Raw genomic sequence first — 54143 nt, 5'->3', positions numbered from 1 at the left:
ATAGCCAACCGGGCACCCCTCTGCGCCCGAAGGCATTGATCGTTCCCCACGCAGGCTATATCTACTCCGGCCCGATTGCCGCCAGCGCCTACCGGCTGCTGCAGACCTATGCCGACCGGATTCGGCGAGTGGTGTTACTTGGCCCGTCTCACCAGGTCGCTTTTCGGGGCCTTGCCGCTCCGGAAGAAGACCTGTTTCAAACCCCCCTGGGTGACATTACTGTCGACCGGTCGTCAATTCACCAGCTGCAAAGCCAGGGCCTGATCGCCGTGCGCAGCGATGCCCACCAATGGGAACACAGCCTGGAAGTCCAGCTGCCATTTTTGCAAAGTGTCTTGGGAGAATTTCTGTTGCTGCCACTGGTGGTGGGAGACGCCAACCCACAACTGGTGGCCGACACCCTGCGCGCCAGCTGGGGTGGAGAGGAAACACTGGTCGTAGTCAGCAGTGATCTCAGTCACTACCATTCCTACAGTGAGGCCCGACAAATCGACCGCCATACCAGCGCGATGATCGAATCATTAAATGGTACGCTAAACGGCGAACAGGCTTGCGGATGCAGAGCCGTAAACGGATTATTGGCCGTAGCAAAGGAAAAACAACTCGCCATCACCACTCTGGATCTTCGCAACTCGGGGGACACCGCAGGTGACCGCGATCGCGTGGTAGGATATGGCGCCTATGCCCTGTGTTGAACGCTATGCCCTTTATTGAGCTGAATTACGATGACCGCCAGACTCTGCTGTCCCTGTGCCGTGAAAGCATCCGCGTCAGGCTGTTGTTTGACCGGGACCTGAACATCGACAAGACTGCTTTCAGCCCCGCTCTGCAACAGACAGCTGCCTGTTTTGTCACCCTGAAAATTGACGGCAAACTGCGGGGCTGTATAGGCTCACTCGAAGCACATCAACCGCTAGTCGAAAACGCGGTGCATAATGCGGCTTCAGCCGCCGTGGATGACCCGAGATTTCCCCGGCTCACCCTGGATGAGGAAGCCCATATCGACATCGATATTTCCGTGCTGACCACTCCCATAGCACTGGAGTTCGACAGCGAGGAGGCACTGCTGGAACAACTCACACCGGGCAAGGATGGGTTAATTATCGAGTCCGGGCACTACCGGGCCACGTTCTTGCCCAGCGTGTGGAATAGCCTGCCAGGGAAAGCCGCTTTTCTGGCGCAATTGAAAGAAAAAGCCGGGATACCCCAGAATATTGAACCTGAAAAACTCACCGCCTGGCGTTACCAGACGCTGAGTTTTAGCGAGTAACCCGGAAAGACATCGGTGGCAAAGCCACCAACTGACCCCCAAGGGATAATAACAATGACCAATAACCCTCAGCGCGAGCTGCGCAATGCTATGGGTAACTTTGCCACCGGCATCACTGTGATTACGGCCCTGGATGGACAGGGCAACCCCAGGGGGATGACCGCCAACAGTTTCTCTTCTGTTTCACTCGAACCTGCCATGGTCTCCTGGTGCGTGGGGCGTGACTCTCGGCTGTTTGAACTGTTTCAGCAGACGGATCATTTTGCCGTAAACATTCTGCACAGCGGCCAACAGGCTATTTCACAACTGTTTGCCGGTTCCGAGCAGAACAAGTTTGATCATGTTAACTGGCATCCGGGCCTGCATGGACTGCCCATCCTGGACGACTGCCCCTGCCATTTCCAGTGCCGAATTGAACACCGGCACCCCGGCGGAGATCACATCATTCTTGTGGGCCGGGTACTGGAGTTCAGCAATGAGCCTCTGGAACCGCTAATTTTCCACGGCGGCCAATACCGCACACTGAAATAGTTTTTCAGGCGGAGTCCGTCCACTGGCCCAGTGTCGCGCGGTCCCGCCCGCCGAGATCCTGACGGGTTTCGACCCGATCAAACCCCGCTGCCTGCATTAGCTCCCTGACCGCCTGTGCCTGCTGCCAGCCGTGTTCTAGCAACAGCCATCCACCGTTATTCAGGTGCACTGGCGCCTGCTGGATAATGGTTTCCAGGTCCGCCAACCCTCCCCCCTCAGCCACCAGTGCAGACTTCGGCTCGAAGCGCACATCGCCCTGTTGCAGGTGTGGGTCTGATGAATCGATGTAGGGTGGATTACTGATCACCAGGTCAAACCGCAGGTCTCCTAGAGCGGCAAACCAGTCACTTTGGCGAATGTCCACATTGAGCAGACCCAGTTGGCGACGGTTTGTGTCCGCCAGTATCACAGCAGCATCAACTGCATCAACGGCAACTACCTGCCATGCGGGTTGCTCACAGGCTAGCGCCAATGCAATCGCACCGGTGCCAGTGCCCAAATCGATTACCTTCGCGCTTTCAGGCAATGGCAGTTGAAGTGCAGTTTCTACCAATAGTTCGGTATCAGGGCGCGGTATCAGCGTGGCCGGGGAAACCGACAGGGACAGGGACCAGAATTCCCGGCTCCCCGTCAGGTGGGCTACCGGTTCGCCCCGCAGGCGCCTCTCGAACAGCGCTTCAAACAACCGGTATTCGTCTTCACTGAGGGCATGCTCCGGCCAGGTAAAAAGATAGGTACGGGATTTTTGCAGCACATGGCCCAGCAGTACTTCGATATCCAGACGCGGGGTGTCGCTGACACTGGCAAGTGCTGCACTACGCCGTAACAGGCTGGCAATAGTCTCGACCACAGTCTACCCGGACAGGGCGGCAAGTTGCTCCGCCTGGTACTCGTTAATCAACGGCTGAATGACCTCATTGAGCTCACCCTCCATGATCTCATCGAGCTTGTAGAGGGTCAGGTTGATGCGGTGATCGGTGACGCGCCCCTGGGGATAATTGTAGGTGCGGATACGTTCGGAGCGATCGCCGCTGCCCACCAGTGAACGGCGCTCATCGGCGATATTCTTGGCCGCCGATTCTTCCTGGGCATTTTTCAATCGTGCCGCCAGCAGCGACATGGCCTTGGACTTGTTCTTGTGCTGTGAGCGCTCGTCCTGACATTCCACAACGATACCCGAGGGAATATGAGTAATACGGATGGCCGAGTCCGTCTTGTTAACGTGCTGACCACCTGCACCGGATGCCCGGAAGGTATCAATACGCAGGTCATTTTTGTTGATATCCACGTCTTCCAGCTCATCAGCTTCGGCCATAATGGCCACCGTGCAGGCGGAAGTGTGAATACGGCCCTGGGATTCCGTATCAGGCACACGCTGTACACGGTGCGCACCGGATTCAAACTTCAACAGGGAATACACCCCCTGCCCGACAATGCGGCTAATGATTTCCTTGTAGCCACCGTGCTCCCCCGGGCTCTCGCTGATAACCTCAACCTGCCAGCGCTGTTTTTCGGCATACCTGCTGTACATACGAAACAGGTCACCGGAAAAAATGGCCGCCTCATCGCCACCGGTACCGGCGCGAATCTCCAGGAATACGTTTTTTTCATCGTTGGGGTCCTTGGGCAACAGCAATTTTTGCAGGTCGACTTCCAACTCAGCGCGACGCGCCTCCCCCTCCTGAAGCTCTTCCTGGGCCATTTCCCGCATATCCGCATCAGCATCTTTCAGCAATTGGCTGGCTTCATCGATATTGACCTGAACCCGCTGATAGTCCCCATAGCTTTTAACCACAGGCTCAAGCTCCGCATATTCGCGGGATAAATCGCGAAAGCGATTCTGCTGAGCAATCACCTCGGGATCGCTCAGGAGTGCACTCACTTCTTCATAGCGGTCGGAAAGATGCTGTAATTTTTCCAGGATGGAGGCTTTCATTAACTCTCTTTATCTTCTTAAAGGTGGTTAGGGTTCAGACCCGTCGTCGGGTTTTTTGAGGCCAAACAGGTGATGCGCCAAGTCAATATGTTCTGTCAGGCCCTGTTCACCGGCCTGCTTCAACCGCGTAGTCGGGGTGTGCATTAATTTGTTGGTGAGGTTACGCGCCAGGCTTTTCAGGACCAGCTCCGGAGCCTGGCCGGCGCGCAGAGAAGCCAGCGCCTTTTCCAGTTCATGATCCCTGGCTTCCTCGGCGCTGCTGCGAAAAGCACGAATCGTGTCCACCACGTTCAGCGCGCGCAGCTGACTCTGCCAGCCCGCAACTCCCTGTTCGACAATATCCTCTGCCTCACCAGCGGCACTCTGCCGGGAGCGTATGTTTTCATCGATAACGGCCTGCAGGTCGTCAACGGTATACAGGTAGACATCCTGAAGCTTTGCCACCTCAGGCTCGATATCTCGCGGTACCGCAATATCCACCATAAAGATGGGTTTGTGCTTGCGTAGTTTAAGTGCCGATTCAACAGCTCCCTTGCCCAGAATCGGCAACTGACTGGCCGTGGAGGAAATCACCATATCTGCCCTGTGCAGATAGTCGGGTATTTCGGACAACAGAATGCCCTGGGCTGAAAACTGCTCCGCAAGGTCTTGCGCCCGACTGAGGGTGCGGTTTGCAACCGTGATTTCCCTAACGCCTTTCTCCTGAAGGTGACGGGCGACCAGCTCAATCGTCTCCCCCGCTCCGATCAAGAGCGCCCGCACATCCCGCAAGTCAGAAAAAATCTGCTGAGAGAGACTGACGGCAGCGTAGGCAACTGACACCGGGCTTTGCCCGATGGCGGTCTCTGTTCTCACCCGCTTGGCAATACTGAAAGCCTGTTGGAACAGCTGGTTCAGCACTGTCGACACTTTTCCTGCCTCACGGGCCACGGCGTAGCAGGATTTCAATTGACCCAGAATTTGCGGCTCACCGAGCACCATGGAATCGAGTCCACAGGCAACCTTCATGATATGGCGAACGGCGTCGGAATCGGTCAAGAGATAATGGCAACTCTGCAGCTGCTCCAGGGAGATGCGCCGCTGTTGGGCAAGCCAGTGTAGTACCTGATCCGCCTGCTCACCTTCCGCGTATATTTCCGTACGATTACAGGTAGAAAGTATCGCGACTTCCTTAAGCGCGGCAGCATCTGCCAGGCCCTGCAACGCTTCCATCATCTGTTCCGGGGCAAAAGCCACCTTCTCCCGGATATCGAGAGGGGCGGTTCGGTGGTTGATGCCCAGAGCAAAAATGGTCATGAAAACGGAGCTTGGAAGTGAGCCCGCAATTGTCCGATTCTCGACCTGCAAAGACAAGCGGTATAGAAATTCAGGCTCTTGGCACTAAAGGCCTTGATTTATTGTCTGAGTTATTGGCTACAATGAGGCCGCCTATAATGACATTAATCCAACCATTGCCCGACGAATCCGATATTCACCATTGAAAGAGCCAAAATTGTTTCAACACTTTACCCGTCTCTCCGGCATCGCCATGCCGACGCTTTTGGCTTGTTCAGTCATCCTGACGGGCTGTTCCACCCCCCAAGGCAATCAGGTCGTCAGTGATCAGCCAGCAGCGGTTGTCCCCACTACAGCTCCAGGGGAACAGCCAAAGGCTGACGAAGAGGCTGTGGAATACCCGGTGCGGGCATTCCCCACAGAAACCCTCTACGACCTCCTGGTGGCAGAACTGGCAGGCATGGACAATAACCTGCCTTTGGCGCTATCCAATTATCTGATACAGGCCAGAGCGACCCGGGACCCGGGAATTGTTGCGAGAGCGGCCCGCGTCGCCGCCTATGCCGAAAACCACCCTGCGCTGCTGGAAATGTCCTTGCTGTGGAGCGACATTGAACCGGACAACCTCGACGCCCGTAGCGTTGCCACATTGTCGCTGGGCAGGGAAGGCCGTCTGACAGAAGCCCTGCAACATGCGGAATTTGCGCTTAAACAGGGTGACCAGGAACCCATCATGGGCCTGACGGTGAGTGCGGGCGGCTCCACACCGGCGCAACGCCAGACGTTACTGGATGCCTACACCGATTTGCGCTCACGACTGCCCAGAGATGAAACCGTGTTGCTGACCTATGCCATGCTTCTCCGCCAGCAAGGCCAGTTCTTGACAGCGCTGGCCACCGTCGATGAGTTGCTTGAACAGGCACCGGCGAAAGAGAGTGCCATCATGCTGAAAGCCCAGCTACTTCACCAGCTGGGCAAAAAACAGGAAGCCACAAAATTCCTCGGCACCGTGCTGGATGGTCTAGCAGACAGTAAAAGACTGCGACTGCAATATGCCCGCTTCCTGGCTGAAGATGACCTGCTCGGAGCCTATCAACAACTGAATACCCTGATGGTGCAGTACCCCCACGATGCCGAACTGGCATACACCCTGGCTTTGGTCTGCCGTGGGCTCAACAAAAACGAGGAAGCCAGAGAACTGTATACCCAGCTCAGCAAGAACCCCAACATGGCGGCAGCCGCCCACTACGAACTGGGCCAACTGGCTGAGGAAGAAAACAACAGCGATGCGGTGCTTCTGCATTATCGCGCGGTCAGAAACGGTCCCAAATTCCTGCCAGCCGTAGTGAAGCTGGGTAGATTCATGGCCAGCAACGGACAACTTAGCAGCGCACAACTCTATATGAGCCAGCTGCGCCTGGAATACCCCCACTATTCCGCGCAACTCTATCAGATCGAATCTGAATTGCTGGTGGAGAATCAATTGATCGGCGATGCGCGCCTGATTCTCAGCGAAGCACTGGAGCATTTCCCCAACAACATTTCACTGCTTTACAGTCGCTCTATTCTCAGTGAACGAGAAAATGATTTTGCTAGCTCGGAGCAGGACCTCCGCGCCATCCTTGCCCAGGACGCCAATAATTCCATGGCGCTTAACGCCCTCGGCTACACCCTCACTCTGCATACGGATCGCTACGAGGAAGCGCGACAACTGATCCTGCGAGCACTGGAACTGAATCCCGGCGATCCGGCCATTATCGACAGCCTGGGGTGGGTGCTCTTCCAGCTCGGAGAATACGATACGGCCATCATCCACCTGCAGGAAGCGCTGGAAAAAATGCCAGACCCCGAAATTGCAGCGCATCTGGGCGAAGCGCTGTGGGCTAATGACCAGCAGGAAGAAGCGCTTCAGATTTGGCAGCAAATCCTCGAGCAGCATCCCGACAACCCTATCATTCTCGAAACCATGCAGCGCCTGCAGGCGGAATAGTTAGTGCGTCTGTTAGCCCTGATATTTGCCACGCTGTTTCTTGGCGCCTGTGCCAGCCACACACCCCGACCCGAGCCGGTCATATCAGACTGGCAACAACACCAGTCCGCGCTCCAGAACTTCAACAGCTGGCAGCTGGAAGGCAAGTTGGGCTATCGTGACAGTCGCGATGGCGGCAGTGCATGGCTGAACTGGCAGCAGTCATCAGACGCGTTCAAGTTACTGTTAAGCGGACCTTTCGGCACGGGTGCCACCCAGATTCTGGGCAACAGTCATCACGCAGAGCTGCGCCGCAGCGGCAAGGAGACCCTCTATTCGCCTTCGCCTGCAGCCCTCACTGAGCAGCTGTTTGGCTGGCAGTGGCCCGTGGATGAACTACATTTCTGGATTCGCGGCATACCTGCACCCAACACGACCCAGGATGTCAGCAGCCACAATCTGGATGGCACCCTGTCGACCCTTACCCAGGCCAACTGGCAATTACAATTCTCAGGCTACCAACAGGTCGGCCCGTGGATACTGCCCGGTCGTATCCGCGGGAACAGCGGAGAATACAGTTTCACGCTGGTCATCAAGCAGTGGCACCTGGACATGGAAAATCATTGATGCTGTCACTGCCTGCTCCTGCGAAAATCAACCTGTTCCTGCATATCACCGGGCGCCGTCCGGATGGTTATCACAACTTACAAACCCTGTTTCAGTTGTTGGATTTTGGAGATCAGCTGGACATTGAAGTCGATTCCAGCGGAGTCATCAGGGTCACACCAACCCTGGAGGCGGTTCCTCCTGAAGACAATCTGATCTATCGGGCAGCTCGACTGCTACAGCAAGAAAGCGGCTGCAAAATGGGGGCCGCCATCCATCTACACAAGCAACTACCAATGGGCGGCGGCCTGGGTGGTGGTAGCAGTGATGCTGCCACGACACTGATGGCGCTGAACACGCTCTGGCAGCTGAACTGGTCCAGGGAAAAACTGATGTTCCTTGGCCAGCAACTAGGCGCCGATGTACCCGTATTTATCTTTGGTCACAGCGCTTGGGCAGAAGGGGTTGGCGAGCAACTCACAAAAGTGGAAATGAAGCCTTACTGGTACCTGGTTTTGGCCCCGGACACACAGGTTTCTACCGCTACAATTTTCGCGCATCAGGGTTTGACAAGAAACACGCATCCGATCAAAATACGCGCCTTTCTCGAGCAGGGTGGCCGGAATGACTGTCAGACAGTCGTTGAGGCTCTATATCCTCAGGTAAAAAAAGCACGCCTCTGGCTCGCTCAATTTGCCGATGCTCGATTGACGGGAACAGGTGCCTGCCTATTTGCCCGCTTTGATTCAGAAGCTGATGCGAGATCAGTCCTGAAACAAATGCCGGCGCCTTGGCAAGGCTTTGTTGCACAAGGGGTCAACCGGTCACCCTTGCTTGACAAGCTCCCGTCACACAACTGACTACTGGGGTGTCGCCAAGTGGCTAAGGCAACGGGTTTTGATCCCGTCATTCGGAGGTTCGAGTCCTCCCACCCCAGCCATATTCCTTTGGGTTAGCTGCACCAAGACCCCGATCAGGAAAAAAGCCGTGGCAAATATGATGGTTTTCTCCGGGAATGCTAACCCGGAGCTGGCAAATGAAATCGCTCGCTACCTCAGCCTGAGTCTGGGTGATGCGCTGGTGTGCCAGTTTTCTGATGGCGAAATTAATGTCGAGATTCGCGAGAACGTGCGCGGTCGCGATGTCTTTGTGGTTCAGCCCACCTGTGTACCGACACATAAAAACCTGATGGAGTTGATGCTCATCATCGACGCCCTTCGCCGCTCTTCTGCGGGTCGCATAACCGCCGTACTGCCCTATTTCGGCTATGCCCGCCAAGATCGCCGCGTTCGCTCCATCCGCGTTCCCATCAGCGCCAAAGTGGTCGCCGACATGCTCACTAATGTAGGCGTCGACCGCGTGATGACCGTTGACCTTCACGCCGAGCAAATTCAGGGCTTTTTCGACTGTGCCGTAGATAACGTCTACGGTCTGCCCGTTATGCTCTCTGATGTTGAACGGCAGAATTATGAAGATCTGACCGTTGTTTCGCCCGATATTGGCGGCGTTGTCCGCGCCCGCGCCATGGCCAAACAACTGAACACTGACCTGGCCATTATCGACAAACGTCGTCCCGAAGCGAATCAGGCACAGGTAATGAACATTATTGGTGAGGTAGAAGGCCGCACCTGCCTATTGGTTGACGACATTGTGGATACTGCAGGCACCCTATGCAAAGCCGCCGATGCGCTCAAAGAGCACGGTGCGAAAAGGGTTGTTGCCTGCTGCACCCACCCTGTACTGTCGGGTAAAGCTATCGAAAACCTCGAGAACTCTTCCCTCGACACGCTCGTGGTCACCAACAGTATTCCACTCAGCGAAGCTGCCCGCCACTGCGGGAAAGTCCGCGTCTTGAGCCTGGCTCCGATGCTGGCAGAAGCCATGCGCCGGGTCAGCAATGAGGAATCCATCAGCGCTATGTTCGACTAGCGCTGTTTACTTAACTGCCCATCAGGGCTTATTTCACTCCCACTACGATTCTGGTCGCGGATCGCAATGGGAATAATTAGGAGTCAAGGCAATGTCCGATGATTTTAAATTGAATGCCATGGTCCGCAATGACATGGGGAAAGGTGCGAGCCGCCGCCTGCGTCGTGAGGCCAACCTGGTGCCTGCCATTATCTATGGTGGCAAAAATGCACCGGAAAACATCAGCATCGCGAGCAACGAGCTGGAACACGCACTGCAAAATGAAGCGTTTTACTCGCACATCATCACCATTTCGGTGGACGGTAACGACCAGGACGTGATCCTCAAGGATCTTCAGCGTCACCCGTCCAAAACCGTCGTGATCCATGCAGACTTCCTGCGCGTCAGTAAGACCCAGAAACTGCACACCAAGGTTCCCCTCCACTACATCAACGAAGATATCTGTGTCGGTGTGAAAATGGGTGGCGGTATCATTTCCCACAACATGACAGAGCTGGACATCAGCTGTCTGCCCGCCGACCTGCCCGAGTACATCGAAGTGGATGTCAGTGCAGTTGATATTGGCGGTGTTCTGCACATTTCTGACATTGCCCTGCCATCCGGGGTGGAAAGTGTAGAGCTGAGCCATGGTGCAGAGCACGACCAGCCCATCTTCACCATCAACAAGCCCAAGGCAGCTGTTGAAGAAACAACTGACGAAGAACCTGCAGACAAAGGTGATAACGAAGAGGCGTCCGAAGAGTAATCAACCACTCTTTCTGTCTTCAGAGACACCAGCAGGCCCCGACATTGGATACGCCCGTTCAGCTCATTGTGGGGCTGGGAAACCCCGGCCCACAATATGACCGAACCCGTCACAATGCCGGGGCCGATTTTGTTGCGGCACTGGCAAACCGCTACTCCGTAGAATTGACGCCCGAAAGCAAGTTTTTTGGCAAAACCGCCAAAGCTATCATCGATGGCGCTCCGGTGTGGCTGTTGATCCCCGACACGTTCATGAATCGCAGCGGCAAAGCCATCGCAGCGCTGGCCAGCTTCTACCGTATCCCGACGACAGCCATTCTTGTGGCCCACGACGAACTCGACCTCAGCCCCGGTACAGCACGCCTGAAATTGGGCGGCGGCCACGGCGGACACAATGGTCTACGGGATACCATCCAGGCATTGGGCAACAACCGAGACTTTGCGCGATTAAGGCTGGGTATCGGTCACCCCGGGCACGCCAGTGAAGTTGTTAATTTTGTGTTGAAACGCGCCCCGGCCAGTGAGCAGGAGCTCATCGAACAGAGTATTGATCAGGCGTTAGATGTCATTGGCGATACCGTTGCCGGACGCTGGAACGACGCCATGAAAAAACTTCATACCAATAACTAGGCCCACCGGGCAGAAACAGTATTCAGGAAATCATTATGGGTTTTAATTGCGGAATCGTCGGCCTGCCCAACGTGGGCAAATCCACCCTGTTCAATGCGCTGACCCAAGCGGGTATTGACGCGGCAAATTTCCCATTCTGCACCATAGAACCCAACACCGGCATTGTGCCCATTCCAGACCCACGGCAGGACAAACTGGCTGAGATCGTCAAACCTGAACGCATCATTCCCACCACCATGGAGTTTGTGGACATTGCCGGCCTGGTTGCAGGGGCATCGAAGGGAGAGGGTCTCGGCAACCAATTCCTTGCCAACATCCGCGAAACCGACGCCATTGCCCACGTGGTCCGCTGTTTTGATGACGACAACGTCGTGCACGTGGAGGGCAAGATCAACCCCGCCGCAGATATCGACGTAATCAATACTGAATTAGCCCTTGCCGACCTGGAAACGGTTGAAAAAGCTCTGCTGCGATCCGCCAAGGCTGCCAAGGGTCAGGATAAAGACGCCATCGCCCTGAAGGCTGTACTGGAAAAAATCCTGCCACATCTCAACGAAGCCAAGCCATTACGTTCCTTTGGCCTCGACAAGGATGACCTGAAAACCATCCGCTCCCTGAGTCTGCTGACACTGAAACCCACCATGTATATCGCCAATGTCGATGAGGGCGGTTTCGAGAACAATCCATATCTCGATCAAGTACAGGCAATTGCCGACTCGGAAGGGGCTGTGGTCGTACCCATCTGCAACAAACTGGAAGCAGAAATCGCTGAATTGGAAGACGAGGAAAAACTCGAATTTCTGCAGGAAATGGGTATGGAGGAGCCGGGACTTAACCGCGTGATACGCGCTGGTTATTCCCTACTAGGGCTGCAGACTTACTTCACCGCCGGCGTCAAGGAAGTCCGCGCCTGGACTATTCCTGTTGGTGCCACAGCCCCTCAATCTGCCGGAAAAATCCACACTGACTTCGAAAAAGGCTTTATTCGCGCGGAAGTCGTAGCCTACGACGATTTTGTCGCCTGCAAAGGTGAGCAGGGTGCCAAGGACGCCGGCAAATGGCGCCTCGAAGGTAAGGACTACGTGGTCCAAGACGGCGACGTCATCCACTTCCGGTTTAACGTCTAAACCCAAGCCTCTAACTGCCGGCATGGGAGACACCCATGCCGGACTGTCATACGGGTGCGTAGCTTCTATAATGAAGCGATGCACTATTCACTCAGGATCTTCACACTGCTGCTGTTACTGCTTGTTCTGGCAGTTTTCCTCGCCACTCGCTTTGTGCCGGGACTGCAGATCAGCAGCTTCGCCGTCATTTTCAATTCTATCTCGGGTGCCGGCAGCCCGGAAACCAGCCACCGCATCGCTGATTCACTGGTTATAACGCCTGGCTTGCAACTTACAGTATTTGCCGACAATCTCACCAGACCACGGATTCTAAAAACCGCCCCCCATGGCCAGTTGCTGGTCAGCTCACCCCCTACCGGTTCGATCATCCTTCTTGCCGATACCAATAGCGACGGACAGGCCGATAACAACCGGGTGATTCTCTCCAACCTGAAACGCCCTCACGGTATCGAGATTTTTGATGACGGCAACACCAGCTGGCTGTATGTGGCAGAAACCAATGCCGTGGGGCGCGTGGCGATGGACTGGACATCCGGCGAGCCAGTGGGCGACTACCAGCGACTGATCACCGACCTACCCCCCGGCGGCGGCCACTGGACACGGAGCATCCGCTTTGGCCCTGACGGCCTGCTGTATTTAACTGTCGGCTCAAGCTGTAATGTCTGTGAGGAATCAGACCCGCGCCGTGCTGCAATGATGCGCTACCAACCGGATGGTAGTGGCGAGGAGATTATTGCTACCGGCCTGAGAAACAGTGTCGGCTTCGACTGGACACCCTGGAGCAACCAACTCTACGCCACCGATAACGGACGCGATATGCTGGGGGATCATTTTCCACCCTGTGAGCTCAACCTGATTCAGGCTGGCGGGTTTTATGGCTGGCCTTATATCAATGGCTTCGGGAAGCTGGACCCCGATCTCGGCCAGGGTAAAGAATCTTTGCTGACATCCAGTCTTTCACCGTCCTATGGTTTTCCTGCCCACAATGCACCCCTGGGCATCCATTTTATGCGCCATAGCAACAGACCGGAAACTTTCCAGCGCACCGCCTTAGTCGCGCTGCACGGCTCCTGGAACCGCAGCGAGCCCGACGGTTACAAGGTGGTTGCTTTGCGCTGGGACCAGCAGGGCACTATCAGTATCAAAGATGTTCTCACAGGCTTTCTACGACAAAACCAACAGGTGATTGGTAGACCTGTGGATATAGAAGAAGGGCTCGATGGCAGTATTTATATCTCTGATGATTACGCTGGCAGCATCTACCGCATGCTATATATAGATTAACTCTCTACAAACAATCACCAGGAGGGAACATCATGTTCATGAAAGAGGAACCTTCCGGTCACCTGGTTGAAATTCTGTCTTTGCAGGATCTGTTCGATCCTTTTCGCCAAGACGTTGCCGGGCGCTATCGCTACGGGGAAGAAGCGCAGGAGCCGGAAACCATCCCTAAAGCACACCTGGTTTTTCTATCCGGGGAATCCCTGCCCCAATGCTGGCTGGACCCCCATTATCGGGATCATGAATTGCCCACGAAAGGATAAAAGCGTCGCGCAACCGACTGCGGAAAACGCCTTGACAACCCCTGGCAAAATCGAGAAAATTCGCGCCCTCTCTAAAAGAGCAATGGCTACGTAGCTCAGCTGGTTAGAGCACAGCATTCATAATGCTGGGGTCGGTGGTTCAAGTCCACCCGTAGCTACCATACAAGATAAAGGCTTAACACCACAGGTTGTTAGGCCTTTTTTGTGAGCAATAATACACCAGGATCGATATTCGTCTCTTCGCCCGAAGCCAGGTTTTTGGGCTTCAACGAGAGAGGTGGTCAACAGGTGAATGTATTACAATGTACCCGTTTTATCGGCTGACCCAGCGCCATCAACAACCCATAGGCTGTTGAACTGAACCGGAAGACACCTATCAATCACCCCGTTTACGAGGAAATCAAGTGTACGTCGAACAGGCAACCCGCGAGCAGTTGCAACAATGGCATAAAGAACTTACCACCAACCACCAGTCTTTTGTGGCAGGAGGTCTCAATCTGGACCTAACCAGAGGCAAACCCTCTGCCAGCCAGCTATCCCTGGCCAATGACCTGGATGGAGCTCTGAAAGGCAACTATATCGCCGACGACGGCACGGACACCCGCAACTACGGCGGCATTGATGGACTCCCCGGCATGAAGGCCTTGGCCGCGGATATTCTCGGCGTCAAAGCCGAAGACATTCTGGTCGGCGGCAACAGCAGCCTGACCTTAATGTATTTCTCAGCCCTGTTTGGCTGGCAATTTGGCTTCACCGGTCCCACATCGGCATGGCGTAACGAGGACAAGGTAAAATTCCTCTGCCCGGTTCCCGGCTATGACCGCCATTTTGCCATTTGCGAAGAACTTGGCATTGAAATGGTCAATGTGCCCATGGATGACAACGGCCCTGACATGGATGTGGTTGAGTCTCTGGTCCGTAACGACCAGTCCATCAAAGGCATCTGGTGCGTCCCCAAATATTCCAACCCAACGGGCTGTATCTACAGCGCCGAGACGGTAGAACGGCTGGCCAATCTGGGCACCATTGCTGCCGATAATTTCCGTATTTTCTACGACAATGCCTATGTGGTTCACGACCTGACAGATGATCCTGCGGAGCTGCCCAATATCATGGATTATTGCCGAAAAGCAGGCACTGAAGACTCGGTGCTACAGTTCGGCTCTACCTCAAAAGTCACATTTGCCGGGGCTGGGGTTGCCTTTATGGCCGCTTCGGCCGTCAATCTGAAGGCCATGAAAAACCATCTGGGAATCGCCACCATCGGCCCGGACAAGGTAAATCAACTGCGCCATCTCCGTGTCATCAGCAACGTACAACAATTGCGCGCTCATATGATCAAGCATGCAGAATTGCTGAAGCCTCGCTTTGCCTGCGTTCTGGACCACTTGCAGAAAAATTTTGCGGATTCTGATCTGGGCAGCTGGAGCACCCCTGAGGGCGGCTACTTTATTTCCTTTGACACCCGTCCGGGGCTGGCCAGTGAAGTAGTGAAACTGGCAGCAGAAGCAGGTGTCAAGCTCACCCCTGCTGGCGCAACCTTCCCCTATGGCAAAGATCCACAGGACTGCAATATTCGCCTGGCCCCTTCTTTCCCCACTGTTGAGGATATCGACAAGGCCATGGCCGTCTTCTGCAACTCGGTCAAGCTGGCATCGGTCAGCCAGCGCCTTCAGGCCGGCTAGCTAACAGCGGCACCCAAGAAATGACCAATAAAAAGGGCAGCTTTAGCTGCCCTTTTTATTCGCGAACCCTGATATTGTTCAGTCGCCTTTATTCGGGTTTGGCACCAGATTGGGGTAAGGGAACGGCGTAATATTGCCGGTACCTTTTACCTCGCTCACCTTGCAAGCGCCTTCCTTTTCCACTTCATCAATACGCACCACGGCATGCAGAGGAATAAAGCTTCGTTTCACCGATGCAAATTCAGTTTTGAGTTTTTCTTCGGCCGGGTCAACGATCATTTGTGAGCGCTCGCCAAACACAAACTCTTCAACCTCAAGAAATCCCCAGAGATCGCTCTGGTAGACTTGCCGAGCATAGATTTCATACATCTCGCCCTGGTTGAGAAACATGATTTTGTAGATGGGAGCTGAAGCCATGTCGCTTGTCTGTCCAACGGTTATTCAAGGGGGCGAGAGAATACCACAATTTGTGCAAATTTCATCCAATCACCCCGATGTGTATGGGCTTCCTCCACGTCCATCGCTATAATGCGCGACCCGAGCAATTGCCCATAAATTAAACACTTGTCCTCACCATGCCTGAAGAGAACGTTAAAAAGCTGCACATTGTGACCCACGGTTGCCAGATGAATGAGTACGATTCATCGCGTATGCGTGATCTGCTGGGTGATAGCTATCAGATGGTGTCAACGGACAATCCGGAAGAAGCCGACGTCATCCTGCTTAATACTTGCTCCATTCGCGAGAAAGCGCAGGAGAAGGTATTTCACCAGTTGGGCCGCTGGAAACACCTGAAAGAATTAAATCCCGACCTCGTCATTGGCGTCGGCGGTTGCGTGGCGAGCCAGGAAGGTGAGGCCATCGCCAAACGTGCACCCTATGTGGACCTCGTCTTTGGCCCCCAAACCCTGCACAGACTGCCGGAAATGCTGTCCGAGAGAAAACAGGGTGACGGCACAACCATTGTCGATATCAGCTTCCCGGAAATCGAAAAGTTTGACCGACTGCCCCAACCGGATGCCGACGGTGTCAGCGCTTTTGTCTCAGTAATGGAAGGCTGCTCAAAATACTGCACCTTCTGCGTGGTGCCCTATACCCGTGGCGAGGAAGTCAGTCGTCCCGCTGAGGATGTTCTGGCCGAAGTCGCTCATCTGGCCAAGCAAGGTGTCCGCGAAATCAATTTGCTGGGCCAGAATGTGAACGCCTACCGTGGAGAAATGCCCGACGGCCATATCTGCGACCTGGCTGAACTGATCACCTATGTGGCGGATATCGACGGCATTGACCGTATTCGTTTCACCACATCTCATCCGGTTGAGTTCTCCGACAGCCTGATTGCAGTCTATGCCCAGGTTCCAGAATTGGTCAGCCACCTACACCTTCCAGTGCAGAGTGGTTCTGATCGGGTGCTGGCTGCCATGAAGCGCGGGCACACCGCCCTTGAATACAAGTCAAAAATTCGAAAGTTACGGCAAATCCGCCCGGACATCAGCATCTCATCCGATTTCATTGTGGGCTTCCCGGGAGAAACGGAGAAAGATTTTGAGGACACCATGAAGCTGATTAACGATATCGGCTTTGATCACAGTTTCAGTTTTATCTACAGCGCCCGGCCCGGCACCCCTGCCGCAGATCTTCCAGATGAAACCCCTGAAGCAGTGAAAAAACAGCGCCTGCAAATTTTGCAGAACCGTATCAACCAGAACGCCATGCGTATCAGTGAAGAGATGGTCGGCAGCCAGCAGTCCGTTCTGGTGACCGGCATATCCAAGAAGGACCCCGGCCAGCTCCAGGGCCGCACAGAAAATAACCGGGTGGTGAATTTCCCCAGCCAGGACCACAGCCTGATCGGCCAATTTGTAGAACTTGCCATTACAGAAGCCCTGCCCAATTCGTTACGGGGCATGCTGGCATAACCCACAAATAACCTGAAAATATATAAAAATTCCTAGTTGCCCGTATTTTTGTATATAAACACCGCTTAAAAGTATTTGCAGGTCTTACCAAAGGGGATATGCTAAGTAAAAGTCACTGCCGCAGAGGGCGGCCTATTGGCAAATTTGAATAAACTGACAGCAGTACACACCATTACTCTCGAGCCTAGCGATACTCGACGACTTGCAACACTCTGCGGCCAATTCGACGAACACCTTAAACAAATAGAACAGCGGTTGAATATTGAAATTCGTAACCGCGGCAATGTCTTTGCACTTTATGGTGACAACAGAACAACCCAGGCGGCCGGAAAGCTGCTACACAACCTTTATCAGGAAACCAACAGCAACGGCGATCTGACACCCGATCAGGTTCATCTTGCCATCCAGCAATCCAACACAGAGATGCCTATGGAAAACTATGCTGCCAATACCCCGATACATGCCCCCAATGGAGAAAACGTGGAAAGCTTTACCGTCATCCGCACCAAGAAAGGCAACATCAAGCCGCGAGGGGCGAGCCAGCAGAAATATGTTCGGGCTATACAGACCCACGATATCAACTTTGGCGTCGGGCCTGCGGGTACGGGTAAAACCTACCTGGCGGTCGCCTGTGCAGTAGAAGCGCTGTTGCGTGATGAAGTCGAACGCATCCTGCTGGTGCGCCCTGCCGTTGAAGCAGGTGAGAAGCTGGGTTTTTTACCCGGAGACCTGAGCCAGAAAGTCGATCCTTATCTGCGCCCGCTATACGACGCGTTGTATGAGATGCTCGGCGTTGAGACCGTCGCCAAACTGATCGACCGCAACGTGATTGAAGTGGCACCACTGGCCTATATGCGGGGCCGCACGCTGAACAATTCCTACATTATTCTCGACGAAAGCCAGAACACCACCCGTGAGCAGATGAAAATGTTCCTGACGCGTATCGGCTTTGGTTCCACTGCGGTCATTACCGGTGACACGTCACAAATTGACCTGCCCCGCCGCAGCCAGTCAGGCCTGCTGCATGTGTGCCAGGTCCTGAAGGACGTTGAGGATATCAGCTTCACTTTCTTCGGCTCCAAGGATGTGGTCCGCCACCCCCTCGTCCAGCAGATTGTAGATGCCTATGACATCCATGAGAGTGAGGCAGGCGACGAACAACCGTGACGGAACTCACCCTGGATATGGAGAACGTCTCCTCTGCTGTTAGGGTGCCAAACGAGGACCAGATATTCCAATGGGCATCTGCCGCTCTCAACGACATTGACAGGGCGCTGGAATTAAGCGTTCGAGTCGTTGATGAAGCCGAGAGCGCCGAGCTCAACGAGCATTACCGTCACAAAACCGGCCCCACTAATGTATTATCGTTTCCGGCTGACCTTCCGGATGAACTCAATCTGCCGCTGTTGGGTGACTTGGTCATCTGCGCGCCGGTGGTCGAGCAGGAAGCCATCCAGCAAACCAAAACTGCTGAGGCCCACTGGGCGCATATGGTTATTCATGGCTGCCTGCACCTGATCGGCTACGACCATGTACAAGATGACGATGCAGAAGTGATGGAAACACGTGAAACCAATATACTTGTAGGCCTAGGATTTCCTCCTCCTTACGAAGAGACCCTATCCAAGAGCAATTGAAGAACCCAAATGACTGACGACGATTCGAGTAGCTCACAGGAAAAAACCTGGCTGGGCAAACTGGCCAACGCATTCTCCGGTGAGCCGCAATCACGGGATGAGCTCGCAGGTACTCTGCGGGCTGCTTACGAAAACAAGATTATCGATCACGATGCCCTCGAAATTATTGAGGGGGCATTGCATGTCTCGGATCAACAGGTCCGGGAAATCATGATCCCACGTTCCCAGATGGTGGTTATCCAGCACGACGCCAGCCTGGAAGACATCCTCAAGCTGGTCATCGACTCCAGCCACTCTCGCTTTCCGGTTATCGGTGACAATGCTGACGATATTACTGGAATCCTGTTGGCCAAGGAATTATTGCCACTGGTTCTCACCGGGCGGGAGAACTTCGACATGGCAAAAGTCGTCCGCCCCGCTACTATTATCCCAGAGAGCAAGCGACTCAATGTTCTGTTAAGGGAATTCCGAGAACAACGCTATCACATGGCCATTGTAGTCGATGAATATGGCGGCATTGCAGGCCTGATCACTATTGAAGACATCCTCGAGGAAATTGTCGGGGATATCGAAGACGAGACTGACGAAGACGAAGGGGCCATGATCAGGCCGCAATCGGATAAGACGTATCTCGTCGATGCACTGACCCCGATTGAAGATTTTAACGAATATTTCGATACCGGTATCAGCGATGAAGATTTTGACACCATCGGCGGTATTATCGTCCAGGCTTTTGGCCGCATGCCAAAAGTGGATGAATCCGTCAGGGTCGACAATTTTCTTTTTCGCGTCGCCGAAGGGGACAGTCGCCAGGTGAAACTGCTTGAAATGAGCATTGCCAACTAAGCCACCCACTCCTTCAGGGACGACCGTTCACCATGGCCACAACCCCCTCGCATCCCGGCCTTAAAGGCCATATTGCCGCCCTGCTGTTCGGTGTCATGCTGCCCTTTTCAATGGCGCCCTGGAACTGGTGGCCCGTTGGCCTTCTGTCGATAGCCGGCCTTCTAATCCTGCTCCGCCAGCTGTCATCAAACGCCTCTTTCTGGCGAAGCTTCTGTTACGGACTAGGCCTGTTTGGTTGCGGCGCCTCTTGGGTGTTTGTCAGCATTCACGATCATGGCCAGGCCTCCGTATTACTGGCTTCATTACTTACCGGCCTGTTTGTCATCGCCCTGGCGCTGGTATTTGCAGTGCCCTTCACACTTTACGGTGCAGGGCTCAACCGACATGCGGGCATGATGGTGATCACTTTCCCCGCGATTTGGGTATTGGGGGAATGGTGGCGTGGCTGGATCTTCAGCGGCTTTCCCTGGCTATACCTGGGCTACGGCCATCTCGACACCTGGCTATCTGGCTGGGCACCCATTGCCGGAGTTCTCGGCATCAGCTGGGTTGCGGCGCTGAGCGGCTCATTGATAGGCATTATTGTGTTGCCCCGCCAGAAGTTCACCCTGAGCAATTTTGCTGTTCTGATTGCGCTATTCTGGCTGGGAGGCTGGTATTTACAAAATGAAACCTGGACCCGGCCCGTAGGGGAACCGCTCAGAATCGGCATCCTGCAGCCAGCACTCCCCCTGAACGTAAAGTGGGACAGTGATCAGCTGAACAACATACTGACGCTATACCGAGAAGAGACTGAGCCGCTCCTTGGAGCAGACTTGGTGATCTGGCCTGAATCAGCTATTCCGGCTTTTTCCGACGAAGTAAAACCATTTTTAAAAGAGATGGCAGCTGAAGCCATTGATCAGGACACTGGTTTGATCACTGGCATACCAACCCGCGCATTCGGCCAGCAGTACTTCAATTCTGTCATCGGACTGGGCATCGCCAGCGGTACTTATCACAAACAGCACCTGGTGCCATTTGGGGAATATGTTCCCTTCGAGCGCTGGCTAAGGGGTACCATCGCCTTTTTTGATCTGCCGATGTCGGCATTCAGCCCCGGCCCTGCGACACAAGCTCCCATTACCGCCAACGGCATCGCCATCGGTACTGCCATTTGTTACGAAATTGTCTTCCAGGACCTAGTTGCCCGCTCTGCCCGGGAGACCAACCTGTTGCTGACAGTAAGCAACGACACCTGGTTTGGTCGCTCTATCGGCCCCCACCAGCACTTTCAGATGGCGCGTATGCGTGCCATGGAAAACCGCAAACCCTTAATTCGCGCTACCAACGATGGCATCACAGCATTGATCAGTAGCCAGGGGGAAGTGGTCGCCAAAGCTCCCGCCTACTCCAGGCAAACACTCAGCGGCTACCTGACCCCAAAACGCGGCACTACCCCCTTCACAGAGAGAGGTTCTTTGCCTGTTTTGGCACTGTGCCTGCTGACACTTCTTATGGCTGCGTTTACCCAGCAACGCAGCGGCAACCGTCACTGAAGCAGGCTATTGACGACGAGTAGCAATCGGGCTGTGTCTGCTGTTCCCTTTAGCCTATAATTGGCGGCTTTTCCGGCCCTGGGCCCAACCACCAAGACAAACAATGAAAGAGCAATACCACCCCCTAGAAGTTGAAACAATCGCCCAGCAACACTGGCACGACAGTGGCGCGTTTAATGTCACTGAACAGCCAGACCGGGAAAAATATTACTGCCTTGCCATGTTTCCCTACCCCAGTGGCAAGCTGCATATGGGCCATGTTCGCAACTATACGATTGCCGATGTCATTGCACGTTACCAGCGCATGCTGGGGAAAAACGTGCTGCAACCCATGGGTTGGGATGCCTTTGGCCTGCCGGCCGAAAATGCTGCCATCAAGAATCAGACAGCGCCGGCCAAATGGACGTACGAAAACATTGACTACATGAAAGCCCAGCTCAAGCGCCTGGGCTTTGGTTATGACTGGTCACGTGAGTTAGCCACCTGCAAGCCTGAGTACTATCGTTGGGAACAGTGGTTTTTCACCCGGCTCTACGAGAAAGGCCTGGTCTACAAAAAAACGGCCGCAGTAAATTGGTGCCCCAATGACCAGACAGTTCTGGCCAACGAACAGGTCATTGATGGCTGCTGTTGGCGCTGCGATACCACTGTTGAGCGCAAGGAAATACCCCAGTGGTTTATCAAGATCACCGACTACGCCGAAGAATTGTTAAACGACCTGGACAGGCTTGATGGCTGGCCCGAACAGGTGCGCACCATGCAGCGCAACTGGATCGGCAAAAGCCGTGGCGTGCAATTCAGCTTTAACCTGGACAGCCCTGTTGCAGGTATCGACAGCTTTGCGGTCTACACTACTCGACCCGATACGCTAATGGGCGTCACCTACGCGAGTATCGCTGCCGAGCACCCCATCGCCCTGGCTCTGGCCAAAAACAATCCGGCGCTGGCGGAATTTATCCAGAGCTGCAAAACCCAATCCGTGGCAGAGGCCGATATGGCCACCATGGAGAAAAAAGGCATGGCGACCGGCCTGAATGCCCTGCATCCCATCACTGGAGAGCCCGTACCGGTATGGGTCGCCAATTACGTGCTAATGGATTATGGAACCGGCGCCATTATGGCCGTGCCGGCCCACGACGAACGGGATTTCGAATTTGCCAACAAGCATGGACTCGCCATAAAGCAGGTTTTTGAGCATACCGATAGTGGTAACCATCACTTCGACCCGCAAAATTGGAGCGAGTGGTATGCCTCCAAGGCAAATGACGTATCGATGGTGAATTCAGAAGATTTCAATGGCCTGACACCCGCCGAGGGCTTTGATGCCATCGCCGCCAAGCTTGAAGCTTTAGGCTGTGGAGAAATCGTGACCAACTACAGGTTGCGGGACTGGGGTGTTTCCCGGCAGCGCTACTGGGGCGCGCCGATTCCCATGTTTAATCTCCCGGATGGCGGTGAAATTCCGGTTCCGGCCGACAGGCTACCGGTGTTGCTGCCGGAAGATGTGGAAATGGATGGCGTACAATCACCCATCAAAGCCGATCCCCAGTGGCGCAAAGCGGAGCTGAACGGCAACCCTGTTGAGCACGAAACTGATACCTTTGACACCTTTATGGAATCCAGCTGGTATTACGCCCGCTATACCTGCCCCGATTATCAGGACGGCATGCTGGACAGCGCCGCGGCCAACTACTGGCTGCCTGTTGATCAGTATGTCGGAGGTATTGAGCACGCCATTCTGCACCTGTTATATGCCCGCTTTTTTCACAAGCTGATGCGCGACGAGGGCCTGCTCTCTTCAGACGAGCCGTTCACCAAACTGCTCTGTCAGGGCATGGTCCTGAAAGACGGCGCCAAAATGTCCAAGTCCAAGGGCAATACCGTCGACCCACAGCAACTGATTGACCAGTACGGTGCCGACACCGTACGCCTATTCACCATGTTTGCCGCCCCACCGGAGCAATCACTGGAATGGAGCGACTGTGGTGTTGAAGGCGCTCACCGCTTTCTGCGCAAGCTCTGGAAGCTGGTCCATGGGCACTTGCAAGCTGGCGCACCAGCCCCGCTGAATGCCGAGGCCCTTGAGCAAAATCATAAAGACCTGCGCCGTAAAACCCATGAAACCATCGCCAAAGTCAGCGATGATTACGGTCGCCGGCAAACATTTAACACTGCCATTGCTGCCGTAATGGAGTTACTCAACGAGCTTAACCGCCTGTCTGACAGGGAATCCGCCAATGGTCTCGCAGTGGAAAGAGAAGCCCTGGATGCTGCGGTGTTGCTACTGGCGCCAATCGTTCCCCATATCTCCCATCAACTCTGGCACGCTCTGGGACACAGCGAAGAACTGCTCGACAGCCCCTGGCCGGTTGTCGATGAAGCGGCGCTGGTGAAGAGCACTATCCAGATGGCGGTTCAGGTTAACGGCAAGCTGCGGGCACAGATTGATGTCGCGGTCGAGGCCAGCCGAGAGTCCATCGAAGAAACAGCGCTGGCCCACGAGAACGTTCTTCGCTTTACGGAAGGCCAAACCATCCGTAAAGTAATCGTCGTTCCCAACAAGCTGGTGAATATTGTTGCCAATTGAGAGCCGCCAAATCAGGGCGAGCGAGCAAGACGTTAAGGATTATCCATGAAAAAATTGAGCTGCCTGCTGATCACAGGTCTATTGGTTGCCGCCACCCTCTCCGGTTGTGGCTGGCACCTGCGCGGCACGGCACAAGTCAACAACATTTCCAGCGTGCACATCAGTGCAGCAGATCGCTTCAACGACTTCTACGGCTCCCTTAGCAGATCGCTGGAAGCCAACGATGTCGTTGTGGAAAACAATGCCACAAAGGCCCAGTACAGCGTAGTGATCCTTGACCAAAGCAGCCGACGCCGCACCGGCTCTGTTAGTGTCAGCGCCAGAGTCTCCGAGTACCAGTTGACGGAAAACGTGACCATCATGATTCTCGACGGTAATGGTAAAACCCTGTTGCCCAGATCAACACTCACGGCAGAACGCTATTTCGACTTCGATGAAAACGATGTGCAATCGAAAGAGGGTGAAGCGCAGATGCTGAAGCGGGAAATGCGTGACGACCTGGTACGCCAGATCATTATCCGCTTGAATGCCGTCGCCAATCGTCCGGCCGCCTCCAGCACATCGGCGGAGCAAGATGCGGCTGCGAACTGAGCAGCTTTCCGAACACCTTGCTCAGGGGCCGTTGGCCCCTGTCTACCTGATTAGCGGTGATGAACCCCTACTAGCTCAGGAGGCTGCCGACCATATTCGCAATACAGCACGCGCTGAGGGCTTTAACGAGCGCGAATTACTCCACGCCGAGCCGGGCTTCGACTGGGACACCGTACTCACCGAAGCCAATAGCCTGTCCCTGTTCGCTGAAAAAAAAATCATTGAACTGCGCATTGCCAATGGCAAACCCGGGGACAAAGGCTCCAGGGTATTGCAGGAATATGCGGCCAACCCCAGCCCTGACAACCTGTTACTGATCATCACCCCCAAACTAGAAAGTGCTGCCACTCGCAGCAAATGGGTTAAAAGCATCGAAGCTGCCGGAGTCTTTATCCAGGCGTGGCCCGTACCTCCAGGTCAGCTACCGGCCTGGATTGGCAAACGACTGCAGCAGGCCGGCATACAAGCCAGCAGGCAGGCTGTGGACATTCTGGCCGACCGGGTGGAAGGCAATCTGCTGGCCGCCGTGCAGGAAATCGAAAAGCTGAAACTTCTGCTGCCCGAGGGTGAAGTCGATGCCGCAACAATGTCCACCGTGGTAGCAGACAGCGCCCGCTTTAACGTCTTTGCTCTGGTCGACAAGGCCCTGGAAGGGGATGCCCAGGGGGCCAGCCGCAACCTCAGGGGCTTGAGAGACGAGGGCACCGATGCAACGGTGATTCTGTGGGCCCTGGCCCGTGAATTGCGCACCCTGATCAAAGCCAGGGAATCATTGGATGCGGGCGACCATATGGACTGGGTGCTAAAAAATCTCGGCGTCTGGGAAAAGCGCAAACGTCCGGTGAAGATGGCCCTGAAACGCCTGCCGATCAATCACCTGAAACAGATGCTGCGACTGGCCGGTGGCATCGATCGGGCAATCAAGGGCATGCGCACAGCCAACCCCTGGGATGACCTGACCACCCTGACCCTGATGTTTTGCGGCAGCCCGGTATTACAGCCTGCCAATTTGCGCCTGGCACTCAGGGATTAACCACAACAGCCCTGGGATGGTTGCTTTTTGAGCACCCATAACCACCCCACCAGTAATCCCGCCATATCCGCCACTGCATCCCAGGCTTCCATTGATCGGTAACCACTCAGTCCTTGCAGCAACTCAATCGCAATACCGTAGCCCAGCAGCCTCACAAGCAGCTTGTTCCGATAACCCGCCTGGGGAAATGCTTTGGCGCCCAGCAAATACAGCAGCAAGAAAGTGACACCATGGAGCACCTTGTCCTGCCCTGGCAGCATGCTGCCAGGCCCCGAGGGTAACAACATAATAACCAGCACGGCGCAGAGGCTGCCCACAAAACACCACCGCCAAACAGATCTCATTGTTTACCCCTCATTCAAATACCGCATTGAACAAACTCCGTGACACACATTACAGCAAATCAACCCCGCACCGAAGTTTGTATATACTGCCATGGTATGGCGGCGCTTTTCACCGAGGATAGCCCATGAGCAAACAGCCCGATAACCCCAAAGAAGAGGAAGTGAGCGCACTTGAAGGCTTGAGTGTTTTCCTGGATGGATGGAAGGAGCTATCCACATCAGCACTGAAATACGCCGCCGAAAAAACCCGTGACCAGGCTGCCAAAACCATTATGCAATCACCTGAGCAGTTGGAGCGCATGGGTAAAGCCGGGCGGTCATTGCGAGACCTCAGGGAGGTTGCCGGACTCACCATTAACGAGCTGGCCAGCGCCATCGACCTGAAAGACCCGAGCTTGCTTAAAGCTGTGGAAGAGGGGAAAGCTGCACTCCCCCTGGAGATCATTCTGAGGCTGGCATCCCTCTATTCCCGAAATGATCCGCTGCCCTTCATCGTCAAATATGTGCGGACCTACAGCCCGCGTGTTTCGGAGCTATTGGAAAAAATTGGCATCGATCGTCTGGTCATCACGGCGGAGAGAGAAGTCCAGCTGCTGAAAATCTACCGCAACCGCGACGCCGCCCGTAAACTTTCAGACGAGGGTTTCAGCAAAGTACTGGCATTTACCGATCAGGCATTCGAAATGGCACTGCATTTCGCCCAGGAACAGGAAAAGCCGTCTGATACTCAGGAACAGCCCGAATCTCCTGAAGAAAAAAAACCGTCAGTCTAGCCGGCCTTCAGTAGAGTCTTTTTTCCGGGCACCACCGCCGAACCAGTTACCAGTGTATTGAGGGCTTCGAGGCGCTCCAAGGTACCCACATCCCACCAGGTCCCCGTAAATACCTCACCACTCACATAACCATCGCGAATACCCCCTGCCAACACTTCACGGATTGGAAAACGCTCACTGGCCGAGCTGTACATGGCAAAGATTTCCGGCCTCATCACGCTGATACCGCTGAACGTGAAAGTCGCCTGATCCTCTGTGGGATAACGGACACACTGCTGGCTATCCAGGACAAAATCCCCGTTGGGGTGATGGGCAGGATTGGGAACCAACACGAGGTGGGCATCCATTTCCTCAGTCCACTCCCTTTGCACCAAATTCTGCAACGGGTAATCCGTCCAGACATCACCGTTGACGACCAGGAACGGTTCTCCACCTAACAGAGGCAAGGCCCGACGGATACCACCGCCAGTCTCCAGTGGATCACTTTCTCTGGACCACTTGATGTCCACACCAAACCGGGAACCATCTCCCAGAAACGACTCGATCTGGTCACCGAGCCAGGAGGTATTGATCACCAGGTCTCGGACTCCGGCTGCTGCCAGGCGCTCTATGTGGTATTGAATCAGGGGTTTGTTGGCAATTTTTAACAGCGGTTTTGGGGTGTCATTGGTCAGGGGACGAAGGCGTTCGCCAAATCCGGCGGCCAGAATCATAGCTTTCATAGTAGTTCCCGTTGCGAGTCACCGGCCTGCTGCCAGGGCTGATACCAGGACTGGCTTTCTGCAACAGGCAACACCCGCTGCTCAAACCAGGCTCTAAAGTCTTTCAGCTCCGAATAGGAGTCCAGCTGTTCCAGGGTGTAGCGGATAACGAGAGGCAAGTCATTGAGGTAGCCCGCCTTTCCATCACGCAAAAACAGGCGGGCAAAAATACCCAAGACCTTGATATGCCGCTGCAACCCCATCAGATCAAACCAGCGAAAAAACTGCTTGTCGGACACCGGGGTAGCGATGCCGGCAGCTACTGCACGCCGATAATAATTAAGCGCCCGCCTAGAAACCTCTCCAGCGGGCCAACGAATATAGCAGTCCCGCAACAGGGACACCAAGTCATATGTGAACGGACCTGTGACCGCATCCTGAAAATCGATCACGCCAATATCACTGTCACCCAGCAACATCAGGTTGCGGGAATGATAATCCCGGTGCACCAGAACCGCTGGCTGTGATAACGCACTATCAACAAGTATTTCAAACGTTGAGTCTATCAGCTGTTGCTCAGAACCGGAGAGCTCGACACCCAGCAACTGTGTGACAAACCATTCTGGAAACAGGTTCATTTCCGCCAACAGTCTCGAGTGGTCATAAATCGGTATCAAATGACCGGCAACGTCAACCTGCTGAATAGCCAGCAGTGTCGACTCGGCTTTTGTATAAAGTACATCCACTGTCTTTTCATTAAGCAGGGGCAACAGCAGCTGGTCCCCAAAATCCTCCAGCAACAGGTAGCCCCGCTCGAAATCCACGGCAATAATCTGTGGCGCATGAACACCCTGGCCCTTGAGCAGCAAAGCAATATTGACAAAGGTCTCGTTGTTTTCATGCTCTGGAGGTGCGGAAACCGCCAGTAACGTGGGATGGCAGCTCACCCGGTAATAGTTGCGAAAGCCGGCATCGCCGCTAAGGGATTGTAGGGAAAGCGGCGTGATAGGTCGGTATTGATCAGGCAGATAGCTTTCCACCCATTCTGGGAGGCTCAAATCAGCAGCCATATTTGAAGGAACTGGTAGAAAAAAGGTGCCTCATTCTACCCCAAACCCTCGCATGATGTCGCAGAATGGGTAAAATGTACCGTCGCGTTAAAGCCACTGCCCGCCAGAGAGATCACGGATCATAAGAATGCCAACAACACCGAGTCATTTCCGCACCAGGCTCTACCAAGCTATGCGTTCACAGTTTGTACAAACATCCACTCTGATTCTCTCCGGATTGCTGTTAGCTCCTTCAATTCATGCAGAAAGCAGCTCGGGCAAAATGCAGTGGGAATGTAAAGCTTCGCCTAGTGGTGAGTGGCAATGTGGCGAGCGCTCCTTACCCGGCAGGACATTCTCCCGTCCCACCCACCCCGAGCCGGAAGCCTATGAGCCAGAGCCCGATGATGACGGCCCCAAAGTAGAACTGGCCCGCAACCTGGACTGGGTGGAACAGGATGCGCTGACCGAAGAACAACAGAAAACCATGGCACCGGGATGCTGTGGCGCTTATGTAGAACCCCCGCGGGACTACCCTGAAAGTGACCTGGACCCTGCAGACGCCCCCCTCCGAGTGGCGTCTGAAACCACAGAGGTGGAACAGGAAAATGTCGCGCACCTGCGTGGCAAGGTACAACTGACCCAGGGGTATCGTCAGGTACGCAGCCAGAATGCCACCGTTGACCAAAACACCCGAACAGTCGACCTGGACGGCGATGTTCAATTCCGCGAACCCGGCTTGTTACTCACCGGTGACCATGCACAGATCAACATGGACACCAAGGACGTCACCATCGATAACGCAACCTACCTGTTGCACGAATCCAATGTGCGTGGCACCGCGACCCAAATGAATCGCCGCGATGCCGTATTCTATATCGACAACGCCACCTATACCACCTGCGAACCTGGCAGTAATGCCTGGCAATTGGTCAGCTCCGAGGTTGATATCAACCCCGAAACCGGCATTGCGCACGCGAAACATGTTCGCCTGGAAGTCAAAGACATTCCCATCATGTACGCGCCCTGGCTGCGTTTCCCCATTGATGACCGGCGCGCCTCGGGCCTGCTGTTCCCCAGCTTTCAATTCGGCGATGAGAACGGCATTGATTTCGCGCAGCCCATTTATCTGAACCTGGCACCTAACTACGATGCCACCATCACGCCCCGTTACATTCAGGAGCGCGGCCCGATGGCTGAAGTCGAGCTGCGCCATCTGTCGAAACTGACCAACACGGTGCTGGGCGGAGCATTTCTCTCCGATGATGACGGTGGAGATGACGACGATGAAGAACCCGATGTTATTACCGGTGATCGCAACTACGAGGGCGAAGACCGATGGCTCGTGAGTGTTGATCACGAAGGTGGCTTCGGCAAACGCTGGAGCACGCTTGTTGATTACACCAAAGTCAGCGACAGTGACTACTTCCGCGACCTGGACAATACCACCCTGGAAGTCAACAGCCAGACTCACCTGAAACAGGTGGCTTCCACCAGCTATCGCCTGGACCACTGGTTCTTTAACATCAAGGGACAAAAATTCCAGACGCTTAACGATGACTTTCGCCGCATCGAGCAGTACAAACAACTTCCCCGCGTGGATGCCAATGGCGATTACCGCTTCGGCGACTTTCTGGTCAACCTCGACAACCAGTACACCTATTTCGACCACAATGACGATGACAACCTGGCGCCGACCAACACCTATATGCAGGACGACCTCGGCACCTTCGTCACCGGTGAGCGTCTGCGCCTAAATTACAGTGTTACCTGGGACAAGCAATGGGCCTGGGGCTATTTCCGCCCCACCGCCAAAGTCAGGCACCTGACCTATAACCTGGACGACCCCATCATGGGGCAGAATGATGACAGTCCGTCTGTCACCGTCCCAACTGGAGTCATTGATGCCGGTATCTACCTGGAGCGGGACACCACCTGGCTGCAGGGCTTTACTCAGACTCTGGAACCGCGGGTGTACATGGTCCACACCAAATACGAGGACCAGAGCGACATTCCGGATTTTGATACCTCGCTGATGACCTTCAGCTATAGCCAACTGTTCCGCGATGATCGCTTTACCGGTGGCGACCGCATTGGCGATACCGAACAAATCTCTGTCGGCCTGACCAGCCGCCTGATTGATCAGAATACCGGCGTAGAATGGCTGCGAGCCAGTTTTGGCCAGATTTTCTACCTGGATGACAGATACGTCACCCTCAACCCCACGCTGAACAAGTCCTTCCTGAAAGCACTGGGTGATCCCGACAGCCTGTCTGCCGCACAGCGTGAAGTGGCCGCCGACATGCTGCGAGATGAATCTGCCTATGCAGCAGAAATTGCCCTGCGCCTGAGCGAAAACTGGCGAGCCCAGGCCGACCTGCTCTACGACGAAGACGACAGCCAGCTGGACAGAGGCACCGCCAGCCTCCGTTACAACGACAGGAACAACCGCCTGTTTAATGTCAGCTACCGCTTCAACCGCAGGATTCCTCGCATTGTTGGCAATGAAATCATTGATACGGATATCGAACAGGCCGACTTCTCCACCATGCTACCCATCGGTCGCAACTGGAGCCTGATCGCTAAGCACAATTTCGATCTGACCAACAGCCGTGAACTTGAGACGTTTTTTGGTTTCCAATATGACAGCTGCTGCTGGCGATTCAGCCTTCTCGCCCGTCGCTGGTTGGATCGGGATGACTACATCCTGCTGCCGGACGAAGACCTTGAAGAAGATGATGGCATTTTCTTCCAGATACAGTTCAAGGGACTGGCTGGCAGCGGCCGAAAAGTAGATGCCCTCCTCGAAGATGGCATCTATGGCTATGTACCGACCGAATAATTTCTTACAGGCAACTTCATGAAATTACGCAGTAACCTATTTTTACCTTTTGCTGCCACCCTGGCTGTACTCTGGGGAGCTTCCGTCCCCAGCAATGCAGAAGAAGTACTGATTGACAGCATTGCGGCCATAGTCGATGAAGACGTGGTCATGGCCAGTGAGCTGGATGAACGCGTTCGGGAAATCTACGTGCGGCTAAAAGACAGCAACACCCAGATCCCCCCCGGCGATGTTCTGGTCCCTCAGGTGCTGGAACGGCTGATCCTGGAACGTATTCAGCTGAGCCGCGGTCAACGTGCAGGAGTTCGCATCAGTGATGATGAAGTCAATCAGTCAATCTCTCAATTGGCGCAAAGCCGTGGCATGACGGTAGACCAGATGGTAGAACACGCGCACCAGAGCGGTATCAGCCTTAACCGTCTGCGGGAGCAAGTGCGTACAGAAATGATTGTCAAACGGGTACAGGAAGGACTCGTCAATCGCCGTATCAATGTCTCCGAGCAGGAAATCGACAACTTCCTGAAGTCCGAAGAAGGACAGCAATGGAGCTCCCCGGACCTTAACCTCGGCCATATTATTCTGCCGCTTTCCGCTGGCGCACCCCGCGATGAAGTTACCATGGTGGAAAACAAGGCTCGGGTACTGTTTGAACAACTGCAGGCTGGGGCGGATTTCAGAAGTCTCGCTATTGCCAATTCAGCAGGACAAAACGCCCTGCAGGGTGGCGATCTTGGCTGGCGTAAAACCACCCAGCTGCCCAGCATTTTTATTACCGCCACCGACAAACTGCTCCCCGGGGAAGTCAGCGTGCCGATTCGCAGTGACGCCGGCTACCACATACTGAAGCTCTATGATCGCCGCGGCGGCAGCGAGAGAATCGTGCTGCAACACAATGTCCGCCATATCCTGATCAAGCCCAACGAGATTCGCACAGAAGAAGAAACCAAGGCCATGCTGGAAGGCATTCGCGCTGACATTATGAACGGTGCGGACTTCGCGGAACTGGCGCGGGAAAACTCTGAAGACATTGGGACTGCCTTAGCTGGAGGAAGCCTGGGCTGGTCCGTGCCGGGTCAATTTGTGCCCGATTTTGAAAACACGATGAACAACATTCCCCTCAACGAAGTCAGCGAACCTTTTCGCAGCCAGTTTGGCTGGCACATCCTGCAAGTCACAGAACGGCGGCGTCAGGATTTCAGTGAGAATATGCGCCGCGGCCAGGCAAAAAATATTCTCCATAAGCGTAAATTTGAGGAAGAACTTCAGATCTGGCTTCAGGAAATTCGCGACGAGGCCTTTGTAGAAATCAAGCTGTGACCAGGCTGGCCATCACTCCGGGGGAACCCGCAGGCATTGGCCCTGACCTGGTCGTGCAACTGGCCCAACAGCCACAGTCTTGCGAACTGGTCGCTTATGCCGACCCGCAATTATTGCTTTCCCGCGCCGACCAGCTCGGGCTGCGCCTGAGCATCCGGGAGTTTACTGGCGAAATCGCTGGCCCTACCGCGCAGGGTGAGCTTTGGGTACGACCGGTGCAGCTTAGCCATGCCGCCACCCCTGGCCAACTATGTGCCGATAATGCCCCCTACGTTCTGGACACGCTCACCGCCGCGGCCTCGGATTGCCAGAATGGTCTGGTGGATGCCATGGTAACGGGCCCCGTTCACAAGGGAATTATCAATGAGGCTGGCATCGCCTTTAGTGGACACACGGAATTCCTGGCAGACCTCACGCAGACGCCACGTGTAGTGATGATGCTGGCCACCGAGGGGTTGCGTGTGGCGCTGGCCACCACCCACCTGCCCCTCGCCCAGGTTCCTGGCGCTATATCGCAAGCCTCTCTCACGGAAGTGATCACCATTCTGCACCGGGACCTGAAGCAGAAGTTCGGCATCGAAGATCCCCATATTCTTGTCTGCGGACTAAATCCCCATGCAGGCGAAGGCGGGCACCTGGGACGGGAAGAAATTGATGTCATTATTCCTGTGCTGGACAACTTACGTAGTTCCGGCTTCTCTCTTGAAGGCCCCCTTCCAGCAGACACTCTGTTTACCCCCAAACATCTGGCTCACTGCGATGCGGTGCTAGCCATGTACCACGATCAGGGCTTGCCCGTATTGAAGTACGTAGGTTTTGGCGCCGCAGTCAACATCACACTGGGATTACCGATCATTCGCACATCTGTGGACCACGGCACGGCACTGGACCTGGCGGGTACAGGCCAGGCTGACATCGGCAGCCTGTTGACTGCCATCGCCTACGCCAAAACCATGGCAGAATCCAGCCGATGAGTGAACGTGCACACAGCGGCCATCAGGCACGCAAACGCTTTGGGCAAAACTTTCTTGTGGACGCCAACATCATTGCCAACATTGTTGCCGCCATAGCCCCCAAACCCACCGACAACCTGATTGAAATTGGACCGGGCCAGGGAGCCATTACGGAGCCAGTGCTGTCCCGTTGCCCAACACTCAAGGTGGTTGAGCTGGATCGCGACCTGATCCCGTTACTCAAGGCAAAATTTCAGCAGTACCCCTCTTTACAGATTCATCAGGGCGACGCGCTGAAAACAGATTTCAGCCAGTTCTATGAAGCTGACCGTCCACTGCGCATCATCGGCAATCTGCCCTATAACATCTCAACACCCCTGCTGTTCCACCTGCTCAGCTACAGTGACAAGATTTACGACATGCACTTTATGCTGCAAAAAGAGGTGGTAGACCGCCTCGCCGCGGCTCCTGGTGACAGTCACTACGGGCGACTCAGTGTGATGGTGCAGTACCACAGTCAAGTACAGCCCTTATTTCCAGTGCCTCCCGGTGCCTTTCGCCCAGCACCCAAAGTGGATTCAGCCATCGTGCGCCTGCTGCCCTATTCACAACCGCCCCACCCAGCAAAGAATCTTGCAAAACTGGCACACTTGGTGAATGCCTGCTTTCAGCAGCGCAGGAAAACCATACGCAATACGCTCAAGCACCTGGTGAACGCCGAACAACTAGCTACCTTGAACATTGACCTGTCATTGCGACCGGAAAAGCTCAGTGTGGCTGACTTTGTGCAACTGAGTAACCAACTGACGGAGATGACATGAACCATATTGTTGTACTCGTCACCACAGAGTACCTACCCCGGCAATCAGAACCCGGGCAAGGCAAATACGCTTTCGCTTACCATATCCGCATTGAAAATCACGGCACAGAAGCGGCCAAGCTGCTCAGCAGACACTGGTTCATCACCGATGGCAATTCCCGCGTTAAAGAGGTTCGCGGACCAGGCGTCGTCGGCGAGACCCCGCGAATTAACCCCGGGGACCACTACGAATATAGCAGCAGCGCCATCCTTGAGACCGAAGCAGGCACCATGGAAGGCAGCTATCAGATGATCACCGACAGTGGCGAAATGTTTGACGCGGATATTCCCCCTTTCCTATTGGCTGTGCCCGGAGCCATCCATTGACCACCTTTGTGGTAGGTGATCTGCAAGGCTGTCTCACCCCCCTGCAAAGGCTTTTGGAGACTGTGAAGTTTGATCCGGGAAAGGATCAGCTCTGGTCAGTTGGCGACTTGGTCAACCGCGGCCCGCAATCCTTAGAAACATTACGTTTTTGCTATCAACTGGGGGATGCTTTCCGCACTGTGCTCGGCAATCACGACCTGCACCTTCTGGCAGTGGCCCACGGCGTTCGCAAACCACACCCCTCCGACACCCTGAATGATATTCTCGACGCTCCCGACAGGGAAGAGCTGTTGAAGTGGCTTGCCCAACAACCACTGCTCTTGGCTCATAAGGAATACCTGCTGGTTCATGCAGGCATTCCACCTCAATGGTCCCGTGAAGAGGCGCTCTCACTGGCTGAAGAAATGCACCAGGTGTTAACCGACGAACAACAATCCGCGGCCTTCTTTGAAGTTATGTACGGCAACGAACCGGACCTGTGGCACAACGCACTATTACCGCCACTACGCTGGCGACTGATCACCAATTACCTGACCCGTATGCGTTTCTGCTCGACGGAAGGGCAACTGGAGCTCACGTCCAAAGCGTCACCCCAGGAACCACCCAAGGGCTTTGCCCCCTGGTACGCACACACCCACCGAAAAACACGCCATTTCAAAATCATCTTCGGTCACTGGGCGGCTCTTGAGGGAAAACCCATTGGTGACAACCTATACCCCCTTGACACGGGTTGTGTTTGGGGCGGGCCACTACGCATGATGGCGCTGGACTCAGGCCACTACTACCACTGCCAACCCTAAGAACGCTGGATTTTTGAGATAACGACTGAAGCGGCTAGAATAGCCCTGAAAATTGCAATTCGCTGATAACGCATAACAAAAAGGTGGTGCAAGTGATCCGCACACTATCCAATTTTTTCACCAACATCATGCAGCGCTGGCTGCCCGATGCTTTCATCTTTGCCATTATCCTCACCTTTATCGTATTTATTGCCGGCATGCTGGGCGAATCAAAGTCTCCCTCCCAGATGGCCAACTACTGGGGCGATGGGGTCTGGAACCTGCTGGTCTTTTCAATGCAGGTGACCATCAGTCTGGTGACAGGCAGTGTTCTGGCACAGACGACCGCGGTGAAACGGGTGTTGCGTGGCCTCGCAACGCTGGCCAAAAATCCAAGCCAGGCGATTATGTTAATGACCTTTATTGCCCTGATCTGCGGATGGATCAGCTGGGCATTCGGGCTGATTGCCAGCGCGCTGATGGCCAGGGAGATTGCCCGTCATGTCAAAGGTGTTCACTACCCTCTATTGGTCGCTTCAGCCTACTCGGGCATGGTGATATGGCACGCCGGGTTATCGGGGTCCATTCCGCTAAAAATTGCGGTATCCGATGGCGATGTACTCAGCTCACTGATGCCGGGCATTGAAATTCCGTTGCAGGAAACCATTTTTAGCTGGGAAGTCTTGTCGGTTTGCCTGGTTGTGCTGCTCACCCTACCAGTCATTTTTCGCCTCATGATTCCGCCAGCCCACGAGACCCAGGAGGTGGACCCCAGCCAACTGGGAGAGACAGAGCAGGTAGACATCAGGATCAAGACTCCCTCTGACCGCATCGAACACAGCCGTCTTCCCACCTTGCTACTGGGATTGCTGGGGGGTTACTACCTGGTTGAATTTTTTCTTGATGGCGGCAGTGTCGGCTTGAACACACTGAACCTGATTTTTCTTGTTTCCGGCCTGTTGTTACATCGATCCACCACCAGTTATCTCTTTGCTGTCAATGAGGCGGTCAAGGGCCTGTCCGGCATTGTTCTACAGTTCCCCCTATACGCGGGCATCATGGGCATGATGGCGCAGTCGGGGCTGGCGGCATCGGTTTCCACCTGGTTTATTGAAATATCAACGGTCGAGACCTTCAATCTCTTTACTTTCCTCAGTGCCGGAATTGTGAATTTCTTCGTGCCATCCGGCGGCGGCCAATGGGCCGTACAGGCACCGATTGTTATTCCCGCCGCACAGACACTGGGAATTCCCCTGAATCACGCTGCCATGGCGGTGGCCTTCGGGGATGCCTGGACGAACATGGTACAGCCCTTCTGGGCACTGCCCCTGCTAGGAATCGCGCGGTTGGGTATTCGGGATATCATGGGTTACTGCACGGTCGCCCTGTTGTGGACAGGGCTGATTTTCGGGCTAGCCATGGTCTTTCTCTTCTAGTGAATATTGTGACTGATGGGCTACCATTAAATCCCGCACGATCTGCAGTGCCCCCTCCTGACTTTTGGGTGCACTCGCACATCCACCGCATCCAGATGGGGCCTGTACTCGACCTGGCCTGCGGCAGTGGCCGTCACGGCCGCCTGTTCCTCGAACGGGGGCTATCCGTTCACTTCCTGGACAGGGAGCTATCCGGAGTGGAGGATCTCAGGGGATCGAGCTCGGCCCGCCTCCATTGCCACGACCTTGAGAACGGTACCGCCTGGCCTTTTAGTGCCGAGTATTTTCAAGGCATTGTTGTGGTCAACTATCTGCACCGCCCCATTTTAGGAGAGTTAGCCCACTGGCTAAAACCGGGAGGCGTGCTCCTTTACAAAACCTTTGCCTGTGGAAATGAGCAATATGGCCGGCCATCCAACCCCGACTATTTATTGCACAAAAATGAATTGATGGATGTGTTTGGCGATGCCATGGATGTGGTAGATTGCCGGCAACAAATAGAAACGTCGCCACAACGTGTAACCCAACACCTTTGTGCAGTGAAACCTGCCCCAGGCAACTACAATGCATGAAACTAATATGGACGTTGCCGAATCTAATCGTCCAGCTTGTCTATCACCGACAATCCAAAAGACCTACAGACATTGAATAAATTGATCATGACAAATAAATACTTCTGGCTACTGACATCATGGCTGATCAGCCAGCCCGCTTCAGCCAGTATCATTGAATATTTCCGTGAGGAAGATGGCCATACCAACTGGCAGTACGTCGCCAACTGGTCCAGCGGGATTCTCATTGTTCTGTTGTCGATAACGGTGCTGACACTTTTTTTCAGTCGTCGTCAGGCACACTTGGCCAACAAGGCGCTTGAGGCCATTCGCCAGGAACTGGAGGAAAGGGTCAGGGAGCGTACAGCTACCCTGGATGAATCCAACCGGCTGCTACAGGAAGCCAACCAGCTGTTACAGGGTGAAATAGCCCAGCACCGGGAGACGGCCAACCGCTTGCGCAACTCGGAGTCCTATATCCGGGACATACTCAGTTCGATGCCGTTGATGCTTATCGGGCTTACCTCGGATGGGCTGATCACCCAATGGAACCGACGTGCAGAGGAAATCACAGGGATTCCTGCCACCAAAGCACTAGGGACCAATCTATGGCAGACCTACCCCACCATCACCCTCAGCCAGCAACAGGTAAAACGCTCCCTGCAGGAGAAGAAGCCACTCACCATCAAGCACAGCCAGCGCGGCCAATACCATTTTGATATCACCATTTACCCTCTGCGCGAGCAGGCAGAAACAGGCGCCGTCATCCTCGTCGACGATGTCACACAACACATCCTGGCGGCCAACATGCTGATCCAGAGGGATAAGATGTCATCCATGGGTGAGCTTGCGGCGACCATGGCCCACGATATCAACCCGCCCTTGCATCAGATTCTCACCGATGTACAAACTGTCAAAGAGGCGTTGCAACTTCAGCCGCCATCATCGGTTGAGACCATTACCCAGCTGATGGATGAGGCCGACGCCAATGGTAAGCAGGCACTGGCCATTATTCAGAACTTGCTGGATTTTGCCCGTAGTCGCGGTGGCGAGCGCCATCAGGCGAGCATCATTGATATCATTGAACACAGCCTGCAATTGGCCAAGGATGTTCTCTCCGTTCCCTCGGGGCTGCATTTCCGCGATATCTCGATAGAGCGACACTACAATCAGAATCTTCCCGATATCCCCTGCTATGCAACAGAATTGCAACAGGTCTTTCTGAGCCTGTTCAGACACGCCTGTCACGCACTCGGGCAGGTCCAAAAAGCGGGGCACACCCCAATTATTCGAATACAGGTGATGGTGTGTTACGACATGCTGTGGATCAAAGTGCAGCACAATGGCGTCGGCATTACCAATGAAGAACAACAGTATATTTTTGAACCCTTCTTCACCCACACGCCTGGCAAAGCAGAAGATTATGATGCGGGGAAACGGCTGTCCTTCTCCCACTTCATCATTACCGAGCAGCATCAGGGGCAACTGGCCGTAACATCAGATCTGAACGTCGGCACCACTTTCCACCTGCAATTGCCTTTGACCTAGGCAATGTGGGACCCGGGAACCTGGGCCACAGAAATAAAAACCTCGTCAGCTCTCCAGATCGGGATAGCCATCAGGGTTATTGCGCTGCCAGCGCCAACTGTCCGCCATCATTTCATCAAGACTGCGCCGGGCTTTCCAACCCAATTCTCGCTCAGCCTTGCTGGCATCAGACCAACACTCAGCCACATCCCCTGGACGGCGTGCCACAATCTCGTAGGGAATCCTGCATTGTGCAACTGATTCAAAAGCCCGAATCATTTCAAGTACAGACACACCGTTACCAGTCCCCAAATTCCAGGTTTGACAGCCATAGGGAGCATCGGGCCTTGTCAGAGCCTCTAGCGCACGCACATGCCCTTCAGCAAGATCCATCACGTGCAGGTAATCCCTCACCCCGGTACCGTCGGGGGTCGGGTAATCACCGCCAAACACCGAAAGCTTCGCCAATTTTCCCACCGCAACCTGGGTAATGTAGGGCAATAGGTTGTTGGGGATACCTTTGGGGTCTTCGCCCACAAGTCCACTGGAGTGTGCACCCACTGGATTGAAATATCTCAGGATGGCTAATCGCCAGAACGGGTTTTCAGCGATGTTGTCAGCGCTCTCCAGATCCTGAAGGATCTCCTCAATCATCAACTTGGAACGTCCGTAGGGATTAGTAGCCTGCAGAGGAAAATTCTCTGTGATGGGTGTGCTTGCCGGGTCGCCATAAACAGTCGCAGAAGAACTGAAAATAAAATCTTTTATCCCTGCGGCCTTCATCGCTTCAAGCAACGTCACAGATCCGGTCACATTGTTCCGATAGTAGGTAAGCGGCTCCAGACATGACTCACCTACCGCTTTGAAACCGGCAAAATGCATTACCGCATCGATGGCGTGGTTACTGAACAGCTCATCCAGAACATCGCGATCATTGACGCTCGCTTCCACGATCGGGAAATCACAACCCGTGATCTGCATGACCCGCTGTAAAGAAAGCGGGGAACTATTACTGTAATTATCCAGTGCCACAATCCCGTGGCCAGCATCAATCAATGCAATGCAGGCATGACAGCCTATATATCCGGCGGCACCGGTTACAAGTACGTTCACGTGTATTCCCTGTCAGGTGTAACTACTGTTTATTATCCCACAGGCTGTGGGAAATGGTGTGGCTGAAACGACAAAAACCATACACAAAAAAGCCGGGCTATTGCCCGGCTTTTTTAACAGGATTGAACACTATCCGATATTACTCTTCAGTGTCATCAATCTCGACTGCTTCCACTTCGGGACGGTCAACCAGCTCTACGTAAGCCATAGGCGCCGCGTCACCGGAACGCAGACCACACTTGAGAATACGAATATAACCGCCGGGACGACCCTCATAACGGGGACCCAGTTCACCAAACAGTTTGCCTACAGCAGCTTTATCGCGCAGACGGCTGAACGCCAGACGTCGGTTGGCCACGCTGTCCTGCTTTGCCAGCGTGATCAGTGGCTCAGCCACACGACGCAGTTCCTTGGCTTTTGGCAAGGTGGTTTTGATCAGCTCATGCTCTACCAGAGAGTTTGTCATGTTGCGGAACATGGCACGACGGTGAGCACCTGTACGGCTAAGTTTGCGGCCACTATAACGATGACGCATGATTCTACTTCCTTTAAAAGTGTTGCTATCTCAGCAATAAACTCAATTTCACGGAGTCTGCGTAGCAGGCTCCGCAGCAATTAAATATGGTCGTTTTCAGTGCGCAGGCTTGAAGGCGGCCAGTTTTCCAGGCGCATGCCCAAGGACAATCCGCGTGATGCCAGCACATCTTTAATTTCTGTCAGTGACTTTTTACCCAGGTTAGGGGTTTTCAGCAGCTCTACTTCTGTGCGCTGAATCAGGTCACCAATATAATATATACTCTCGGCCTTCAGGCAGTTGGCAGAGCGTACAGTCAGCTCCAGGTCATCAACCGGGCGCAGCAAGATCGGATCAACTTCTTCCTCTTTCTCAACAGGCTCAGAGAGGCTTTCACTCTCCAGGTCAACAAAGACAGCCAGTTGCTGCTGCAGGATGGTCGCTGCGCGGCGGATAGCCTCTTCGGGATCGATCGTACCGTTGGTTTCGAGATCCAGAACCAGTTTGTCCAGGTCAGTACGCTGCTCAACACGGGCACTTTCAACCACATAGGCCACTCGGCGCACGGGGCTGAACGTAGCATCAAGGTGAAGACGACCAATGGAACGTGTCTCGTCCTCATCTGAAGCACGGCTGTCTGCGGGCTGGTAACCGCGGCCAAGCACAACATGCAGCGTCATTTCCAGAGAAGTATCACCGGTGATATTGGCAATTACATGCTCAGGATTTTTGATTTCAGTGGCGTTGTCCACCTGAATGTCGCCGGCTGTAACTACACCTTTACCCTTCTTACTCAGAGTCAGGGTAACTTCTTCTTTGTCATGCAGGACGATGGCGACATCCTTCAGATTCAGGAGGATTTCAATGACATCTTCCTGAACACCTTCAATACTGCTGTATTCATGCAGTACGCCTTCAATTTCAACTTCAACGATGGCAGCGCCTGCCATTGAAGAGAGAAGAATGCGACGCAGTGCATTGCCCAGCGTATGTCCAAAACCGCGTTCGAGCGGTTCCAAAACAACCTTGGCACGAGTGGAGCCATACTCGGTTACATCAATGTTTCTGGGCGTCAAAAATTCATGTACTGATGTCTGCATATTTGTTCCTGCTCGTTGGTGTCGCTTCGCTATCGATTAATGACAACGCGTTACTTGGAGTAGAGTTCCACAATCAGGTTTTCATTGATTTCGGCAGGAAGATCGGCACGCTCTGGAGTGCGTTTGAAAACACCTTCCAGTTTATTGGCATCGACTTCTACCCAATCAACCAGACCACGCTGTGAAGCGATCTGAAGAGCTGATTGAATACGCAATTGATTCTTGGACTTTTCACGGATGCTCACGACATCACCGTCAGCGACACGGTAAGAAGCAATATTCACTTTCTTGCCGTTAACGAGAATAGCGTTGTGCGCGACCAGCTGACGAGCTTCTGCACGTGTTGAGCCAAAGCCCATGCGATACACGACATTGTCCAGACGACGCTCCAACAACTGCAGCAGGTTCTCGCCGGTTGCACCTTTGATGCGAGCGGCTTCCTTGTAGTAGTTGCGGAATTGTTTTTCCAGCACACCGTAGAGACGACGTACTTTTTGTTTTTCACGCAGCTGAACGCCATAGTCAGACAGGCGACCACGACGCTGGCCATGTTGTCCGGGAGCACTTTCTGCACGACATTTGGATTCCAGAGGACGGATACCGCTCTTCAGGAAAAGATCAGTGCCTTCGCGACGGGAAAGTTTACACGTTGGTCCGAGATATCTTGCCATTAGTTCACTTCCTCGTTATACCCGACGTTTCTTCGGCGGACGACAGCCGTTGTGCGGGATTGGCGTCACGTCGGTGATATTGGTAATTTTAAAGCCGGCGTTGTTCAGCGCACGCACGGCAGATTCGCGACCCGGACCAGGACCTTTAACCTGCACATCCAGATTCTTCAAACCGTATTCCTGTGCAGCCAGGCCAGCGCGTTCTGCTGCTACCTGAGCGGCGAACGGTGTACTTTTCCGTGATCCGCGGAAACCGGAACCACCAGAAGTTGCCCAGCTCAGGGTATTTCCCTGGCGGTCAGTGATGGTCACGATGGTGTTGTTGAAGGAGGCATGAATATGAGCCACACCGTCAACAACATTCTTTTTGACCTTCTTACGAACAGTCTTTTGTCCAGGCTTTGCCATTTGTTTGCCTTCCTATCGCTTGATGGGCTTGCGGGGCCCTTTGCGGGTGCGCGCATTAGTTTTGGTGCGCTGGCCACGCAAAGGCAGGCCGCGACGATGACGGAGACCGCGGTAACAACCGAGATCCATCAATCGCTTGATGTTCATGCTGACCTCACGACGCAGGTCACCTTCTACAGTACGTTCACCAACGGCATTGCGCACTGCGTCCATTTGCTCATCGCTGAGATCAGCAATTTTAACGTCTTCAGCAATACCCACCTGGGCGCAGATAGCCCGGGCAGTGGTACGACCAATCCCGAAAACATACGTAAGTGAGATCACCGCATGTTTGTTATCTGGGATGTTGACACCGGCAATACGGGCCATCACTACACTCCACTTTAATGTTTAACAGTTTTCCGGCTATTTTTGCATTGCCAGCACCTAGGCTGGCGAAAAAGGCGCAAAAGGATAGCTTTCGAAACAATAAAAATCAATAACTCCGTGCAATTAACCCTGACGCTGCTTATGGCGGGGTTCTGCACTGCAAATTACTCTGACAACACTTTTGCGCTTCACGACTTTACAGTTGCGGCACATTTTTTTTACAGAAGCACGTACTTTCATTTCGTCACCTCAACTTCTACTAGCGAATTCCACTGCCATAACCTTTCAAATTTGATTTCTTCATCAGTGATTCATACTGATGGGACATCAAATGAGATTGCACCTGGGCCATGAAATCCATGGTTACAACTACTGCGATTAGCAGAGACGTACCACCAAGATAAAATGGCACGTTGAAATAGATATTCAAAAACTGTGGCAGCAAACAGACAGCTGTCATGTACAAACCACCCACAAGTGTCAGGCGGGTCATCACACCATCAATGTATTTGGCCGTTTGCTCACCGGGGCGAATTCCGGGTAGGAACGCTCCGCCACGTTTCAGGTTATCTGCCATTTCACGAGGGTTGAACATCAACGCCGAATAGAAAAAGCAGAAGAAAATAATCAGGCCAGCAAACAGCAGCACGTTCAATGGCTGGCCGGGGCCGATAAACAATGCCACGTCCTGCAGCCAGTCCGGGCTGTCAGCACCTTGTCCAAACCACTGGGCAATGGATGCCGGGAACAGCAGAATGCTGCTAGCGAAAATGGCCGGAATAACACCTGCCATGTTGACCTTCAAGGGCAAGTGGCTGGTCTGAGCCGGGCCACGGCCTGGCTGGCGCTGTGCGTAATTAACAGTCACCCGACGTTGTCCCCGCTCGACAAAGACAACAAAGTAGACAACGGCGATTGCAAGCAATGCCACAAACAGCAATGCCAGAATATGCAGATCTCCCTGGCGGGAAGACTCAAATGCCTGCCCAATCGCTGAGGGTATGCCGGCAACGATGCCAGCAAAAATCAGCATTGAAATACCATTACCTACACCGCGTTCAGTAATCTGCTCTCCAAGCCACATCATAAAGACGGCACCGGTCACCAGTGAGACAACGGCGATAAAGTAGAAGCTGAAATCAGCGGTAAACGCCAAACCCTGACCAGCCAAACCTACAGACATACCAATTGCCTGTACAGTCGCCAACAGCACAGTGCCGTAGCGGGTGTACTGGTTGATTTTGCGACGACCGGCATCGCCTTCTTTCTTTAACTGCTCCAGAGACGGCGTTACTGCGGTCAACAGCTGCATGATGATCGACGCAGAAATGTACGGCATGATCCCCAAAGCGAGAATACTCATGCGCTCCAGTGCACCACCGGAAAACATGTTGAACAGGCCGATGATGGTACCCTGATTCTGGTTGAACATATCCGCCAGGCGATCAGGATCGATCCCAGGAACAGGGATATGGGTACCAATTCGGTAAATCACCAGAGCAATGAATAAAAAGCGAAGGCGAGCCCACAGCTCGCCCAAACCTTTTATGTTGCCCTGCGGCATATTCCCGGGTTTAGCCATCAGGCGTTACTCTTCTACCTTGCCACCAGCCGCTTCAATCGCAGCTTTGGCACCTTTGGTCACACGCAGACCTTTAACAGTGACAGCTTTATTCACTTCACCGGAAAGGAACACTTTCGCACGCTCAATGGAACCATTAATCACACCGGCTTCGCGTAGCGACGCGATATCAACAGTCTCACCGGCAACCTTGTTCAGCTCACTCAAACGAATTTCTGCAGTAACGCGAGAAATACGAGAAGTGAAGCCGTACTTGGGCAGGCGTTTTTGCAAAGGCATTTGACCGCCTTCAAAACCTGGACGCACACGTCCACCGGAGCGGGACTTTTGACCTTTGTGCCCACGACCACCAGTTTTGCCCAAGCCGCTACCGATACCACGACCAACGCGCTTGCCTTCTTTAATTCTGCCCGGTGCGGGACTCAGCGTATTCAGACGCATTTTTACTCTCCCTCAACCTTAACCAGATAGTTCACTTTATTAATCATGCCACGCACTGAGGGGGTATCTTCTACTTCCACAGTGTGGTTTATGCGACGCAGACCAAGTCCGGCAACACAGGCTTTGTGCGCTGCAAGACGGCCATGGATGCTACGCACCTGAGTAACCTTAATTTTTTTAACGTTCGACATGGTAAAGCTTCCGTTGTACTTCGCCCGGCGTCAGCCGCACGCTTAATTCAGAATTTCTTCTACGCTCTTGCCGCGCTTAGCAGCAACTTCTTCCGGAGAGCGCATGTTTTTCAGTGCCTTAAAAGTTGCACGCACAACGTTCACCGGGTTAGTAGAGCCATAACATTTGGCCAATACGTTTTGCACGCCTGCGATCTCAAGCACAGCACGCATCGCACCACCAGCAATAACACCTGTACCATCAGAAGCCGGCTGCATATAAACCTTCGATGCACCGTGATTGGCTTTTGTCGGGTACTGGATGGTTGTACCCTTCAGGTCAACCTGGATCATGTTGCGACGGGCGGACTCCATAGCCTTTTGGATAGCCTGGGGCACTTCGCGGGCTTTACCGCGACCGAAGCCAACCTTGCCATTGCCATCACCAACTACAGTCAGTGCAGTAAAGGCAAAAATACGCCCACCTTTTACAGTTTTGGCAACACGGTTGACCTGTACCAGTTTTTCCTGGAGGCCTTCATCCGCGGCTGCTGTATCTTTCTGATCTCTCGACATAACGGTAAACCTTTAGAATTCCAGTCCGGCTTCACGGGCGGCATCCGCCAGAGCCTTTACACGACCGTGATATTTGAAACCACTGCGGTCAAATGCCACCTGAGTGATACCTGCTTCTTTTGCGCGTTCAGCAATCAAAGTGCCGACACTTTTTGCAGCGTCAACATTGCCTGTCTGACCGGCACGCAGGGACTTGTCCAACGTAGAAGCGCTGGCGAGCACAGTTCCACCATCTGGAGAAATCACTTGCGCGTATATATGACGCGGCGTGCGATTCACACACAGGCGGTTGGCTCCCAACTCGCGGATCTTGCAGCGGGCACGGCGTGCACGACGCAAACGTGATTGTTTCTTGTCGCTCATAATCCTGACCTACTTCTTCTTCGCTTCTTTACGTAATACTTGCTCATCCGCGTAACGAACACCTTTACCTTTGTAGGGCTCTGGTGGGCGGTAAGCTCTGATTTCTGATGCCACTTGGCCAAGCAGCTGCTTGTCGGCGGACTTCAGAACGATTTCTGTCTGACTGGGTGTCTCGGCAGTTACACCTTCGGGAAGGTTGTACTCAACCGGGTGAGAGAATCCGAGGGTCAGATTGACCTTGTTACCCTGTGCCTGGGCACGGTAACCAACACCGATCAATTGCAGCTTTTTCTCAAAACCTGCACTGACACCAACAACCATGTTGTTTACCAGCGCACGGGTTGTACCCGCCAGCGCATTGGCCTGCTTGCTGCCATCTTTCGCTGAAAATGTCAGCACATTGTCGTCTTGCTTGATTTCAACATTACTGCTAATAGCAAGAGACAATGAGCTTTTGCCACCTTTGACGATAATTTCGCTGGGGCTGAGTTTAACCTCTACGCCAGCCGGCAATGTGACCGGATTTTTTGCAACTCTAGACATCTCGACTATCCCGTTAGAATACTGTGCAGAGAACCTCGCCACCGACACCGGCTGCGCGAGCTGCACGATCTGTCATCACACCCTTACTGGTGGAAACGATCGCCACACCCAAGCCACCACGTACGCTTGGCAGTTCTTTGGAGCCTGAATATTGACGCAGGCCTGGACGGCTGTAGCGGTCGATCTTCTCAATCACCGGCTTGCCTTCAAAATATTTCAGGCTCAGCGTCAGCTCCGGCTTTGTACCTTCAGCTACACTCCAATCGTTAATGTAACCCTCTTCTTGTAAAACTTTGGCAACCGCCACTTTCAAGTTAGAAGAAGGCATAGTGACATCTTTCTTAGCCGTCATCTGCGCGTTGCGGATACGGGTCAGCATGTCTGCCAATGAATCTTGCATGCTCATCAGTTCAGTTCCTCAATTTACCGCGCTTTACCAGCTCGCCTTAACCAGGCCAGGTACATCACCGCGCATGGCGGCTTCACGTAATTTGTTACGACACAGGCCAAACTTACGATACACCGCGTGCGGGCGACCAGTCTGGCGACAGCGGCGTTGCTGACGGCTAGGGCTGGCATTGCGTGGCAGTTGTTGCAGTTTCAGCTGAGCTTCCCAACGCTCGTCTTCAGTGCTGGAAGCACTGTGTATAACGGCTTTTAAAGCTGTACGCTTTTCTGCATATTTGGCAACTGTACGCGCACGTTTCTTTTCGCGTTCAATCATGGATCTTTTGGCCATTTCTCTCACCTCATCCTTTCAGCGGGAAGCTGAATGCACGCAGCAATGCACGACCTTCATCGTCGTTGCGCGCTGTGGTTGTAATCGTGATGTCCAAACCGCGCAGGGCGTCCACCTTGTCATAATCAATTTCAGGGAAAATGATCTGCTCTGTAACACCCATGGCAAAGTTGCCGCGGCCATCAAATGACTTGGGGCTGACTCCGCGGAAATCACGAATACGCGGGATAGCAATGGAAATCAGGCGCTCCAGGAATTCATACATGCGCTCACTGCGCAGTGTGACCTTACAGCCAATCGGCCAGCCTTCACGCACTTTAAATCCGGCGATAGATTTGCGTGCCTTAGTGACAACCGGCTTTTGACCAGCAATCAACGTCATATCAGCAACCGCACTCTCCAGCGCCTTCTTATCACCGAGCGCTTCACCAACGCCCATATTCAGGGTGATCTTGGTGATTTTCGGTACTTCCATTACGTTCGCCAGACCCAGCTCTTCTTTCAGCTTGGGGGCGATTTCTTTTGTGTAAACTTCTTTCAGCCTTGCCATGTCAGTTTCCTGTCAAATTAGGCGTCAACGGCATTGCCGTCGGACTTGAAAACGCGAATCTTTTTGCCGTTCTCCATAACCTTGAAACCAATGCGGTCTGCCTTGTTGGCCACAGGGTTGAAGATAGCCACATTGGAAGCCTGAATTGGGGCTTCTTTCTCGATAATGCCGCCAGCAATGTTCATCTGCGGGTTCGGTTTCTGATGTTTTTTCATCATGTTGACACCGGAAATCAGCAGGCGACCGTCGTCCTGAACTTTCAGCACTTTGCCGCGCTTGCCCTTGTCTTTGCCAGCAATCACGATGACATCATCATCACGTTTGATCTTGCGCATATCTCTTTCCTCTCCTCCGGCTTAGAGCACTTCTGGTGCCAGAGAGATAATTTTCATAAACCGCTCACTGCGCAGCTCACGGGTCACAGGCCCGAAGATGCGGGTGCCAATCGGCGCCAGCTGCGTGTTCAGAAGAACCGCGGCATTATCATCAAACTTGATCAGGCTACCATCTTGACGACGCACACCTTTTTTAGTGCGAACCACAACTGCGTTCATCACCTGACCTTTTTTCACTTTGCCACGCGGAATCGCTTCCTTGACGGTAACCTTGATAATGTCACCCACGTTGGCATAGCGGCGATGTGAGCCCCCAAGAACCTTGATACACATAACACGGCGTGCACCACTGTTGTCTGCCACATCCAGATAACTTTCTGTCTGAATCATCGTATTTCTCCGATCCCGTTACTGCTTAACGCCGATCAAACTTCGGCAGCACGCTCATCAATGTTGACCAGCGTCCAGGATTTTGTTTTGGACAGTGGACGAGTTTCCGCAATAGTCACCTGATCGCCTGCACGACACTGATTTTCTTCATCGTGCGCCTTGATTTTGGTGGACTTGTTTACAATCTTTCCGTACACCGGGTGCTTTACACGGCGCTCAATCAGTACGGTAATGGATTTGTCCATCTTGTCACTGATGACACGGCCAGATAGCGTACGAGCGCTTTTTTCTACTTCACTCATCTCAGTTACCTGCCTTCTCGTTCAGCACGGTCTTGACACGCGCAATATCGAGTCGCGTCTCTTTAACCTTGTGGCTTTGACCCAGTTGGCCAGTCGCAGCTTGCATACGCAGCTTGAATTGCTGCTCACGCAACTGAAGCAACTCCTGGTTCAGTTCTTCAACTGACTTTTCACGTAATTCGCTGGCTTTCATCACATCACCGACCGTTTAACAAAGGAGGTTTGCACCGGCAGTTTGGCTGCAGCGAGAGCAAACGCTTCACGAGCCAGTTCTTCGGAAACACCTTCCATTTCGTAGAGCACCTTACCGGGACGAATCTGCGCAACCCAGTACTCCACGTTACCTTTACCTTTACCCATCCGCACTTCGAGAGGTTTGTTGGAGATCGGCTTGTCAGGGAACACCCTGATCCAGATCTTTCCACCCCGTTTAATGTGACGGGTCATAGCCCGACGAGCAGATTCGATCTGACGCGCGGTGATACGACCGCGCGCAGTGGCCTTCAGGCCGTACTCGCCAAAGCTTACTTTGCTACCGCGCAATGCCAGGCCACGGTTGCGACCTTTCTGTTGCTTACGGAATTTTGTACGTTTCGGTTGCAGCATCTCGCTTGACCCTTAACTCGCAAACTTACTTCTTTTTAGCCGGTGCTTTTTTGGCTGGCGCTTGCGCCGCCTCTTCACCACCAATGACTTCGCCCTTGAAGATCCAAACCTTGACACCAATGATGCCGTAGGTGGTTGAACCTTCTGCTGTACCGTAATCAATGTCGGCACGCAGTGTATGCAGCGGCACTCGACCCTCGCGGTACCATTCGGTCCGTGCAATCTCGGCACCACCAAGACGACCACTAACCTGAATCTTGATGCCCTTGGCACCTTGACGCATGGCGTTCTGCACAGCGCGCTTCATGGCGCGGCGGAACATCACACGACGCTCCAACTGCTGAGCCACATTCTGGGCAACCAGCGTGGCGTCGAGATCGGGCTTGCGCACTTCTTCAATATTGATATGAACAGGAACACCCATTTGCGCTGAAACTTCATTGCGCAGGGATTCCACATCCTCACCCTTCTTGCCGATCACAATGCCTGGACGGGCAGTGTGAATGGTGATGCGCGCGCTTTGCGCCGGGCGCTCAATCTCGATACGACTTACTGAGGCATGGGCCAGTTTTTTACTGATGAAATCCCTAACCTTCAGGTCGGCGTTCAGTTTGTCTGCATAGTCTTTCTGGTTGGCGTACCAAACAGAGGTATGCTTTTTAACAATACCCAGACGAATGCCAGTTGGATGTACTTTCTGACCCATTAAACGGTCTCCTCGTCGGCAACTTTTACGGTGATATGACAGGAGCGCTTAAAAATCCGGTCAGCACGGCCCTTTGCACGGGGCTTAATGCGCTTCATGGTTGTGCCTTCGTCCACAAAAATGGTCGATACACGCAGCTCATCCACATCTGCACCTTCATTGTGCTCGGCATTTGCAATCGCAGATTCGAGCACTTTCTTAATAATCGCGGCGCCTTTTTTAGGGCTGAAAGCCAGAATATCCAGGGCTTCTTCAACCGCTTTGCCACGCACCTGATCGGCCACCAGACGAGCCTTCTGAGCTGACAGTCTGACTCCGCGTAATTTTGCTGCTACTTCCACAGTCATTTACCTCTCAAACAGCCGCTTAGCGCTTGGCCTTTTTATCCGCGACATGGCCGCGGTAAGTGCGGGTTGGAGCAAACTCACCGAGTTTGTGTCCAACCATTTCTTCGTTGACCAACACCGGTACATGTTGACGGCCGTTATGTACAGCAATCGTCAAACCGACCATATCGGGGCTGACCATGGAACGACGCGACCAGGTTTTGATCGGACGTCTGTCATTTTTTTCCAGCGCTTCATCAACCTTCTTAATCAGATGCAGGTCGATGAATGGGCCTTTTTTGAGAGAGCGTGGCACTATAGTTTCCTCTTCTCTATCAATTATTTGCCGCGACGGCGCACAATCATATTGTCAGTGCGCTTGTTCTTGCGGGTTTTGTAACCCTTGGTAGGAACACCCCAAGGAGTCACCGGATGACGACCACCGGAAGTACGACCTTCACCACCACCATGGGGGTGATCTACCGGGTTCATAACAACACCACGAACCGTAGGTCTAACTCCGCGCCAACGAGTGGCACCGGCTTTACCCAGGGAGCGCAGGTTGTGCTCGCTGTTGGAAACCTCACCAATGGTGGCGCGGCACTCAACAGGCACTTTACGCATCTCACCACTGCGCAGGCGCAGGGTGGCATATTGTCCTTCACGGGCGACCAGCTGTACCGCCGCGCCGGCGCTACGTGCCAGCTGGGCACCTTTGCCAGGCTTCATTTCCACACAGTGGATAACGGTACCAACCGGGATATTACGCAGCGGCAGCGTGTTACCAACCTTGATGGAAGCATCAACACCGGACTTAACGGTATCACCCGCCTGCAGCCCTTTCGGTGCAATGATGTAACGACGCTCACCGTCGGCATAGCACAGCAGCGCAATATAGGGAGTACGGTTTGGATCGTATTCCAGACGCTCGACCTTCGCAGGCACGCCATCTTTCTGGCGCTTGAAGTCGATAACGCGGTAATGCTGCTTATGACCACCGCCCACATGACGGGTAGTGATACGGCCATTGTTGTTACGCCCACCGGACTTGTTTTTCTTTTCCAGCAAAGGCGCGTAAGGCGCACCTTTATGCAAGTTCGGGTTGACGACGCTGACTACAAAGCGGCGTCCGGGAGACGTTGGCTTTCTCTTTACAACAGGCATCTCAACAACCCCTTACTCAGTTACCGCAAAGTCAATTTCCTGACCCTGCTCTAGACGAACGTACGCCTTTTTCCAATCAGAGCGCTTGCCCAGACCGAAGCGAGTACGCTTGGTTTTTCCTTTCACGTTGGCAACCCGAACATCAGCCACCTTAACGTCAAACAATTGCTCAACCGCCGCCTTTACTTGAGGCTTTGTTGCATCAGCAGTCACCTTAAACACAACAAGGTTTTGGGCGTCTGCAGCAACGGCAGTTTTTTCTGTAATGTGCGGTCTCAGCAGCACATTGAAGATGCGCTCTTGATTCATACCAGCATCTCCTCAATCTTTTTCAGCGCAGGCACTGTCACCAGCACTTTTTCAAAACGAATCAGACTGACCGGGTCGAGACCCACCGCATCACGCACATCCACTTTATGCAGGTTGCGGGATGACAGATACAGGTTCTCGGTGACCTCTTCAGTCACAATCAGCACGTCCTGAACACCGTAGTCACCCAGCTTCTGTACCAGAGCCTTGGTTTTTGGCGCTTCCAGATCGAAAGACTCAACCACCACCAAACGCTCCTGGCGAGCCAACTCAGACATGATCGAACGCAGTGCAGCGCGATACATCTTACGGTTCAGTTTCTGGGAATGATCCTGAGGCTTGGCAGCAAAGGTCACACCACCGGTACGCCAGATTGGGGAACGAATGGTCCCGGCACGTGCACGACCAGTACCCTTCTGACGCCAAGGCTTCTTGCCACCACCGCTGACTTCAGAGCGCGTCTTTTGAGCACGAGTGCCCTGACGAGCGCCAGCCAAGTAGGCGGTAACTGCCTGGTGAACCAGATCCTGATTAAATTCTTTGCCAAAAGCGACGTCAGAAACTTCTACGGTTCCAGCATTACCTTTGGGTGTTGCGATATTCAATTCCATCGATGATCCCCTCAGCCCTTCACAGCAGCACGAATGATCACGTCACCACCCGGCGCACCAGGCACAGCGCCTTTAACAAGCAGCAGATTACGCTCAGCATCGACACGGACAACTTCAAGATTTTGCGTGGTTACGCGCTCAGCACCCATGTGGCCACTCATCTTCTTACCCTTGAAGACACGACCGGGAGTCTGACACTGACCGATAGAGCCAGGTGCGCGGTGAGACAGGGAGTTACCGTGAGTGGCATCCTGCATGCTGAAATTCCAGCGCTTGATGACACCCTGGAAACCTTTACCTTTCGAGGTTCCTGTCACGTCAATTTTCTGACCAGCCTCAAACTGCTCAACACTGATGGTGCCGCCAACCTGCAGCTCATCCTGAACACCGTCCACACGAAACTCCCAGCAGCCACGACCCGCCTCAACACTCGCCTTGGCGAAGTGACCGGCTTCGGACTTGCTGACACGTGAAACACGACGGGCACCAGTGGTCACCTGCACAGCCGTGTAGCCGTCAGTTTCACCGGTCTTAATTTGAGTAATACGATTGGGTTCTGCCTCGATCACAGTGACCGGGATAGACACACCTTCGTCGGTAAATACGCGAGTCATGCCACATTTGCGGCCGACAATACCAATAGTCATTTGAGTAACCTCATAGTGTACGGGGCTGTTACCCGCTATGGCCGCCCATTTCAGAGCGTTACACCCACCCGGCGTTGGCCGGGCCTGGGTTTTTTTTGTTGCAATGCTGCTTATGTCAGGCTGATTTGAACCTCAACACCAGCAGCCAGATCCAGCTTCATCAATGCATCGACAGTCTTCTCTGTCGGTTCAACAATATCCAGCAAACGTTTGTGAGTGCGGATTTCATATTGATCTCGTGCATCTTTATTTACGTGCGGTGAAATCAATACAGTAAAGCGTTCTTTGCGAGTCGGCAGCGGAATGGGGCCACGAATCTGGGCACCGGTACGCTTAGCCGTTTCAACGATTTCCTGAGTAGAGGCGTCAATCAACTTGTGATCAAAGGCCTTCAGGCGAATACGAATGCGTTGATCCTGCATGGAATCAAACTCCAACTGTTTAAAGAGCCATCGAACCCCGCTCATCGGGGCCCGGAAAAATGGAGGCGAGATTCTAAGTCCGCCCCTAACCCCTGTCAAGGGAAATTCCCATCACAATCCCAGGAATTTTTTACCGCCGCCCATACCCCCAAAGAGATTTCTCACAGCGATAAAAAGGGGGCCCCTGAGGGCCCCCACACTCTATTCAGAATGTTTTACTCGATAACTTTAGCGACGACGCCGGCGCCTACAGTACGGCCACCTTCACGGATCGCAAAACGCAAGCCATCTTCCATCGCAATCGGTGCAATCAACGTCCGCGCATCTAGAGGCG

General features: G+C 53.7%; 68 protein-coding genes and 2 tRNA genes. 33 read left to right on the top strand and 37 right to left on the bottom strand.

Annotated features, from left to right (window positions below):
* The 3 genes from amrB to ACYZYZ_RS01615 form a co-directional block, all read left to right on the top strand.
* Positions 1–695 (top strand): AmmeMemoRadiSam system protein B (amrB, locus tag ACYZYZ_RS01625; protein ID WP_461482997.1); only part of this gene is annotated, 695 nt, incomplete at its 5' end.
* Positions 689–1270 carry an AmmeMemoRadiSam system protein A gene (gene amrA / locus ACYZYZ_RS01620; RefSeq protein ID WP_305169792.1) on the top strand — a complete coding sequence of 194 codons (582 nt, stop codon included), beginning with the start codon at positions 689–691 and terminating at the stop codon, positions 1268–1270. The genes amrB and amrA, both read left to right, overlap by 7 nt.
* Positions 1271–1324: 54 nt before the next feature.
* Entirely contained in the window at positions 1325–1801 is a 477-nt protein-coding gene (locus ACYZYZ_RS01615; RefSeq protein WP_305169791.1) for a flavin reductase family protein, read from the top strand.
* 4 nt (positions 1802–1805) lie between these two features.
* Here ACYZYZ_RS01615 and prmC read toward each other — a convergent pair whose 3' ends face one another.
* Genes prmC through hemA form a run of 3 tightly spaced genes read right to left on the bottom strand, consistent with a single transcriptional unit; the run spans position 1806 to position 5033 of the window.
* Positions 1806–2651: a peptide chain release factor N(5)-glutamine methyltransferase gene (gene prmC, locus ACYZYZ_RS01610; protein WP_461482996.1), complete on the bottom strand. Its 846-nt coding sequence runs from the start codon at positions 2649–2651 to the stop codon at positions 1806–1808.
* 3 nt (positions 2652–2654) lie between these two features.
* Positions 2655–3737 carry a peptide chain release factor 1 gene (gene prfA, locus ACYZYZ_RS01605; protein WP_461482995.1) on the bottom strand — a complete coding sequence of 361 codons (1083 nt, stop codon included), beginning with the start codon at positions 3735–3737 and terminating at the stop codon, positions 2655–2657.
* 27 nt (positions 3738–3764) lie between these two features.
* Complete coding sequence (hemA, locus tag ACYZYZ_RS01600; protein WP_461482994.1) at positions 3765–5033, bottom strand: glutamyl-tRNA reductase; 1269 nt, start codon at positions 5031–5033, stop codon at positions 3765–3767.
* Positions 5034–5229: 196 nt separating this feature from the next.
* Between hemA and ACYZYZ_RS01595 the strand changes: the two genes are divergently transcribed.
* The 12 genes from ACYZYZ_RS01595 to ACYZYZ_RS01540 all read left to right on the top strand — a co-directional run bounded on the left by ACYZYZ_RS01595 (position 5230) and on the right by ACYZYZ_RS01540 (position 15246).
* Positions 5230–7002: a tetratricopeptide repeat protein gene (locus tag ACYZYZ_RS01595; protein WP_461482993.1), complete on the top strand. Its 1773-nt coding sequence runs from the start codon at positions 5230–5232 to the stop codon at positions 7000–7002.
* A gap of 3 nt (positions 7003–7005) precedes the next feature.
* Complete coding sequence (gene lolB / locus ACYZYZ_RS01590; protein WP_305169786.1) at positions 7006–7608, top strand: lipoprotein insertase outer membrane protein LolB; 603 nt, start codon at positions 7006–7008, stop codon at positions 7606–7608.
* Positions 7608–8447 carry a 4-(cytidine 5'-diphospho)-2-C-methyl-D-erythritol kinase gene (ispE, locus tag ACYZYZ_RS01585; RefSeq protein ID WP_461482992.1) on the top strand — a complete coding sequence of 280 codons (840 nt, stop codon included), beginning with the start codon at positions 7608–7610 and terminating at the stop codon, positions 8445–8447. Before lolB ends, ispE begins: the two co-directional genes overlap by 1 nt.
* 4 nt (positions 8448–8451) lie before the next feature.
* Positions 8452–8527, top strand: a tRNA-Gln gene (locus ACYZYZ_RS01580).
* 56 nt (positions 8528–8583) lie between these two features.
* On the top strand, positions 8584–9516 hold the full coding sequence (locus ACYZYZ_RS01575) for a ribose-phosphate pyrophosphokinase (protein WP_305170148.1): 933 nt from the start codon (positions 8584–8586) through the stop codon (positions 9514–9516).
* Positions 9517–9607: 91 nt separating this feature from the next.
* Entirely contained in the window at positions 9608–10261 is a 654-nt protein-coding gene (locus ACYZYZ_RS01570) for a 50S ribosomal protein L25/general stress protein Ctc (protein ID WP_461482991.1), read from the top strand.
* 44 nt (positions 10262–10305) lie between these two features.
* Complete coding sequence (gene pth / locus ACYZYZ_RS01565) at positions 10306–10890, top strand: aminoacyl-tRNA hydrolase (protein ID WP_461482990.1); 585 nt, start codon at positions 10306–10308, stop codon at positions 10888–10890.
* A gap of 35 nt (positions 10891–10925) precedes the next feature.
* Positions 10926–12017, top strand: a complete 1092-nt coding sequence (ychF, locus tag ACYZYZ_RS01560) for a redox-regulated ATPase YchF (protein WP_461482989.1) — start codon at positions 10926–10928, stop codon at positions 12015–12017.
* Positions 12018–12071: 54 nt separating this feature from the next.
* Complete coding sequence (locus ACYZYZ_RS01555; RefSeq protein WP_305169780.1) at positions 12072–13301, top strand: PQQ-dependent sugar dehydrogenase; 1230 nt, start codon at positions 12072–12074, stop codon at positions 13299–13301.
* 32 nt (positions 13302–13333) lie between these two features.
* A complete protein-coding gene (locus ACYZYZ_RS01550; RefSeq protein ID WP_305169779.1) occupies positions 13334–13561 on the top strand; it encodes an acetyltransferase in 228 nt (75 codons plus the stop codon).
* An 84-nt stretch (positions 13562–13645) separates the two neighbouring features.
* Positions 13646–13722 (top strand) — tRNA-Met (locus tag ACYZYZ_RS01545).
* A 243-nt stretch (positions 13723–13965) separates the two neighbouring features.
* A complete protein-coding gene (locus ACYZYZ_RS01540; RefSeq protein WP_305169778.1) occupies positions 13966–15246 on the top strand; it encodes an aminotransferase class I/II-fold pyridoxal phosphate-dependent enzyme in 1281 nt (426 codons plus the stop codon).
* Between the two features lie 78 nt (positions 15247–15324).
* On the opposite strand, the gene ACYZYZ_RS01535 is transcribed toward ACYZYZ_RS01540, so the two are convergent.
* Positions 15325–15663 carry a DUF1820 family protein gene (locus tag ACYZYZ_RS01535; RefSeq protein WP_305169777.1) on the bottom strand — a complete coding sequence of 113 codons (339 nt, stop codon included), beginning with the start codon at positions 15661–15663 and terminating at the stop codon, positions 15325–15327.
* Positions 15664–15821: 158 nt separating this feature from the next.
* Between ACYZYZ_RS01535 and miaB the strand changes: the two genes are divergently transcribed.
* From miaB to holA, 8 genes are all read left to right on the top strand, one after another.
* Positions 15822–17162 carry a tRNA (N6-isopentenyl adenosine(37)-C2)-methylthiotransferase MiaB gene (miaB, locus tag ACYZYZ_RS01530; protein WP_305169775.1) on the top strand — a complete coding sequence of 447 codons (1341 nt, stop codon included), beginning with the start codon at positions 15822–15824 and terminating at the stop codon, positions 17160–17162.
* Positions 17163–17306: 144 nt separating this feature from the next.
* Positions 17307–18329 (top strand): PhoH family protein, encoded by a 1023-nt coding sequence (locus tag ACYZYZ_RS01525; protein WP_305170147.1) that lies wholly within the window; start codon positions 17307–17309, stop codon positions 18327–18329.
* 17 nt (positions 18330–18346) lie between these two features.
* Positions 18347–18799: an rRNA maturation RNase YbeY gene (gene ybeY, locus ACYZYZ_RS01520; protein ID WP_461482999.1), complete on the top strand. Its 453-nt coding sequence runs from the start codon at positions 18347–18349 to the stop codon at positions 18797–18799.
* A gap of 9 nt (positions 18800–18808) precedes the next feature.
* A complete protein-coding gene (locus ACYZYZ_RS01515; protein ID WP_305169773.1) occupies positions 18809–19645 on the top strand; it encodes an HlyC/CorC family transporter in 837 nt (278 codons plus the stop codon).
* 32 nt (positions 19646–19677) lie between these two features.
* Positions 19678–21183 (top strand): apolipoprotein N-acyltransferase, encoded by a 1506-nt coding sequence (gene lnt / locus ACYZYZ_RS01510; RefSeq protein WP_305169772.1) that lies wholly within the window; start codon positions 19678–19680, stop codon positions 21181–21183.
* Positions 21184–21286: 103 nt separating this feature from the next.
* The gene (leuS, locus tag ACYZYZ_RS01505) at positions 21287–23770 is read left to right on the top strand and encodes a leucine--tRNA ligase (RefSeq protein ID WP_461482988.1); all 2484 of its coding nucleotides are present in this window, start codon (positions 21287–21289) and stop codon (positions 23768–23770) included.
* 45 nt (positions 23771–23815) lie between these two features.
* Positions 23816–24361: an LPS-assembly lipoprotein LptE gene (locus tag ACYZYZ_RS01500; protein ID WP_461482987.1), complete on the top strand. Its 546-nt coding sequence runs from the start codon at positions 23816–23818 to the stop codon at positions 24359–24361.
* Positions 24345–25394, top strand: coding sequence for a DNA polymerase III subunit delta (gene holA / locus ACYZYZ_RS01495; protein WP_305169769.1), 1050 nt, complete (start codon positions 24345–24347; stop codon positions 25392–25394). The genes ACYZYZ_RS01500 and holA overlap by 17 nt, the downstream gene beginning before the upstream one ends.
* Here the strand turns inward: holA and ACYZYZ_RS01490 are convergent.
* Positions 25391–25738: a VanZ family protein gene (locus tag ACYZYZ_RS01490; RefSeq protein WP_461482986.1), complete on the bottom strand. Its 348-nt coding sequence runs from the start codon at positions 25736–25738 to the stop codon at positions 25391–25393. The two genes, holA and ACYZYZ_RS01490, sit on opposite strands and share 4 nt — an antisense overlap.
* Before the next feature lie 125 nt (positions 25739–25863).
* Between ACYZYZ_RS01490 and ACYZYZ_RS01485 the strand changes: the two genes are divergently transcribed.
* On the top strand, positions 25864–26511 hold the full coding sequence (locus tag ACYZYZ_RS01485; RefSeq protein ID WP_461482985.1) for a helix-turn-helix domain-containing protein: 648 nt from the start codon (positions 25864–25866) through the stop codon (positions 26509–26511).
* Here the strand turns inward: ACYZYZ_RS01485 and murU are convergent.
* The gene (murU, locus tag ACYZYZ_RS01480; RefSeq protein ID WP_305169765.1) at positions 26508–27233 is read right to left on the bottom strand and encodes an N-acetylmuramate alpha-1-phosphate uridylyltransferase MurU; all 726 of its coding nucleotides are present in this window, start codon (positions 27231–27233) and stop codon (positions 26508–26510) included. The two genes, ACYZYZ_RS01485 and murU, sit on opposite strands and share 4 nt — an antisense overlap.
* Positions 27230–28270 carry an aminoglycoside phosphotransferase family protein gene (locus ACYZYZ_RS01475; protein ID WP_461482984.1) on the bottom strand — a complete coding sequence of 347 codons (1041 nt, stop codon included), beginning with the start codon at positions 28268–28270 and terminating at the stop codon, positions 27230–27232. Before ACYZYZ_RS01475 ends, murU begins: the two co-directional genes overlap by 4 nt.
* 184 nt (positions 28271–28454) lie before the next feature.
* Here ACYZYZ_RS01475 and ACYZYZ_RS01470 point away from each other — a divergent pair, with 184 nt between their 5' ends.
* From ACYZYZ_RS01470 to ACYZYZ_RS01430, 9 genes are all read left to right on the top strand, one after another.
* The gene (locus tag ACYZYZ_RS01470; RefSeq protein WP_461482983.1) at positions 28455–31103 is read left to right on the top strand and encodes an LPS-assembly protein LptD; all 2649 of its coding nucleotides are present in this window, start codon (positions 28455–28457) and stop codon (positions 31101–31103) included.
* A gap of 18 nt (positions 31104–31121) precedes the next feature.
* The gene (locus tag ACYZYZ_RS01465) at positions 31122–32420 is read left to right on the top strand and encodes a peptidylprolyl isomerase (RefSeq protein ID WP_461482982.1); all 1299 of its coding nucleotides are present in this window, start codon (positions 31122–31124) and stop codon (positions 32418–32420) included.
* Positions 32417–33394 carry a 4-hydroxythreonine-4-phosphate dehydrogenase PdxA gene (gene pdxA / locus ACYZYZ_RS01460; RefSeq protein WP_461482981.1) on the top strand — a complete coding sequence of 326 codons (978 nt, stop codon included), beginning with the start codon at positions 32417–32419 and terminating at the stop codon, positions 33392–33394. Before ACYZYZ_RS01465 ends, pdxA begins: the two co-directional genes overlap by 4 nt.
* Entirely contained in the window at positions 33391–34194 is an 804-nt protein-coding gene (gene rsmA / locus ACYZYZ_RS01455) for a 16S rRNA (adenine(1518)-N(6)/adenine(1519)-N(6))-dimethyltransferase RsmA (RefSeq protein WP_461482980.1), read from the top strand. Before pdxA ends, rsmA begins: the two co-directional genes overlap by 4 nt.
* Positions 34191–34559: a Co2+/Mg2+ efflux protein ApaG gene (apaG, locus tag ACYZYZ_RS01450; protein ID WP_461482979.1), complete on the top strand. Its 369-nt coding sequence runs from the start codon at positions 34191–34193 to the stop codon at positions 34557–34559. Before rsmA ends, apaG begins: the two co-directional genes overlap by 4 nt.
* On the top strand, positions 34556–35359 hold the full coding sequence (locus tag ACYZYZ_RS01445; protein ID WP_461482978.1) for a symmetrical bis(5'-nucleosyl)-tetraphosphatase: 804 nt from the start codon (positions 34556–34558) through the stop codon (positions 35357–35359). Before apaG ends, ACYZYZ_RS01445 begins: the two co-directional genes overlap by 4 nt.
* Before the next feature lie 92 nt (positions 35360–35451).
* Positions 35452–36774 carry a short-chain fatty acid transporter gene (locus tag ACYZYZ_RS01440; RefSeq protein WP_305169756.1) on the top strand — a complete coding sequence of 441 codons (1323 nt, stop codon included), beginning with the start codon at positions 35452–35454 and terminating at the stop codon, positions 36772–36774.
* Between the two features lie 68 nt (positions 36775–36842).
* Positions 36843–37346: a class I SAM-dependent methyltransferase gene (locus ACYZYZ_RS01435; protein WP_461482977.1), complete on the top strand. Its 504-nt coding sequence runs from the start codon at positions 36843–36845 to the stop codon at positions 37344–37346.
* An 87-nt stretch (positions 37347–37433) separates the two neighbouring features.
* Complete coding sequence (locus ACYZYZ_RS01430) at positions 37434–38873, top strand: two-component system sensor histidine kinase NtrB (RefSeq protein WP_461482976.1); 1440 nt, start codon at positions 37434–37436, stop codon at positions 38871–38873.
* 45 nt (positions 38874–38918) lie between these two features.
* Here ACYZYZ_RS01430 and galE read toward each other — a convergent pair whose 3' ends face one another.
* The 30 genes from galE to ACYZYZ_RS01280 all read right to left on the bottom strand — a co-directional run.
* The gene (gene galE / locus ACYZYZ_RS01425; RefSeq protein ID WP_461482975.1) at positions 38919–39965 is read right to left on the bottom strand and encodes a UDP-glucose 4-epimerase GalE; all 1047 of its coding nucleotides are present in this window, start codon (positions 39963–39965) and stop codon (positions 38919–38921) included.
* 139 nt (positions 39966–40104) lie between these two features.
* Positions 40105–40500 carry a 50S ribosomal protein L17 gene (gene rplQ / locus ACYZYZ_RS01420; protein ID WP_305169752.1) on the bottom strand — a complete coding sequence of 132 codons (396 nt, stop codon included), beginning with the start codon at positions 40498–40500 and terminating at the stop codon, positions 40105–40107.
* Between the two features lie 80 nt (positions 40501–40580).
* Positions 40581–41579, bottom strand: coding sequence for a DNA-directed RNA polymerase subunit alpha (locus ACYZYZ_RS01415; protein WP_305169751.1), 999 nt, complete (start codon positions 41577–41579; stop codon positions 40581–40583).
* 50 nt (positions 41580–41629) lie between these two features.
* Positions 41630–42250, bottom strand: coding sequence for a 30S ribosomal protein S4 (gene rpsD / locus ACYZYZ_RS01410; protein WP_305169750.1), 621 nt, complete (start codon positions 42248–42250; stop codon positions 41630–41632).
* 15 nt (positions 42251–42265) lie between these two features.
* Positions 42266–42658, bottom strand: a complete 393-nt coding sequence (gene rpsK / locus ACYZYZ_RS01405; RefSeq protein WP_305169749.1) for a 30S ribosomal protein S11 — start codon at positions 42656–42658, stop codon at positions 42266–42268.
* A gap of 12 nt (positions 42659–42670) precedes the next feature.
* Positions 42671–43027 (bottom strand): 30S ribosomal protein S13, encoded by a 357-nt coding sequence (gene rpsM / locus ACYZYZ_RS01400; protein ID WP_305169748.1) that lies wholly within the window; start codon positions 43025–43027, stop codon positions 42671–42673.
* 123 nt (positions 43028–43150) lie between these two features.
* The gene (gene rpmJ / locus ACYZYZ_RS01395; RefSeq protein WP_081890805.1) at positions 43151–43267 is read right to left on the bottom strand and encodes a 50S ribosomal protein L36; all 117 of its coding nucleotides are present in this window, start codon (positions 43265–43267) and stop codon (positions 43151–43153) included.
* A gap of 19 nt (positions 43268–43286) precedes the next feature.
* Complete coding sequence (secY, locus tag ACYZYZ_RS01390) at positions 43287–44609, bottom strand: preprotein translocase subunit SecY (protein WP_305169747.1); 1323 nt, start codon at positions 44607–44609, stop codon at positions 43287–43289.
* Between the two features lie 6 nt (positions 44610–44615).
* Complete coding sequence (gene rplO / locus ACYZYZ_RS01385; protein WP_305169746.1) at positions 44616–45050, bottom strand: 50S ribosomal protein L15; 435 nt, start codon at positions 45048–45050, stop codon at positions 44616–44618.
* A gap of 2 nt (positions 45051–45052) precedes the next feature.
* A complete protein-coding gene (gene rpmD, locus ACYZYZ_RS01380) occupies positions 45053–45241 on the bottom strand; it encodes a 50S ribosomal protein L30 (protein WP_305169744.1) in 189 nt (62 codons plus the stop codon).
* A gap of 42 nt (positions 45242–45283) precedes the next feature.
* Positions 45284–45796, bottom strand: coding sequence for a 30S ribosomal protein S5 (gene rpsE / locus ACYZYZ_RS01375; RefSeq protein ID WP_305169743.1), 513 nt, complete (start codon positions 45794–45796; stop codon positions 45284–45286).
* A 12-nt stretch (positions 45797–45808) separates the two neighbouring features.
* On the bottom strand, positions 45809–46159 hold the full coding sequence (rplR, locus tag ACYZYZ_RS01370) for a 50S ribosomal protein L18 (RefSeq protein WP_305169742.1): 351 nt from the start codon (positions 46157–46159) through the stop codon (positions 45809–45811).
* A gap of 9 nt (positions 46160–46168) precedes the next feature.
* On the bottom strand, positions 46169–46702 hold the full coding sequence (gene rplF, locus ACYZYZ_RS01365) for a 50S ribosomal protein L6 (protein WP_461482974.1): 534 nt from the start codon (positions 46700–46702) through the stop codon (positions 46169–46171).
* Between the two features lie 13 nt (positions 46703–46715).
* Entirely contained in the window at positions 46716–47108 is a 393-nt protein-coding gene (rpsH, locus tag ACYZYZ_RS01360; protein WP_305169739.1) for a 30S ribosomal protein S8, read from the bottom strand.
* 27 nt (positions 47109–47135) lie between these two features.
* A complete protein-coding gene (gene rpsN, locus ACYZYZ_RS01355; protein ID WP_305169738.1) occupies positions 47136–47441 on the bottom strand; it encodes a 30S ribosomal protein S14 in 306 nt (101 codons plus the stop codon).
* Between the two features lie 10 nt (positions 47442–47451).
* The gene (gene rplE / locus ACYZYZ_RS01350; RefSeq protein WP_305169737.1) at positions 47452–47991 is read right to left on the bottom strand and encodes a 50S ribosomal protein L5; all 540 of its coding nucleotides are present in this window, start codon (positions 47989–47991) and stop codon (positions 47452–47454) included.
* 17 nt (positions 47992–48008) lie between these two features.
* On the bottom strand, positions 48009–48326 hold the full coding sequence (rplX, locus tag ACYZYZ_RS01345) for a 50S ribosomal protein L24 (RefSeq protein WP_305169736.1): 318 nt from the start codon (positions 48324–48326) through the stop codon (positions 48009–48011).
* Positions 48327–48347: 21 nt separating this feature from the next.
* Complete coding sequence (gene rplN, locus ACYZYZ_RS01340; RefSeq protein ID WP_305169735.1) at positions 48348–48716, bottom strand: 50S ribosomal protein L14; 369 nt, start codon at positions 48714–48716, stop codon at positions 48348–48350.
* Between the two features lie 35 nt (positions 48717–48751).
* Entirely contained in the window at positions 48752–49018 is a 267-nt protein-coding gene (gene rpsQ, locus ACYZYZ_RS01335) for a 30S ribosomal protein S17 (RefSeq protein ID WP_305169734.1), read from the bottom strand.
* A 1-nt stretch (position 49019) separates the two neighbouring features.
* Positions 49020–49211, bottom strand: a complete 192-nt coding sequence (rpmC, locus tag ACYZYZ_RS01330) for a 50S ribosomal protein L29 (protein WP_305169732.1) — start codon at positions 49209–49211, stop codon at positions 49020–49022.
* On the bottom strand, positions 49211–49624 hold the full coding sequence (rplP, locus tag ACYZYZ_RS01325; protein ID WP_305169731.1) for a 50S ribosomal protein L16: 414 nt from the start codon (positions 49622–49624) through the stop codon (positions 49211–49213). The genes rpmC and rplP overlap by 1 nt, the downstream gene beginning before the upstream one ends.
* A 25-nt stretch (positions 49625–49649) precedes the next feature.
* Complete coding sequence (gene rpsC, locus ACYZYZ_RS01320; protein ID WP_305169730.1) at positions 49650–50330, bottom strand: 30S ribosomal protein S3; 681 nt, start codon at positions 50328–50330, stop codon at positions 49650–49652.
* Positions 50330–50671 (bottom strand): 50S ribosomal protein L22, encoded by a 342-nt coding sequence (rplV, locus tag ACYZYZ_RS01315; protein ID WP_305170146.1) that lies wholly within the window; start codon positions 50669–50671, stop codon positions 50330–50332. Before rplV ends, rpsC begins: the two co-directional genes overlap by 1 nt.
* Positions 50672–50696: 25 nt before the next feature.
* Positions 50697–50972 carry a 30S ribosomal protein S19 gene (rpsS, locus tag ACYZYZ_RS01310; RefSeq protein ID WP_305169729.1) on the bottom strand — a complete coding sequence of 92 codons (276 nt, stop codon included), beginning with the start codon at positions 50970–50972 and terminating at the stop codon, positions 50697–50699.
* A 23-nt stretch (positions 50973–50995) separates the two neighbouring features.
* A complete protein-coding gene (gene rplB / locus ACYZYZ_RS01305) occupies positions 50996–51820 on the bottom strand; it encodes a 50S ribosomal protein L2 (protein WP_305169727.1) in 825 nt (274 codons plus the stop codon).
* A 12-nt stretch (positions 51821–51832) separates the two neighbouring features.
* Complete coding sequence (gene rplW, locus ACYZYZ_RS01300; RefSeq protein ID WP_305169726.1) at positions 51833–52129, bottom strand: 50S ribosomal protein L23; 297 nt, start codon at positions 52127–52129, stop codon at positions 51833–51835.
* The gene (rplD, locus tag ACYZYZ_RS01295; RefSeq protein ID WP_305169725.1) at positions 52126–52740 is read right to left on the bottom strand and encodes a 50S ribosomal protein L4; all 615 of its coding nucleotides are present in this window, start codon (positions 52738–52740) and stop codon (positions 52126–52128) included. Before rplD ends, rplW begins: the two co-directional genes overlap by 4 nt.
* A gap of 11 nt (positions 52741–52751) precedes the next feature.
* On the bottom strand, positions 52752–53387 hold the full coding sequence (gene rplC, locus ACYZYZ_RS01290; protein WP_305169724.1) for a 50S ribosomal protein L3: 636 nt from the start codon (positions 53385–53387) through the stop codon (positions 52752–52754).
* Positions 53388–53497: 110 nt separating this feature from the next.
* Positions 53498–53809 carry a 30S ribosomal protein S10 gene (rpsJ, locus tag ACYZYZ_RS01285; protein ID WP_305169723.1) on the bottom strand — a complete coding sequence of 104 codons (312 nt, stop codon included), beginning with the start codon at positions 53807–53809 and terminating at the stop codon, positions 53498–53500.
* A 215-nt stretch (positions 53810–54024) separates the two neighbouring features.
* Positions 54025–54143: EF-Tu C-terminal domain-related protein (locus ACYZYZ_RS01280; RefSeq protein ID WP_461482998.1), on the bottom strand; the 119-nt coding region annotated here is incomplete at its 5' end.

Source organism: Porticoccus sp. (assembly GCA_023261185.1).
GTDB lineage: Bacteria > Pseudomonadota > Gammaproteobacteria > Pseudomonadales > Porticoccaceae > Porticoccus > Porticoccus litoralis.
The sequence above is the reverse complement of the archived record's forward strand: the minus strand, read 5'-3'. Positions and strand labels throughout refer to the sequence as shown.

Coding starts and splice junctions, on each gene's coding strand:
- secY (WP_305169747.1), bottom strand. CDS start 44,609: ATGGCTAAACCCGGGAATATGCCGCAGGGCAACATAAAAGGTTTGGGC.
- ACYZYZ_RS01615 (WP_305169791.1), top strand. CDS start 1,325: ATGACCAATAACCCTCAGCGCGAGCTGCGCAATGCTATGGGTAACTTT.
- rplR (WP_305169742.1), bottom strand. CDS start 46,159: ATGAGCGACAAGAAACAATCACGTTTGCGTCGTGCACGCCGTGCCCGC.
- prfA (WP_461482995.1), bottom strand. CDS start 3,737: ATGAAAGCCTCCATCCTGGAAAAATTACAGCATCTTTCCGACCGCTAT.
- lnt (WP_305169772.1), top strand. CDS start 19,678: ATGGCCACAACCCCCTCGCATCCCGGCCTTAAAGGCCATATTGCCGCC.
- ybeY (WP_461482999.1), top strand. CDS start 18,347: ATGGAGAACGTCTCCTCTGCTGTTAGGGTGCCAAACGAGGACCAGATA.
- holA (WP_305169769.1), top strand. CDS start 24,345: ATGCGGCTGCGAACTGAGCAGCTTTCCGAACACCTTGCTCAGGGGCCG.
- rplN (WP_305169735.1), bottom strand. CDS start 48,716: ATGATTCAGACAGAAAGTTATCTGGATGTGGCAGACAACAGTGGTGCA.
- rplQ (WP_305169752.1), bottom strand. CDS start 40,500: ATGCGTCATCGTTATAGTGGCCGCAAACTTAGCCGTACAGGTGCTCAC.
- rpsQ (WP_305169734.1), bottom strand. CDS start 49,018: ATGAGTGAAGTAGAAAAAAGCGCTCGTACGCTATCTGGCCGTGTCATC.
- rplO (WP_305169746.1), bottom strand. CDS start 45,050: ATGCGTCTGAATACGCTGAGTCCCGCACCGGGCAGAATTAAAGAAGGC.
- ACYZYZ_RS01415 (WP_305169751.1), bottom strand. CDS start 41,579: ATGCAGACATCAGTACATGAATTTTTGACGCCCAGAAACATTGATGTA.
- rpsH (WP_305169739.1), bottom strand. CDS start 47,108: ATGAGCATGCAAGATTCATTGGCAGACATGCTGACCCGTATCCGCAAC.
- rpsE (WP_305169743.1), bottom strand. CDS start 45,796: ATGTCGAGAGATCAGAAAGATACAGCAGCCGCGGATGAAGGCCTCCAG.
- ACYZYZ_RS01575 (WP_305170148.1), top strand. CDS start 8,584: ATGATGGTTTTCTCCGGGAATGCTAACCCGGAGCTGGCAAATGAAATC.
- ACYZYZ_RS01470 (WP_461482983.1), top strand. CDS start 28,455: ATGCGTTCACAGTTTGTACAAACATCCACTCTGATTCTCTCCGGATTG.
- rpsK (WP_305169749.1), bottom strand. CDS start 42,658: ATGGCAAAGCCTGGACAAAAGACTGTTCGTAAGAAGGTCAAAAAGAAT.
- murU (WP_305169765.1), bottom strand. CDS start 27,233: ATGAAAGCTATGATTCTGGCCGCCGGATTTGGCGAACGCCTTCGTCCC.
- rplX (WP_305169736.1), bottom strand. CDS start 48,326: ATGCGCAAGATCAAACGTGATGATGATGTCATCGTGATTGCTGGCAAA.
- rplD (WP_305169725.1), bottom strand. CDS start 52,740: ATGGAATTGAATATCGCAACACCCAAAGGTAATGCTGGAACCGTAGAA.
- miaB (WP_305169775.1), top strand. CDS start 15,822: ATGCCTGAAGAGAACGTTAAAAAGCTGCACATTGTGACCCACGGTTGC.
- rpsJ (WP_305169723.1), bottom strand. CDS start 53,809: ATGCAGGATCAACGCATTCGTATTCGCCTGAAGGCCTTTGATCACAAG.
- rpsM (WP_305169748.1), bottom strand. CDS start 43,027: ATGGCCCGTATTGCCGGTGTCAACATCCCAGATAACAAACATGCGGTG.
- rpsD (WP_305169750.1), bottom strand. CDS start 42,250: ATGGCAAGATATCTCGGACCAACGTGTAAACTTTCCCGTCGCGAAGGC.
- rpsC (WP_305169730.1), bottom strand. CDS start 50,330: ATGGGTCAGAAAGTACATCCAACTGGCATTCGTCTGGGTATTGTTAAA.
- ACYZYZ_RS01550 (WP_305169779.1), top strand. CDS start 13,334: ATGTTCATGAAAGAGGAACCTTCCGGTCACCTGGTTGAAATTCTGTCT.
- hemA (WP_461482994.1), bottom strand. CDS start 5,033: ATGACCATTTTTGCTCTGGGCATCAACCACCGAACCGCCCCTCTCGAT.
- apaG (WP_461482979.1), top strand. CDS start 34,191: ATGAACCATATTGTTGTACTCGTCACCACAGAGTACCTACCCCGGCAA.
- rpmC (WP_305169732.1), bottom strand. CDS start 49,211: ATGAAAGCCAGCGAATTACGTGAAAAGTCAGTTGAAGAACTGAACCAG.
- rsmA (WP_461482980.1), top strand. CDS start 33,391: ATGAGTGAACGTGCACACAGCGGCCATCAGGCACGCAAACGCTTTGGG.
- ispE (WP_461482992.1), top strand. CDS start 7,608: ATGCTGTCACTGCCTGCTCCTGCGAAAATCAACCTGTTCCTGCATATC.
- ACYZYZ_RS01535 (WP_305169777.1), bottom strand. CDS start 15,663: ATGGCTTCAGCTCCCATCTACAAAATCATGTTTCTCAACCAGGGCGAG.
- ACYZYZ_RS01500 (WP_461482987.1), top strand. CDS start 23,816: ATGAAAAAATTGAGCTGCCTGCTGATCACAGGTCTATTGGTTGCCGCC.
- rplC (WP_305169724.1), bottom strand. CDS start 53,387: ATGACTATTGGTATTGTCGGCCGCAAATGTGGCATGACTCGCGTATTT.
- rplP (WP_305169731.1), bottom strand. CDS start 49,624: ATGCTGCAACCGAAACGTACAAAATTCCGTAAGCAACAGAAAGGTCGC.
- ACYZYZ_RS01570 (WP_461482991.1), top strand. CDS start 9,608: ATGTCCGATGATTTTAAATTGAATGCCATGGTCCGCAATGACATGGGG.
- leuS (WP_461482988.1), top strand. CDS start 21,287: ATGAAAGAGCAATACCACCCCCTAGAAGTTGAAACAATCGCCCAGCAA.
- ACYZYZ_RS01515 (WP_305169773.1), top strand. CDS start 18,809: ATGACTGACGACGATTCGAGTAGCTCACAGGAAAAAACCTGGCTGGGC.
- rpmD (WP_305169744.1), bottom strand. CDS start 45,241: ATGTCGAACGTTAAAAAAATTAAGGTTACTCAGGTGCGTAGCATCCAT.
- rplB (WP_305169727.1), bottom strand. CDS start 51,820: ATGCCTGTTGTAAAGAGAAAGCCAACGTCTCCCGGACGCCGCTTTGTA.
- rpmJ (WP_081890805.1), bottom strand. CDS start 43,267: ATGAAAGTACGTGCTTCTGTAAAAAAAATGTGCCGCAACTGTAAAGTC.
- rplE (WP_305169737.1), bottom strand. CDS start 47,991: ATGGCAAGGCTGAAAGAAGTTTACACAAAAGAAATCGCCCCCAAGCTG.
- ACYZYZ_RS01430 (WP_461482976.1), top strand. CDS start 37,434: ATGACAAATAAATACTTCTGGCTACTGACATCATGGCTGATCAGCCAG.
- ACYZYZ_RS01485 (WP_461482985.1), top strand. CDS start 25,864: ATGAGCAAACAGCCCGATAACCCCAAAGAAGAGGAAGTGAGCGCACTT.
- rplW (WP_305169726.1), bottom strand. CDS start 52,129: ATGAATCAAGAGCGCATCTTCAATGTGCTGCTGAGACCGCACATTACA.
- ACYZYZ_RS01465 (WP_461482982.1), top strand. CDS start 31,122: ATGAAATTACGCAGTAACCTATTTTTACCTTTTGCTGCCACCCTGGCT.
- ychF (WP_461482989.1), top strand. CDS start 10,926: ATGGGTTTTAATTGCGGAATCGTCGGCCTGCCCAACGTGGGCAAATCC.
- rpsN (WP_305169738.1), bottom strand. CDS start 47,441: ATGGCCAAAAGATCCATGATTGAACGCGAAAAGAAACGTGCGCGTACA.
- ACYZYZ_RS01490 (WP_461482986.1), bottom strand. CDS start 25,738: ATGAGATCTGTTTGGCGGTGGTGTTTTGTGGGCAGCCTCTGCGCCGTG.
- rplF (WP_461482974.1), bottom strand. CDS start 46,702: ATGTCTAGAGTTGCAAAAAATCCGGTCACATTGCCGGCTGGCGTAGAG.